Origin of the sequence: Halomonas sp. GXIMD04776 (genome assembly GCF_049808615.1) — a bacterium.
Taxonomy (GTDB): domain Bacteria; phylum Pseudomonadota; class Gammaproteobacteria; order Pseudomonadales; family Halomonadaceae; genus Modicisalibacter.
In genome coordinates this window covers 1-57671 of record NZ_JBNCAN010000019.1, presented here as the reverse complement: position 1 = coordinate 57671, position 57671 = coordinate 1, and the positions used below count along the sequence as shown (strand labels likewise).

General features: G+C 59.1%; 48 protein-coding genes (1 of these 48 running past the window's edge). 38 read left to right on the top strand and 10 right to left on the bottom strand.

The features are described from left to right. The 6 genes from dnaX to ACPF7Z_RS13530 all read left to right on the top strand — a co-directional run. On the top strand, positions 1–1581 hold the 3' portion of the coding sequence (gene dnaX / locus ACPF7Z_RS13555; protein WP_425193778.1) for a DNA polymerase III subunit gamma/tau. The gene continues 465 nt to the left of window position 1, outside the view; only the last 1581 of its 2046 coding nucleotides appear in the window; its start codon lies beyond the left edge, outside the window; the stop codon is at positions 1579–1581. A gap of 29 nt (positions 1582–1610) precedes the next feature. Next, positions 1611–1937: a YbaB/EbfC family nucleoid-associated protein gene (locus ACPF7Z_RS13550; RefSeq protein ID WP_425193777.1), complete on the top strand. Its 327-nt coding sequence runs from the start codon at positions 1611–1613 to the stop codon at positions 1935–1937. Continuing rightward, complete coding sequence (gene recR, locus ACPF7Z_RS13545; RefSeq protein ID WP_425193776.1) at positions 1937–2542, top strand: recombination mediator RecR; 606 nt, start codon at positions 1937–1939, stop codon at positions 2540–2542. Before ACPF7Z_RS13550 ends, recR begins: the two co-directional genes overlap by 1 nt. A gap of 103 nt (positions 2543–2645) precedes the next feature. After that, positions 2646–3788 (top strand): ribonuclease D, encoded by a 1143-nt coding sequence (gene rnd, locus ACPF7Z_RS13540; protein WP_425193775.1) that lies wholly within the window; start codon positions 2646–2648, stop codon positions 3786–3788. Further along, the gene (locus ACPF7Z_RS13535; protein WP_425193774.1) at positions 3788–4078 is read left to right on the top strand and encodes a YcgL domain-containing protein; all 291 of its coding nucleotides are present in this window, start codon (positions 3788–3790) and stop codon (positions 4076–4078) included. Before rnd ends, ACPF7Z_RS13535 begins: the two co-directional genes overlap by 1 nt. Before the next feature lie 29 nt (positions 4079–4107). Continuing rightward, on the top strand, positions 4108–4557 hold the full coding sequence (locus tag ACPF7Z_RS13530) for a YcgN family cysteine cluster protein (RefSeq protein ID WP_425193773.1): 450 nt from the start codon (positions 4108–4110) through the stop codon (positions 4555–4557). 18 nt (positions 4558–4575) lie between these two features. Here the strand turns inward: ACPF7Z_RS13530 and ACPF7Z_RS13525 are convergent, their stop codons facing one another. Next, positions 4576–6645, bottom strand: coding sequence for a S9 family peptidase (locus ACPF7Z_RS13525; RefSeq protein WP_425193772.1), 2070 nt, complete (start codon positions 6643–6645; stop codon positions 4576–4578). 49 nt (positions 6646–6694) lie between these two features. Here ACPF7Z_RS13525 and ACPF7Z_RS13520 point away from each other — a divergent pair, with 49 nt between their 5' ends. The 16 genes from ACPF7Z_RS13520 (at position 6695) to ACPF7Z_RS13445 (ending at position 29646) form a co-directional block, all read left to right on the top strand. Further along, positions 6695–7123: a hypothetical protein gene (locus ACPF7Z_RS13520; protein WP_425193771.1), complete on the top strand. Its 429-nt coding sequence runs from the start codon at positions 6695–6697 to the stop codon at positions 7121–7123. An 11-nt stretch (positions 7124–7134) separates the two neighbouring features. Then, positions 7135–8931, top strand: a complete 1797-nt coding sequence (locus ACPF7Z_RS13515) for a VWA domain-containing protein (RefSeq protein ID WP_425193770.1) — start codon at positions 7135–7137, stop codon at positions 8929–8931. Then, complete coding sequence (locus ACPF7Z_RS13510; protein ID WP_425193769.1) at positions 8924–9712, top strand: class II glutamine amidotransferase; 789 nt, start codon at positions 8924–8926, stop codon at positions 9710–9712. The genes ACPF7Z_RS13515 and ACPF7Z_RS13510 overlap by 8 nt, the downstream gene beginning before the upstream one ends. 170 nt (positions 9713–9882) lie before the next feature. Further along, complete coding sequence (locus ACPF7Z_RS13505) at positions 9883–11562, top strand: AMP-binding protein (RefSeq protein ID WP_425193768.1); 1680 nt, start codon at positions 9883–9885, stop codon at positions 11560–11562. Positions 11563–11686: 124 nt separating this feature from the next. Further along, positions 11687–13048, top strand: a complete 1362-nt coding sequence (locus ACPF7Z_RS13500; protein ID WP_425193767.1) for an MBL fold metallo-hydrolase — start codon at positions 11687–11689, stop codon at positions 13046–13048. A gap of 185 nt (positions 13049–13233) precedes the next feature. Further along, positions 13234–17202 carry an ATP-dependent RNA helicase HrpA gene (gene hrpA, locus ACPF7Z_RS13495; protein WP_425193811.1) on the top strand — a complete coding sequence of 1323 codons (3969 nt, stop codon included), beginning with the start codon at positions 13234–13236 and terminating at the stop codon, positions 17200–17202. A 63-nt stretch (positions 17203–17265) separates the two neighbouring features. Beyond that, positions 17266–18393, top strand: a complete 1128-nt coding sequence (locus tag ACPF7Z_RS13490) for a beta-ketoacyl-ACP synthase III (RefSeq protein ID WP_425193766.1) — start codon at positions 17266–17268, stop codon at positions 18391–18393. Beyond that, positions 18390–19130 (top strand): MlaA family lipoprotein, encoded by a 741-nt coding sequence (locus ACPF7Z_RS13485; protein WP_425193765.1) that lies wholly within the window; start codon positions 18390–18392, stop codon positions 19128–19130. Before ACPF7Z_RS13490 ends, ACPF7Z_RS13485 begins: the two co-directional genes overlap by 4 nt. Positions 19131–19143: 13 nt before the next feature. Next, positions 19144–20322, top strand: a complete 1179-nt coding sequence (locus tag ACPF7Z_RS13480) for a PP2C family protein-serine/threonine phosphatase (protein WP_425193764.1) — start codon at positions 19144–19146, stop codon at positions 20320–20322. After that, positions 20309–20815, top strand: coding sequence for an STAS domain-containing protein (locus ACPF7Z_RS13475; RefSeq protein WP_425193763.1), 507 nt, complete (start codon positions 20309–20311; stop codon positions 20813–20815). Before ACPF7Z_RS13480 ends, ACPF7Z_RS13475 begins: the two co-directional genes overlap by 14 nt. 153 nt (positions 20816–20968) lie before the next feature. Beyond that, positions 20969–22156: a Bcr/CflA family multidrug efflux MFS transporter gene (locus tag ACPF7Z_RS13470; RefSeq protein WP_425193762.1), complete on the top strand. Its 1188-nt coding sequence runs from the start codon at positions 20969–20971 to the stop codon at positions 22154–22156. A gap of 115 nt (positions 22157–22271) precedes the next feature. Further along, the gene (locus ACPF7Z_RS13465) at positions 22272–23285 is read left to right on the top strand and encodes a PstS family phosphate ABC transporter substrate-binding protein (protein ID WP_425193761.1); all 1014 of its coding nucleotides are present in this window, start codon (positions 22272–22274) and stop codon (positions 23283–23285) included. A 99-nt stretch (positions 23286–23384) separates the two neighbouring features. Continuing rightward, complete coding sequence (gene pstC, locus ACPF7Z_RS13460; protein WP_425193760.1) at positions 23385–24641, top strand: phosphate ABC transporter permease subunit PstC; 1257 nt, start codon at positions 23385–23387, stop codon at positions 24639–24641. A 19-nt stretch (positions 24642–24660) separates the two neighbouring features. Further along, on the top strand, positions 24661–25827 hold the full coding sequence (pstA, locus tag ACPF7Z_RS13455) for a phosphate ABC transporter permease PstA (protein ID WP_425193759.1): 1167 nt from the start codon (positions 24661–24663) through the stop codon (positions 25825–25827). A 37-nt stretch (positions 25828–25864) separates the two neighbouring features. Next, positions 25865–26746 carry a phosphate ABC transporter ATP-binding protein PstB gene (gene pstB / locus ACPF7Z_RS13450; RefSeq protein ID WP_425193758.1) on the top strand — a complete coding sequence of 294 codons (882 nt, stop codon included), beginning with the start codon at positions 25865–25867 and terminating at the stop codon, positions 26744–26746. Positions 26747–26871: 125 nt separating this feature from the next. Then, positions 26872–29646 (top strand): hypothetical protein, encoded by a 2775-nt coding sequence (locus ACPF7Z_RS13445; protein WP_425193757.1) that lies wholly within the window; start codon positions 26872–26874, stop codon positions 29644–29646. A 4-nt stretch (positions 29647–29650) separates the two neighbouring features. Here the strand turns inward: ACPF7Z_RS13445 and ACPF7Z_RS13440 are convergent, their stop codons facing one another. After that, the gene (locus tag ACPF7Z_RS13440) at positions 29651–30868 is read right to left on the bottom strand and encodes an MFS transporter (RefSeq protein WP_425193756.1); all 1218 of its coding nucleotides are present in this window, start codon (positions 30866–30868) and stop codon (positions 29651–29653) included. Between the two features lie 285 nt (positions 30869–31153). Here ACPF7Z_RS13440 and hppD point away from each other — a divergent pair, with 285 nt between their 5' ends. Next, positions 31154–32278 carry a 4-hydroxyphenylpyruvate dioxygenase gene (gene hppD, locus ACPF7Z_RS13435; RefSeq protein ID WP_425193755.1) on the top strand — a complete coding sequence of 375 codons (1125 nt, stop codon included), beginning with the start codon at positions 31154–31156 and terminating at the stop codon, positions 32276–32278. Between the two features lie 112 nt (positions 32279–32390). After that, positions 32391–32759: a metalloregulator ArsR/SmtB family transcription factor gene (locus tag ACPF7Z_RS13430; RefSeq protein WP_425193754.1), complete on the top strand. Its 369-nt coding sequence runs from the start codon at positions 32391–32393 to the stop codon at positions 32757–32759. A gap of 6 nt (positions 32760–32765) precedes the next feature. Here ACPF7Z_RS13430 and arsB read toward each other — a convergent pair whose 3' ends face one another. Continuing rightward, positions 32766–33839, bottom strand: a complete 1074-nt coding sequence (gene arsB / locus ACPF7Z_RS13425) for an ACR3 family arsenite efflux transporter (RefSeq protein ID WP_425193753.1) — start codon at positions 33837–33839, stop codon at positions 32766–32768. A 132-nt stretch (positions 33840–33971) separates the two neighbouring features. Here arsB and ACPF7Z_RS13420 point away from each other — a divergent pair, with 132 nt between their 5' ends. Next, the gene (locus tag ACPF7Z_RS13420; RefSeq protein WP_425193752.1) at positions 33972–34136 is read left to right on the top strand and encodes a hypothetical protein; all 165 of its coding nucleotides are present in this window, start codon (positions 33972–33974) and stop codon (positions 34134–34136) included. Next, positions 34133–34402, top strand: a complete 270-nt coding sequence (locus tag ACPF7Z_RS13415) for an ABC transporter permease (protein WP_425193751.1) — start codon at positions 34133–34135, stop codon at positions 34400–34402. Before ACPF7Z_RS13420 ends, ACPF7Z_RS13415 begins: the two co-directional genes overlap by 4 nt. A 51-nt stretch (positions 34403–34453) precedes the next feature. On the opposite strand, the gene ACPF7Z_RS13410 is transcribed toward ACPF7Z_RS13415, so the two are convergent. After that, on the bottom strand, positions 34454–35641 hold the full coding sequence (locus ACPF7Z_RS13410; protein WP_425193750.1) for an acetyl-CoA C-acyltransferase: 1188 nt from the start codon (positions 35639–35641) through the stop codon (positions 34454–34456). Positions 35642–35894: 253 nt separating this feature from the next. Here ACPF7Z_RS13410 and ACPF7Z_RS13405 point away from each other — a divergent pair, with 253 nt between their 5' ends. The 3 genes from ACPF7Z_RS13405 to ACPF7Z_RS13395 all read left to right on the top strand — a co-directional run bounded on the left by ACPF7Z_RS13405 (position 35895) and on the right by ACPF7Z_RS13395 (position 39012). Further along, positions 35895–37553, top strand: coding sequence for an AMP-binding protein (locus ACPF7Z_RS13405; RefSeq protein WP_425193749.1), 1659 nt, complete (start codon positions 35895–35897; stop codon positions 37551–37553). Continuing rightward, positions 37553–38314, top strand: coding sequence for an SDR family NAD(P)-dependent oxidoreductase (locus tag ACPF7Z_RS13400; RefSeq protein ID WP_425193748.1), 762 nt, complete (start codon positions 37553–37555; stop codon positions 38312–38314). Before ACPF7Z_RS13405 ends, ACPF7Z_RS13400 begins: the two co-directional genes overlap by 1 nt. Before the next feature lie 101 nt (positions 38315–38415). After that, positions 38416–39012: a LysE family translocator gene (locus ACPF7Z_RS13395; protein ID WP_425193747.1), complete on the top strand. Its 597-nt coding sequence runs from the start codon at positions 38416–38418 to the stop codon at positions 39010–39012. A gap of 13 nt (positions 39013–39025) precedes the next feature. On the opposite strand, the gene ACPF7Z_RS13390 is transcribed toward ACPF7Z_RS13395, so the two are convergent. Further along, positions 39026–39853 carry an AraC family transcriptional regulator gene (locus ACPF7Z_RS13390; protein WP_425193746.1) on the bottom strand — a complete coding sequence of 276 codons (828 nt, stop codon included), beginning with the start codon at positions 39851–39853 and terminating at the stop codon, positions 39026–39028. Between the two features lie 160 nt (positions 39854–40013). On the opposite strand from ACPF7Z_RS13390, the gene ACPF7Z_RS13385 reads away from it, so the two are divergent. After that, entirely contained in the window at positions 40014–41825 is a 1812-nt protein-coding gene (locus tag ACPF7Z_RS13385) for an acyl-CoA dehydrogenase C-terminal domain-containing protein (protein WP_425193745.1), read from the top strand. A gap of 122 nt (positions 41826–41947) precedes the next feature. Beyond that, positions 41948–43030 carry an AI-2E family transporter gene (locus ACPF7Z_RS13380; RefSeq protein WP_425193744.1) on the top strand — a complete coding sequence of 361 codons (1083 nt, stop codon included), beginning with the start codon at positions 41948–41950 and terminating at the stop codon, positions 43028–43030. 89 nt (positions 43031–43119) lie between these two features. Here ACPF7Z_RS13380 and trxA read toward each other — a convergent pair whose 3' ends face one another. Next, positions 43120–43443 (bottom strand): thioredoxin, encoded by a 324-nt coding sequence (trxA, locus tag ACPF7Z_RS13375; protein ID WP_425193743.1) that lies wholly within the window; start codon positions 43441–43443, stop codon positions 43120–43122. A gap of 270 nt (positions 43444–43713) precedes the next feature. On the opposite strand from trxA, the gene cysB reads away from it, so the two are divergent. Further along, on the top strand, positions 43714–44685 hold the full coding sequence (cysB, locus tag ACPF7Z_RS13370) for an HTH-type transcriptional regulator CysB (protein ID WP_425193742.1): 972 nt from the start codon (positions 43714–43716) through the stop codon (positions 44683–44685). 30 nt (positions 44686–44715) lie between these two features. Here the strand turns inward: cysB and ACPF7Z_RS13365 are convergent, their stop codons facing one another. From ACPF7Z_RS13365 to pabB, 4 genes are all read right to left on the bottom strand, one after another. Then, on the bottom strand, positions 44716–45336 hold the full coding sequence (locus ACPF7Z_RS13365; protein WP_425193741.1) for a phosphoadenosine phosphosulfate reductase family protein: 621 nt from the start codon (positions 45334–45336) through the stop codon (positions 44716–44718). 102 nt (positions 45337–45438) lie between these two features. Continuing rightward, a complete protein-coding gene (locus ACPF7Z_RS13360; RefSeq protein ID WP_425193740.1) occupies positions 45439–46227 on the bottom strand; it encodes an ABC transporter ATP-binding protein in 789 nt (262 codons plus the stop codon). Further along, positions 46224–47297, bottom strand: coding sequence for a FecCD family ABC transporter permease (locus tag ACPF7Z_RS13355; protein ID WP_425193739.1), 1074 nt, complete (start codon positions 47295–47297; stop codon positions 46224–46226). The genes ACPF7Z_RS13360 and ACPF7Z_RS13355 overlap by 4 nt, the downstream gene beginning before the upstream one ends. Before the next feature lie 55 nt (positions 47298–47352). Then, a complete protein-coding gene (gene pabB / locus ACPF7Z_RS13350) occupies positions 47353–48702 on the bottom strand; it encodes an aminodeoxychorismate synthase component I (protein WP_425193738.1) in 1350 nt (449 codons plus the stop codon). Between the two features lie 281 nt (positions 48703–48983). Between pabB and ACPF7Z_RS13345 the strand changes: the two genes are divergently transcribed. The 6 genes from ACPF7Z_RS13345 to prpD all read left to right on the top strand — a co-directional run bounded on the left by ACPF7Z_RS13345 (position 48984) and on the right by prpD (position 57349). After that, positions 48984–49715: a GntR family transcriptional regulator gene (locus ACPF7Z_RS13345; protein ID WP_425193737.1), complete on the top strand. Its 732-nt coding sequence runs from the start codon at positions 48984–48986 to the stop codon at positions 49713–49715. Next, on the top strand, positions 49712–50599 hold the full coding sequence (gene prpB / locus ACPF7Z_RS13340; protein WP_425193736.1) for a methylisocitrate lyase: 888 nt from the start codon (positions 49712–49714) through the stop codon (positions 50597–50599). The genes ACPF7Z_RS13345 and prpB overlap by 4 nt, the downstream gene beginning before the upstream one ends. Positions 50600–50646: 47 nt before the next feature. Beyond that, the gene (gene prpC / locus ACPF7Z_RS13335; RefSeq protein WP_425193735.1) at positions 50647–51774 is read left to right on the top strand and encodes a bifunctional 2-methylcitrate synthase/citrate synthase; all 1128 of its coding nucleotides are present in this window, start codon (positions 50647–50649) and stop codon (positions 51772–51774) included. A gap of 72 nt (positions 51775–51846) precedes the next feature. After that, positions 51847–54471 carry a Fe/S-dependent 2-methylisocitrate dehydratase AcnD gene (gene acnD, locus ACPF7Z_RS13330; protein WP_425193734.1) on the top strand — a complete coding sequence of 875 codons (2625 nt, stop codon included), beginning with the start codon at positions 51847–51849 and terminating at the stop codon, positions 54469–54471. A 1-nt stretch (position 54472) separates the two neighbouring features. Beyond that, positions 54473–55663, top strand: coding sequence for a 2-methylaconitate cis-trans isomerase PrpF (prpF, locus tag ACPF7Z_RS13325; RefSeq protein ID WP_425193733.1), 1191 nt, complete (start codon positions 54473–54475; stop codon positions 55661–55663). Positions 55664–55864: 201 nt separating this feature from the next. Beyond that, complete coding sequence (gene prpD, locus ACPF7Z_RS13320; RefSeq protein WP_425193732.1) at positions 55865–57349, top strand: 2-methylcitrate dehydratase; 1485 nt, start codon at positions 55865–55867, stop codon at positions 57347–57349. Positions 57350–57671 lie beyond the last annotated feature (322 nt).

Sequence of the window (57671 nt, the reverse complement as noted above, 5' to 3'; positions counted from 1 at the left end):
GTGAAGTTCCTGCTCGCCACCACCGATCCGCAGAAGTTGCCGGTCACGGTGCTGTCCCGCTGTCTGCAGTTCACTCTCAAGAACATGCCTCCTGAGCGCATCGTCGAGCACCTCGGAAGAGTACTGAGCGCCGAAGACGTTACGTTTGAGGAAGATGCTCTTTGGCTGCTAGGTAAGGCGGCGGATGGCTCGATGCGGGATGCCATGAGTATTACGGATCAGGCTATCGCGTTCGGTCAGGGGGCGATCACCCGCGCCGACGTGGCCGCCATGCTGGGTACCCTGGACCAGCGACTGTTGCTGACGCTTGTCGAAGCCCTGGCCGAGATCGATGCCGCCCGGGTATTGAGGGACATCGCGACATTGGCGGAGCAGGGCCCGGATTTCGCCGGTGTGCTCGACGACCTGAGCGGCGTCTTTCATCGTCTGGCCATTGCCCAGATGGTACCCGACGCCCTGGATAACGGTCATGGCGATCGGGACGCACTGCTGGCCTTGGCGGCGCGCTTCTCCGCTGAAGACGTCCAGTTGTATTACCAGATCGGTTTACAGGGGCGCGCCGATATGGAAAGCGCTCCGGATGCGCGCACCGCGCTGGAAATGACCTTGCTGCGGATGCTGGCCTTTCGTCCCCAGGGGGTGCCCAAGCCAGCTCAGACACCCTTGCCGCTACGCAATGAAACGCAGGCATCTTCACCACAGCCGGCGCCTGCTGCTCAACCGACGGAGAATATGCCGCCTTCTGCGGCGCCTTCCGAACCATCCTCCACGCCATCTTCAGACAGCATCGCGATGGCGAGCGACGTTCCCCCATCGCAGGCCGATGAAACGACGAGCGAGCAGCCTCTGGACACTCCTTCAGTCGATGCCGAAAATGCGTCGTCGATTGCCGCTCACCATGACGAGCCTCAGAGCCCGTATGAATCGGAAATGGACGCTGATTCCCGGATGGACGGCGCACAGGATCTACCGCCCTGGGAGTCGTTACCTGAGCATGCGCCCTCTGCGCCCGCGCCCGACGGCTCACAGTCTGAGAAAACAGTAGACGAGGAAAACAGGGCTCCCAGGGAAGAAAATGGGGTAGAAGAAGTGGGCGCCGCCTTTCCTCAGAACGCCGCGGCCACTGGAGAAGCCTCGTCTATCGAACCCCAGGAAGCGCCGACGCCTGCGGATGCGTCGAGTACATTTGACCATGCCGCCTGGCTGAACCTGTTTCCCGACCTTGCCCTGTCGGGGCTGACTCGGAGCCTGGCGGCGCACTGCATCGTCGATGCCGACGATGGTACGCACTTGCAACTGCGTCTCGATCCGAGTCAGGCAGCGATGAATGCCGATATTCATGTCGAACGAATCAAGCGAGCGCTCTCTGAGGCAGGAATCGAGCGTCACCTGAGTATCGAGCCCGAGGTCATTCCCGAGACGCTTGAAACACCTAAGGCGCGGGGTGATCGTGAGACGGCGGAACGTCATGCGGTGGCGGTTGAAGCCTTGCGCGGCGACCCCCACATTCAGCAGTTGGAGCAGGCGTTTGGGGCTCGTTTGTTGGAGCAGACCGTCGCGCCTTCGACGCAAACCGATTGACTTCACCAATCACATATTGAGGTGGCAACATGTTCAAGGGTGGAATGGGCAACCTGATGAAGCAAGCCCAGGAAATGCAGGAAAAGATGCAGCAGGTGCAAGAAGAGATTGCCCAGGCCGAAGTGCTCGGCGAAGCCGGTGCCGGCATGATCAAGGTCACCATGAACGGTCGCCATGACGTGAGCAAGGTAGAGATCGATCCTTCCATCATGGAAGAAGACAAGGAAATGCTCGAAGACTTGCTCGCTGCCGCGGTCAATGATGCGGTACGCAAGGTCGAAAGCGCCTCTAAGGCCAAGATGGAAGAGGCAACGTCCGGTCTCAACCTGCCGCCCGGCTTCAAGATGCCGTTCTAATGGGGTTTTCACCACTCGTCGATCGGCTGCTTGAAACCCTCCGGGTGCTTCCCGGGGTAGGTCCCAAGACCGCTCAACGCATGGCGCTGCATTTATTGGAGCGTGATCGTGAAGGCGGTCGTCGGCTGACAGAGGTGCTGGGTCGCGCATTGGCAGAGGTAGGCTATTGCCGTCGCTGTCGCACCCTGACCGAAGAAGAGATCTGTGCATTGTGCAGTAGCGCCCGTCGCGACGAGGCGTTGTTGTGTATCGTCGAGTCGCCCGCCGACATGCTGGCCATCGAGGACGCAGGCGGTTACCGCGGCCAGTATTATGTCTTGCATGGGCATCTCTCGCCGCTGGATGGCATCGGCCCCGAGGATATTGGACTCGACCGACTCGACGGACGGCTCGATGAGGGGGCGGTCGAGGAGGTTATTCTCGCGACCAATCCGACCATCGAAGGCGAGGCCACGGCACACTATATCGCCGAACAGTTGCGCGAACGGGGCATTCGGATGTCGCGTCTGGCCTATGGGGTGCCCATGGGTGGCGAGCTCGAGTATGTCGATGGTGGTACCCTGAGTCGTGCGTTCAATGGCCGCCTGCCTTTTGGTGACGAATGACTTGCTGCGCTCGCGAATGAGTGTGTCGGTTCCTCGACCTGAAACGAATCGGCCTCACAAGAAAACGATCTGATAAGAAGTCAAAAGGCAACTGAAGCTCATTATGCCCCTGAACCCCGCATTACACTGGATTGACACTCCGGCTGCTCTCGAATGGATGTGTCATGCGCTCATGGACGCTCAGTATCTGGCAGTGGATACCGAGTTCATTCGTGAATCCAGTTTTCATCCTGTGCCGGCGCTTATTCAGTTGAGCGCTGGCAGTGACGTTTATCTGATCGATCCCCAGGCGCTGATACCGAATGCGACCCTGATCCGGCTGCTGGGCCCTCGAGGGCCACTCAAGCTGCTGCATGCCTGTGGTGAGGATCTTGAAGTATTGTCCAACTGGACCGGTGTTCCGCTGGCGCCGTTGATCGACACCCAGTTGGCCCAGGCGCTACTGGGCGAAGACCCGGCCATGAGTTATCAACGACTGGTCGAACGATGGACCGGCGATGTCGTGGCCAAGGATGAAACCCGCTCCGATTGGCTGGAACGCCCACTCAGCGATGCTCAGCGTCGCTATGCAGCTCTCGATGTCGCTTATTTGCCGATCATCTGGCCACAGCAGCGCAAAGCATTGATCGAATTGGGTCGCCTGGAGTGGCTCGAGGCCGATTGTGCGGCGCTGGTGGTCCAGGCGGGGCGCAATCCCGCAGGAGACAACGAGTGGTATCGTCGCAATCGTCAACTGTGGCGACTCAATCCGCGTGCCGTGGCAACCTACCAGTGCTTGACCGCCTGGCGGGAAGCGGAGGTGCGTGAGCGTAACATGCCGCGCAACTGGTTGGTCAGCGATAAGGTGCTGTTCGCCATTGCCGATGCTCAGCCGCGCAACCGTTACGAATTGGCCGCCGTCGAAGGCGTCAAACCGACCATGGTCAAGCGTGAAGGCGATGCGCTGCTGTCGATGGTTCGCAAGGCGGCGGAACTGTCGCCGGAACAGCTTCCCGAGATCCTACCTTCGCCACTCACCGGGCCGTTCAAGCGACGCCTCAAGGGGCTCAAACAGGTGGTGAGCGATGAAGCTCAGCGCTTGGGCGTGGCGCCGGAGATGCTGGCACGGAGGCGCCAGCTCGAGGAGCTGGTGATTGCCGACATGAAACAGCTGCCGTTACCGTTGCCCTCTGGGTGGCGCGGTAATTTGCTTAATGAAGGCTTCCAGCAGGCACTGCACGATAGCGAAGCCTTGAGGAGCGAGTGATGCGAAGACTGCTGTGTGAGGTTTTCAAGAGTTCGCGCAAGGACGACATGTACTTGTATGTCGATAAGGCCAAGGGCCTTGCACAGGTGCCGGAGGCGTTACTCGAACGCTTCGGCAAGCCCGTCTCGGCAATGACGCTATTGCTCACGCAGGATAAAAAGCTGGCCCGCGCCGATGCGAGCCGGGTCATGGAGGCCATCGACGAGCAGGGTTTCTATCTGCAGCTCCCTCCGGCCAAGGAAGCGTATCTGCTGGATCTGCATCGCACACCTACCGAGGCGCGTTATTGAGCGCTCTGGTGGCGTGATCGGGAGGCGATATGCGGGAACGATTCTGGGAGCGTTTTTCCCTCGATGAATTGAGCACCGAGGAGTGGGAAGCCTTGTGTGACGGTTGCGGACGGTGCTGTCTGACGAAGCTCGAGGATGAGGAGAGCGGCGATATCGTCACTCTGGATGTGGCCTGCAAGCTGCTCGATACGAAGAACTGTCACTGCCAGGATTACACACATCGCTTCGAGCGCGTACCCGGCTGTACACAAATGAGCCTGACGACGCTACGGGATTTCCATTGGCTGCCTGCTTCCTGCGCCTATCGCCGCCTCTACGAAGGGCGTGGACTCGCCAAGTGGCATCCGCTGATCTCCGGTGACCCTCGCAGCGTTCATCGCGCCGGGATCAGCGTTGCCCATTTCGCTGTTTCCGAGCGTGATGTGTCAGAGGATGAGTGGGAGGATCACATCATCGCCATTCTGCCGGTCGAGGATTGATCGCCGTCTCTCCCTGCGTCATGCCTGTTCTTCCTCTTGTCTAACGTTCAGACCCAGCGCCCAGAGAATGAACGCGTCCTGACGGGCGTTGTCACGCCATGCCTTGAAACGACCGGAAGCGCCGCCGTGACCGGACTCCATATCCGTATGCAGAAGCACCGGTCCCCGCGCGGTGCCAAGCTCGGTCAGTCGCGCATAGAGCTTGGCCGGTTCCCAGTATGGCACTCGTGAGTCATGCCAGCTGCCTTGCAGGAAAACCGCCGGATAGGGCTGGGCGGTGAGATTGTCCAGCGGTGAATAGGCACGAATGCGCCGCCTCGCATCAGGCTCGTTCGGGTTTCCCCATTCGCTGTATTCGGCGGTAGTCAGAGGCAGATCGGGGTTTTCCATGGTGCGCAGCACATCGACGAAGGGCACATCGAGCACTGCAGCGCAGAATGCCAGGGGATCGAGATTGAGGCTGGCCCCTACCAAAAGACCGCCGGCACTGGCGCCATAGGCGGCAATGCGCTCGCCATCGGCCAGTTCAGCATCGACCAGCGCGTTTCGCGCGGCCAGAAAATCACGGAAGCTGTTTTCCTTGTGCTCGAGTTTGCCGGCCAGATACCAGGGTTCGCCACGGTCACCGCCACCGCGTACATGGGCCACCGCAAATGCCATGCCTCGGGAGAGCAATTCCAGGCGCGATACCGAAAACCAGGGATCGAGCACTTCGCCATAGGCACCATAGCCGTAGAGCAGCGTAGGTAGTGGTTTCTTGCCGAGCAATTCCTTGCGGGCCACCACGGAAACCGGAATGCGTTCGCCATCCGGCGCGGTAGCCCATAGCCGCTGGCAAATCAGTTGCTCCGGTAGCAGATCGCCGTGAATGGGCATGGTCTTGAGCACTCGGCGCTTGCCACCGTTCAGTTCGTGCTCGATCCAACGGGGCGGCAGCGTGAAGGACTCTTCGCGTAATCGCAGTTTACGGGCGTCGAAATCGGGTGTGTCACCGAGCATCAGGCTGCAGGGCGCCTGGGGAAGGGGCAGGCGATAATCTTCATGAGCCCCATGCGAGCTATCGAATTCGATGACGCGTAGATGCACCTGCGCGTGTTCATGATCGCGTTCGGCGATCACCAAGCCCCATTCGAAGGCATCGACGTCTTCCAGGGTATGCGTCTGCCGGTGAGGCAGTAAGGATTGCCATTGATCGGGATGATCCTCGTGCGCCATATCGAGCCGAAAGTGGGGCGCTTCGCGATTATGCAGAATATAAAAATACCCTGGTCGATGATCGAGACCATACTCCACACCGCTTTCACGGGGCCTGACACAGCGTGGCAATGCATCCGGGGACTGGGCCGGGATCAGGTGACACTCCGAGGTGTCCTTGGAGGCGGTTTCCAGTATCAACCAGCGGCGCGAGCGGGTCTTGCCCATTCCGACCCAGAACTCGGGGTCGTCCTCTTCGAAGACGAGCTGTGACTCCTCCGTGTCCAGCCTCAAACACCAGATGCTGGCAGGGCGTTGTGTTGCATCGTAATGCGTGTACAGGAGCGTGCGGTCGTCCTCGGCCCAGGTCAGTTCGGGACCGATAGCGCTCAAGAGCTTGCGTGGCTCCCCGGTGGGCAACCGGCGCAAGTAGAGGTCGAAGTACTCATCGCCCTGACTATCCTCGGTCCAGGCAAGCCACTGCTCATCCGGAGAAATGGCCATATCGCCGAGTTCGAAATAGGGCTGTTGCGTGGCCCGGGAGTTGAGATCGAGGACCGACTGTCGGTGGTTATCGTCGCCATTGGGATGACGCCACCAATGCGGGTAATCGGCCTCCGCGGCGGTTTCGCTCCAATAGGTGTAATGTTCGAGCGGCGTCTTCAAGCCGGAGACCGCAAGCTCCCGGCGCGCCAGATGTCCCTGGTAGAGACGTTCGATCAGAGGATAGAGAGGGGCCAACCAACGCTCGCATTGGGCTGTAGCGGCTTCGAGAAACTCGACGACCTCTTGTTCGTCGCGATTCTCGAGCCAGTGCCAAGAAGGATCGTCGGTGCGTTTGAAGTGCGTTACCGGCAAGCGGTGTGCGGAACTAATCGGCGGCTGTGCTTTCATTGGACGCGGTGTACCATGATCAGCGAGTTCAGGACAAGGAAATAGAGTGATGTTGATATCCGACTCCATGCCATTGCTATGGCTGAGTTATCTGGCATTGTCGCTGGTTGTACTGGTGACTGGCTACCTATCGATTCGCTGGCTGCCACGCTTGCCTCGCTTCATGATCACCGGGCTGGTGGCCGGCGTGTTATGGATGCCCGCAGAGTTTACATTGTCCCGGCTCGAGGGACAGGCGCCCTATGAAGGCTTGGCGCCTGCCGTGGTAGTGAGTGGTATCGCCTTCTTGCAGCATGCCTCTGGGGCATTCGGCACTGCGCTGGTGCTGTTATTGCTGGGTGCAGGGTTGGGTGTCGCGCTGGGGGCCTTGCTATGGGGATGGTTGCGCCAGCGTCATCCCAAGGCAGAACGGGAAGTCGAGACGAATGAACGCTCTCGGAGCGCTCCTGGGCAGCGGCGAGAACCGATGGTCGGTTGAGGGCATAGCTCATGCGCGTACTGGTTGTCGGAGTATTGACGCTACTGCTGCTCCTGGCCTCTGGCAGCTGGGCTCAGGAAGGCGTCGACGAAGGTGTTGAAAAAGACTCTGACGTGCGTCTGCTGGTCGATGTGTCGGGCAGCATGAAGCAAAACGATCCCAATCGCCTGAGCAGTAGCGCATTGGAATTGCTGGTCTCGCTGTTGCCTTCCGGAGTGACGGGAGGGTTATGGACCTTTGGCAGTGAGGTTGCCAATCCTCTGCCTGCCGCCAAGGTTGACCAGGCATGGCGTGAACAGGCGCTAGAGCTCAAACCGGCGCTGGCGAACTACCAGCAGTTCACCGACATCGAGCGGGCCGTGCGCGAGGTGGCTCAGGCGGAGCCGAATGGTACAAAGCGGCATCTGATCCTGTTGACCGATGGTGTCGTCGATATACCTGCGGCAAGAGACGACAAGCGTCGACAGGACGCGGATTCGCGCAAGCGATTGCTGCAAGAACTCGTACCCAGGCTCGCCGAGGAGGGCGTGGTCATTCATACGATCGCGTTCTCGCCGGATGTGGATCAGTCCTTGGCTCAGCAGATGGCCGGGGTCACCGGGGGGTTGGCAGTGGTGGCCGAAACCCCCGAGGCGTTGCTGCGTGCCTTTCTTGATGTGATCGACCGTATTTTTCCGGTGGATCAGGTGCCCTTGGATAAGGGCAGTTTTGCCATTGACCGAAAGGTCGAGGCGTTTTCCGCGCTCTTGTTCCATGGCCAGGATGCGCCGCCGCTGACGTTGATAAGTCCCGATGGCAAGCGCTACACCGCTGAAGATCATCCCGACGAGATCCAGTGGCAGGCGCAAGGGCGCTTCGATGTCATCACTGTTCCGGATCCGGTGAGGGGGGAATGGCGCATCGAGGGTCGTATAGGACAGGACAGTCGTATCAATGTCGATTCGTCCCTGGTGCTGCGTGCTTCCGAATTGCCGACGGTGCTCTACATGGATTTTGCCACCCGACTCGAGGCCTGGGTGGAAGATCAAGAATCGACGATCAGCAAGGATGCCGGCTCCGCTGATCTGTCTCTTCGCGCCGAGTTGGAGAATGCCCAGGGTCAGCATGTGCTCTCGGTACAACTGAGGTCCGACAACGGGCATTTCGTGGGTCTTTTGCCAGCGCCGGACTTCGTTGGTAACGCACGCCTGTCATTGACGGCAACCGGCGATGATTTCATACGCTTGCGTCAGCAAGCGGTCAATGTACTACCGGCGGTCAGTGCCAGAGTCGATCAGCCGGCCACCCGAGTCGTGTTGCAGGCCGAATATCCGCTTCTTAGCGATGACAACACGCGTATAAAAGCGCGGTTGCAGGATAAAGAGCTATCCGTCACCACCGTCGATTCCAGAGAGTGGCGTATCAAGCTGCCGGAGCTTGATCCGGATATTTCACTACCACTTCGACTAACGGCCTTTGCAACCCTAGGCAGCGAGACACGCGTTCTCGAATTACCGACGCTGCAACTCAACGATGATGCGCGTAGAGGCCTGGGCAGTGCCCGCCTGGATCGGCAGGGACTCAGCGGCGAAAAGCTGCCTCAGGAGTCGACCGCGGCTGAACCGGAATCCTCGCTGGCGGACACGCTCAGCAACAAGCTGAGTCGTATTGCCAATACGTTGCCGCGCCTGGTGCGAGATCACCGCGATGATCCTGCCGGCTGGTTAGCGATTGCCACGGGTGTGATTTTACTGATGATTATCGTGCTGTGGCGGCGGCGACGTGCCGATCGTCGACGCCGGTCGCGTAGAGAGAGCCCGCATGTGTGAACTGCTAGGTATGAGCGCCAATGTACCCACGGATATCTGCTTCAGTTTCAGCGGTTTCCTGCGTCGTGGCGGTGACACTGGACCCCACGGGGATGGTTGGGGAATTGCCTTCTACGAGCAGGGCGGCTATCGCGAATTCAGGGATCCTCATCCTTCTGCGGCCTCACCCATCGCCAGGCTGATCTGCGACTACCCGATCAAGTCGAATATCGTGATCAGCCACATTCGTCAGGCCAACGTGGGGCATGTCGGCTTGGCCAATACACACCCTTATACCCGGGAGATGTGGGGGCGGCAGTGGTGCTATGCGCACAATGGACAGCTCGAGGGATGGCAGGCGCTTGAGCTATCGTTCTATCGTCCCGTAGGCAGCACCGACAGTGAACATGCGTTCTGTTGGCTGCTGGGAGAGCTGCGCAAACGTTTTCCTGACCCGCCGAGTAACCCCGAAGCACTTTGGGGTGTGCTGCAGGAGCTATGCGCACGTCTGCGGACGCTGGGGGTATTCAACTTGCTTCTTTCCGATGGCCACTATCTCTACTGCTTTTGTTCCACAAAGCTCGTTCATATCACGCGGCGCGCGCCCTTTGGCAAGGCTCAATTGCGCGACGCGGATCTAGTCGTCGATTTCGTCGAGCATACGACCTGCCATGACATCGTATCCGTGATTGCCACTGAGGCGTTGACTGACAACGAACGCTGGGAACGGATGCGTCCCGGTGAGTTGCTGGTGTGGCGCCACGGAGAAATTCTCGCGCGCTATGCTGCCGATACCATGTGAGATGCTTATCAGGCATTTTGCACATAAACTATAGTTTCAAGCAGGTGTTTTAAAGTGGTCGACGCTGTTATAAAGAATAATGCTCTTGCCAACACTTCCTGTGAGCAACGGCGAGTTGGAGCGATAACAAGAAATCGTCGTCACATGACGGCCACTGTGGAGAACCGCCCATGAGTCAGCACGACACTGCCTCTATTCTCTCTGGTCCAGCTCTCAAGGGGATGGACGCGTACGCATCGGTGATGGATATCTTCCACGCCTCGGTCAAGCGCTTTTCGGACAAACCCGCTTTCAGTTGCATGGGCAAGGTATTGACCTATCGGGAATTGGATCTGCTATCAGCAGACTTTGCCGCCTGGCTACAGCATGAAACCGAGCTCGAACCCGGCGATCGCATTGCCATCCAGTTGCCCAATGTTCTGCAGTTTCCGGTAGCGGTGTTCGGTGCGCTACGAGCCGGTCTGGTCGTGGTCAATACCAATCCGCTGTATACCGAGCGCGAGATGCAGCATCAGTTCAGCGACTCCGGGGCGAAGGCGATCGTCATTCTGGCCAACGTGGCGGATAAGCTAGAGCGCATCATCGGGCGTACCGAGATCAAGCACGTATTGGTGACCGAGCTGGGCGATCTTCATGGATTTCCCAAACGCCAGCTGATCAATGCGGTGGTCAAGTACGTCAAGAAGATGGTGCCGCGCTATTCATTGCCTGGGCAACTGGGTTTTCGGCAGGCTCTGGAGAAAGGGCGTGGGCTCGAGCATGGCGAGGTCGCCCGTGATCTCGACGATATGGCGGCGTTGCAATACACCGGGGGCACGACAGGCTTGGCCAAGGGGGCGATGCTTACCCACGCCAATCTGGTTGCCAATATGCTGCAGGCACGGGTATTGATGTCGGGTATATTCGACGAGGGCTGCGAAACCATTGTGGCGCCACTGCCGGTCTATCATATCTATACCTTTACCGTTAATTGCCTGCTGATGATGGACACCGGTAATCACACCGTGTTGATCACCAACCCACGGGATATCGATGGCTTCATCAAGACCTTGAAGTCGACCAGGTACACCGGTTTCGTGGGGCTCAACACGCTGTTCAATGCCTTGTGCAACCGTGAGGACTTTCGCGCGCTGGACTTCTCCCCCTTGAAGCTGACCATCTCCGGCGGCATGGCGCTGACCAAGGCGGTGGCCAAGCGCTGGGAGGAGGTGACCGGCTGCCCTGTGACCGAAGGCTACGGGCTGACCGAGACGTCGCCGATCGTCTCCTTCAACCCGCCAAAGGCGATTCAACTGGGCACCATCGGTAAGCCGGTATCGGGCACCTCGGTCAAGACCATCGATGGTGATGGACAGTCCACGCCTCTCGGCGAGCCGGGGGAGCTATGCGTGAAAGGCCCGCAGGTGATGAAAGGCTATTGGCAACGCCCGGAGGACACCGCCAAGACCATCGACGAGGAAGGCTGGTTGCGCACCGGCGATGTCGCGGTGCTGCAGGAAGACGGCTACATCCGTATCGTCGATCGCAAGAAGGACATGATCATCGTCTCCGGCTTCAACGTCTATCCCAATGAGATCGAGGACGTGGTCGTGACCCATCCCGAGGTGGTCGAGGCAGCGGCTGTCGGCGTGCCGGACGAAACCAACGGTGAAACCATCAAGCTGTTCGTGGTTGCGCGCACCCCGAATCTGGATGCCGAGACGCTGCGTGCCTGGTGCCGAAAGGAGCTGGCGGCCTACAAGGTGCCCAAGCTGATCGAGTTTCGGGATGAGCTGCCCAAGACCAATGTGGGCAAGGTGTTGCGCCGGGAGCTGCGTGAAGACACGAAGGAGAGTGAAGGGGGAGGGTAGACGCTCTCGCCTGGGTCGACAGGGTTGAAGGAATCCAATTTCGATCTCATATTGATCGGTGATAACGATAGAATGAAAAGCACTACGGGTGCTTGTCATGTTCTCACCGACGGAGGAGACCGGAATGATCCTCGAGAAAATCAAGTCAGAAGGAGTTGCTCATCTCTCCTACATGATGGTCGACGGCAACGAAGCCGTCGTCATCGACCCTCGCCGCGATATTGAAGCCTACCTCGATATCGCCCGGCGCGAGGGGGCCAATATCACTCATGTTTTCGAAACGCATCGCAACGAAGATTACGTGGTGGGCTCGAAAGCCCTGGCCCAGGCTACCGGCGCACGCATATTCCATGGCCAAGGCGGTAAAGTCTCGCACGCCGAACCGGTCAAGGAAGGCCAGACCTTCGAGGTTGGTAGCGCCCGGCTGAGTATATTGGAAACCCCAGGCCATACCTTCGACAGCATCAGTATCGTGCTGGCGGATACCGCCTTCAGTGAGGAGCCGGTAGCGGTGTTCACCGGTGATGCACTGTTCATTGGCGATGTGGGCCGCACGGATTTCTATCCTGATCAGCGCGAAGAGATGGCCGCCAAGCTCTACGACAGCATTTTCGACAAGCTGTTGCCATTGGGCGATGGTGTTCAGCTTTATCCCGCCCATGGCGCAGGTTCTGTCTGTGGAAGCGGCATGGCCGACCGGGAGTTTTCCACCCTGGGGTATGAGCGCCATCACAACCCCATGCTGCAACATTCGCGGGATGAGTTCATCAAGCTCAAGAGCGAGGAACACCATTATCAGCCGCCCTATTTCCGCAAGATGGAAGAGCTCAACAACGCCGCCCCGGAACGGGCCTCCTTGCCTCATCCCAAGGCGCTGGCGCCAGGCCAGTTCAAGGCGCATTGCGAAAATGGCGTGAAAGTGCTTGACCTGCGCACGCCGGAAGCCTTCTGCGGTGCCCATATCCCGGGAAGCCTGTCGATGCCTGCGGATGTGGCGCCGGCCTATATCGGCTGGATGGTGTCCTATGAAGACGAACTCGGGTTGGTGATCGACGAGCCCGGCGACATCGACGAGTCACTGCGTGCGTTATACCGGCTCGGTTACGACAATGTTGCGGCCTATCTCACGCCGGGCATGACCGGCTGGGAAGCCAGCGGCGCGGACTACGAGGTGATTCCTACCATTTCCGCCGCGACGCTGCTGCAACGCTACGAGCATGGGGATGATTTCGTGCTGCTGGACGTGCGCGCCATAGACGAGTACGAAGCGGGGCATCTGGAACATGCCACGCATCTCTACCTTGGGCATTTACCCGAACGCCTCGATGAACTACCCAAGGACAAGACCATCGTGACCTTCTGCGGCAGCGGCAAGCGTGCTGCGGTGGCGGCGTCACTACTGCGTCAACATGGTTTCGAGAAGGTGGAGAATTGCCTGGGTTCCATGTCTGCCTGCAAGAATTTGGGTTGCAAGATTCATAAGTAACACTATCGACGCAATCGACAGGCTTCATTAGGCAACCCTGTGCAGTGACGATACAATGAATGACCCGTCTCCAGCGCTGTTGGCTGGAGCGGGCATTTTTTATGCCATCTCCAACGAGGTTGTCCTTGAGCAGTACGCTCTCATCTTCTTCCGCCGACCTTAACGCCGAACTGGCCGCCCTCAAGATGCGTCTCGATGATTGCCTGTTGCAGGATGCCTTCACCTTGAAGACGCGCCTCGACGGGCTCGAACGCCGCGCGCGTCAGGGCAAGCCCGTTGACCGAGGGATCGGAGAGATCGCCAAACGTCTGCAAGCTTCCCAGGAAAAACTGGCAAAGCGGCGCAGCCAGACCGTCAGCCTGAACTATCCGCCGGCGCTTCCTGTCGTAGAGCATCGGGAGGACTTGCTCGGGGCCCTCACGTCTCATCAGGTCGTCGTCGTGGCGGGGGAGACCGGCTCCGGCAAGACCACCCAACTGCCCAAGATGTGTCTGGAGCTTGGCCTGGGCCGGCGTGGACTGATCGGTCATACCCAGCCACGACGTCTGGCGGCACGCTCCGTTGCCACCCGGTTGGCGGAAGAACTCGAAGTACCCCTTGGAGAACAGGTCGGCTATCAGATCCGCTTCACCGATCAGACCAACGAACGCACCCTGGTCAAGTTGATGACCGATGGCATCCTGCTCGCCGAGACCCAGCACGACCCGGATCTCAGTCGCTACGAAGCGATCATCATCGACGAAGCGCATGAGCGCAGCCTCAATATCGACTTTCTGCTCGGCTATCTCAAGCGCTTGATGGCGCGGCGTCCTGATCTGAAGATCATCATCACCTCGGCCACCATCGACGTGGAACGCTTCGCTGCGCATTTCGCCACGCAGATCTCCCAGAAAGAATCGAAGCCGGCGCCGGTGGTGCAGGTCTCCGGCCGCACCTATCCGGTAGAGGTTCATTACCGACCTCTGGTACGCGAGGCCGATGATGAAGAAGATCGCACCCTGCAGGAAGGCATTCTGCATGCCATGGAGGAGATTGAGTCCGTCGAGCGGGAAAAGCGCTGGTTCAATGGCCCCCGAGACGTGCTGGTCTTTCTGCCCGGAGAGCGGGAAATTCGGGAGACTGCGGACACTCTACGCCGCGCGGATCTCAGGCATACGGAAGTGCTGCCGCTCTATGCGCGGCTGTCGAACGCGGAGCAGAACCGGGTGTTTCAGTCTCACACCGGGCGGCGCATCGTGCTGTCGACCAACGTGGCGGAAACCTCGCTCACGGTGCCGGGGATCCGCTATGTGATCGATCCCGGGCTGGTGCGCATTAGTCGCTACAGCTATCGGGCCAAGGTGCAACGTCTGCCCATCGAGCCGGTGAGTCAGGCCAGTGCGGACCAGCGCAAGGGCCGCTGCGGCCGTATTGCCGAAGGAATGTGCATTCGCCTTTACAGCGAAGAGGATTTCCTCGCCCGGCCCGAATTCACCGAGCCGGAGATACAGCGTACCAACCTGGCCTCGGTCATCCTGTCGATGCTTTCCTTGAAGCTGGGGGATATCGCGGCATTCCCCTTCGTTGATGCCCCGGATTCACGCTTCATCAAGGATGGCTTTCGTCTGCTGTTCGAGCTGGGTGCCGTGGATGAGGGCAACCGGCTGACGAAAACCGGTCGGCGATTGGCACGACTGCCCATCGACCCGCGACTGGCGCGGATGGTGCTGGCCGGCGCCGAGGGTGAGTGCCTGCGGGAGGTGCTCATCGTGGTCAGTGCGCTATCGGTACAGGACCCGCGGGAGCGTCCGGCGGAGAAGCGTCAGGCCGCGGATCAGGCCCACAAACACTGGGACGATCCGGAATCGGACTTCGTTGCCTGGCTCAATCTATGGGCAGGGTTCGAAAGCGCTCGAGAGGATCTCTCCGGCAATCAACTGCGGCGCTGGTGCCGTGAGCACTACATCAACTATATGCGGATGCGGGAATGGCACGATACCTATCGTCAGTTGCGTCTACTGCTGCGGGATATGGAGATTCATCTGCCGGCGGCACCCCAACCGGTGGCAGCCGATGCAGAAAAGGCGGATGAAGCGGACTATACCGCGCTCAAGCAGCAGCATGTCCGGTTGCATCAGGCGCTGTTGACCGGACTATTGTCGAATATCGGTCAGTTCATCGAAAATCGGGAGTATCTGGGGGCGCGCAATCGCCGCTTCATGATTCATCCGGGGTCGGGACTGGCTAAGAAGACGCCGAAGTGGATCATGGCCGGGGAACTGGTGGAAACCTCGCGTCTCTTTGCGCGGCAGGCGGCTCGTATCCAGCCCGAGTGGATCGAGCCCCTGGCGGGGCAACTGACCAAGCGCAGCTACAGCGAGCCTCATTGGGAAATGAAGCGCGCCCAGGTGGTGGCCTTCGAGCAGGTGACCCTGTTCGGGCTGCCGATCGTTTCCCGGCGCAAGGTGCACTATGGGCCGATTGCGCCGCAAGAGGCGCGGGAAATATTCATTCGTCGCGCGCTGGTCGAGGGCGAGTATCGGACCAAGGCCGAGTTCTTTACCCATAACCGAGCGTTGATCGACGAGGTGGAAAACCTTGAAGATCGAGCGCGAAAGCGCGATATTCTAGTTGATGAAGAAACACTGTTCGATTTCTACGATCAACTGCTGCCCGAAGGTATCGTCAATGGTAAAGGGTTCGAGCATTGGCGCCGCCGGGCGGAGGCCGACGACCCGAACATACTGAAGCTCGACAAGGCGACGTTGATAGCGCGCAATGTCGATGACATCAGCGCCACGCAGTACCCGGACGAACTGGTGTTGAACGGTGTGAGCTACCCGTTGAGCTACCATTTCGCCCCAGGCGCCGAGGATGATGGGGTAACCATGACCGTACCGGCTGCCATGCTGTCGCAACTACCGCGCCATCGTCTCGATTGGCTGGTACCGGGCCTGTTGCGCGAAAAGTGTATCGCTCTGCTCAAATCACTACCCAAGACGGTGCGTCGCCAGGTCGTGCCGATTCCCGATTGGGTCGATGCGGCGCTGGCGACGCTTGCGCCGGACAACGTGCCGATGGCCGAGGCGTTGGGTGAGTTCCTGCGAATCAAGACCGGTCTTCGGATTGCGCCGGAGGATTGGCGCGCGGAGCAGTTGGCGCCGCATCTGACCATGAATCTCAAGGTGGTGGATCACGAGGGGCACTTTCTTGGACAAGGGCGCGATCTATCGGCGCTCGAACGTCGTTTTTCCGCGGCAGCCAGGGCCGGCGCTCAAGCGTTAGGTGAATCCGCCGATGCCACGGAAGAAGTCGAGGAGTTGCCCGGTGCGCCGTTGCCAGAATCCTATTCCACCGTGCAGGCGGGTATTCGAGTGGCGGCCTATCCCGCTTTGATCGAAGGCAAGCCTCGGGACAACGGTGCTAAGACATTGGCGCTTACGTTGTTCGATCATCCGGATCGAGCCCGGGAGGCGCATAGACAGGGCATCAAGCGTCTGGCCATGCAGCGCCTGCCGGATCAGGTGAAGGCGATCAAACGGCTCAAGGGAATGGATCGCTGCGCGTTATTGTTCGCCAAGGTGGGCAGTAAAGCGCAACTGCTGGAGGATCTGGCAGAGGCGGTTTTCCTGCAGGAGATCGCCTTCGATCCGTTGCCACGTTCCCGGGAGGCGTTCGACGCGCGACTCGGTGAGTATCGTGACCAGCTGGTGCCCTGTGGCGAATCGCTGATCGGTACGTTGCACAAGGCCCTGGAAGGGCATTTGGCGGTGACCCAGGCGTTGAAGGGCAATCTCAGTATGGCCCTGGCGCTGGTATACAGCGATCTCAAGGCCCAGATGCAGCGGTTGATCCATCCTGGTTTCATCAGTGAAGCCGGCGATTGGCTCAAGGAATATCCGCGCTACATGCAGGCGGCCCAGATTCGTCTCGAGAAGGCGCCGCGGGAGCGAATGCGCGACCAGATGCTGATGCAGCAGGTGCAGGATTTCGAGACACGCCTGTTCAACCGGCGTCGGGCTGAGCGGCAAGATGGCGAAGAGGCCGCGGCGCTCGATGAGTTTGGCTGGTGGCTCGAAGAGTTTCGAGTCTCGTTGTTCGCGCAGCAACTGGGTACGCGCATACCTGTCTCCGCCAAGCGTCTCGAGCGGCGTTGGGCGGAGATTACCGGCTAGGTTGATGTTGATAACGAGAATAATCGCGACGGCGTTTGCCATGTCGTCGCCAGGAGAAAATTGATGACTCATGCGGTGATTACCGGCACGGGCTTGTATACCCCGGAGCATGCGATCGATAACGATGCTCTGGTAGCGTCCTTCAATGCCTGGGTCGATAAAGAGAATGCACGCCATGCCGAGGCCATCCGTCGCGGCGAACGGGAGCCGTTGGCTCATTCCAGCACGGAGTTCATCCTCAAGGCGTCGGGTATCCATAGCCGCTATGTATTGGATGCCGAGGGCATTCTCGATCCCGAGCGCATGCGCCCGCGCCTGCCGCAGCGCCGTGACGATGAGCATTCGATACAGTGCGAGATGGGGATGCTGGCGGCTCGAGAGGCGCTTGATCGGGCCCGGATAGAGGCCAGCGATATCGATCTGCTGATCGTTGCTTGTTCCAATCTCGAGCGCTCCTATCCGGCGGTTGCGGTGGAGCTGCAGGCGGCTTTGGGCACCCGGGGTTATGCCTTCGACATGAACGTTGCCTGCAGCTCCGCCACCTTCGCCATCGAAACCGCCGCCAACGCCATTGGCAATGCCAGCGTGTGCCGGGCACTGGTGATCAACCCGGAAATCTGCTCCGCGCATTTGAATTTTCGCGATCGGGACAGCCATTTCATCTTCGGCGATGCCTGCACCGCCATCGTTCTCGAAGCCGATGATGTCGCAACCGCCGAATCGCGTTTCGAGATCCTCGGAACACGCTTGATTACGCGCTACTCGAATGCCATTCGCAACAATGCCGGTTTCCTCAATCGGGTGACCGACAGCGATCCCCTGGCCGAGGACAAACTGTTCGTGCAGGAAGGACGCCGGGTGTTCAAGGAAGTGTGCCCGATGGTGGCGCAACTGATCACCGAGCACCTGGCGTCTCTGCAGGTGACCGGCGATCAATTGACGCGACTGTGGTTGCATCAGGCCAATCGTCACATGAACGATCTGATTGCACGGCGGGTGCTGGGTGCCGAGCCAGCCCCGGATCAAGCGCCCATCATTCTCGACCGCTACGCCAATACCAGCTCGGCGGGGTCGATCATAGCGTTCCATCTGCATCGCGATGATCTGAAGGAGGGCGACCTCGGTGTCGTGTGCTCCTTCGGCGCTGGTTACAGTGCCGGCACTGTTCTCTTACGTAAGGTGAGTGTATGAAAAGAATCAGCAAGTTAATGACGGTCCTTCTGGCGGGAGCTCTGCTCGCGGGCTGTGCCAGTCAAGGAGCGCGTCCGGTGGAACCGGTCGATCCCTGGGAAGGGTTCAATCGGCGTGTATTTGCCTTCAATGAGGTCATCGATCGCTACGCCCTCAAGCCCGTCGCACAAGGCTACGACACCATCACACCGCAGCCCATTCAGAATGGAGTAGGCAACTTCTTCTCCAATCTGGGAGAGCTTCGCACCGTTCTCAACAGTGTGCTGCAGTGGAAATGGGGGAACGCCGGAGTCGCCTCGGGGCGCTTTCTGGTCAACACCACCCTGGGGTTAGGCGGGGTGCTGGACCCGGCGAGTCGTATGGAGTGGATGGCCCGAGAGGAAGACTTTGGTCAAACTCTGGCGGTGTGGGGCGTTGCTGAAGGTCCTTATGTAGTACTGCCGCTACTCGGACCAAGCACCGTGCGTGATACTTCAGCGCTACCGGCAGATATCTACAGCTATCCGCTGACCTATGTCGAGGATGACAAAGTGCGCTATGCGATACGGGCGCTGCAGCTGGTCAATTTCCGCGCCAGCCTGCTCGAGCAGGAGAAGCTGGTTCGCGGCGATCGCTATGTCTTCCTGCGAGACACCTATCTGCAGCGGCGTCGTTTCGAGATCAACGATGGTCAGGCGGGGGATGATCCGTTCGCCAGCGACGACTTCGACTTCGATGATAGCGACTTCGCCGATTAGGATGCGCCTTGCCATGGCTAGCCCAAAAAATCTTCTTGCGATCATCGATTTGCCCGGCGCCGAGCGTGATGCTCTGGCTCGCTTGATCGATGCGCAAGGATTCGAGGTCGTCATGCTTGACGATATTCGGGGATTGCCTGCCAAGACGGCTCTGGCCGTTGCCCATGTTCGCGCGGTGGATGGCGGTCAGTGGTCGTTGCTGGTCGAGCGGCTGCCGGTCGTGGCGGTCGCCGGGGGACAGGCCGAGGGCGCACTTGTCGAGGCGATCGACGCCGGCGTGTCGGAGTATCTGTTCGAGCCGCTACAGCATGACGACTTGTTGGCGTCCTTGATCGCCAGGGCGTTGACGCGTCAGGCGGCGGTGACAAGGCAGGTGCAGGAACGTACCGATCTGGTCGAGCATAATGAGACTCTCGAAACGCATCTGGCCATGTTGCGGCTCGATCAGCAGGCCGGGGGACATATACAGCGCAAGTTGCTGCCGGCAACGACGCAAACGATCAACGGCGTGCAATGTGCGTATTCTTTGACGCCATCGCTTTATCTTTCCGGCGATTTTCTGGATTTTCAGCGCATCGATGAGCGCTACAGTGTTTTCTATTTTGCTGATGTCTCCGGGCACGGAGCCTCGTCGGCTTTCGTGACGGTATTGCTCAAATACCTTTGCAATCGTTGGCTGCAGGAGCGGGGGGATGCGGCACCGTCGGCCTTGCCATCGATATGGCTCAAGCAACTCAACAATGAATTGCTGGATACCGGTATCGGTAAACATGCCACCGTGTTTGTCGGTGTTATTGATCGCGAACTGCGCTATCTTCACTACTCTTTGGGTGCGCAATTGCCCATGCCCATGTTGATAAGCTCGGGAGACCTCGTGACACTCGAGGGCGAAGGTATGCCGGTTGGCTTGTTTCCGCACACCGTTTATCCCTCCTATGGTTGCGAGCTGACGGATGATTTTCGCATGTGGCTATGCTCCGATGGCGTACTGGAATGTTTACCCGGAAGCAGCCTCGAACAGCGCCTGGGTGAGCTACGTTCCCGCATCGCAACCTGTTCTGATGTGGCGGCATTGCAGACAAGACTAGGGATGAATGCCACCGAGGCTGATGACATTGCCACAGAACGCCAAGCGCTTCCCGATGATCTAACCATCATGATGTTAAGCGGATTCGACCATGATAATGCATGAAGGGTGGCTCAAGGCGGCCTTCGAGGATGGTGTGTTCGTTCTCAAATTGTGTGGCGATGTTCGTTTGACGCTGTGCGCCACTCTGGACAACGAGGCTCAACGTCTGGCGGCCATGCCGGGGCTCAGGAGTGTCATCATCGACCTGCGGGACACGACCAATGTCGATTCAACGGCGTTGGGCTTTCTCGCCAAGGTGGCCATCGCGGTTCAAGGGCGTATCGAGCATCCACCGACGATCGTCGCCGATCATCCTGACATACAGCGTATGCTCGATATCATGGGCTTCTCACGCTATTTCTTTTTGACCACATCGCCCGCCAGCGAGCCCGATACGCTTGCAGATCTGCCTCAAGTCGACTCCGACAAGGAGGAGCTGCAGCAGCGTATCCTCGAGTCGCATCGCATCCTGATGCGCATGAGCGAGCATAATCGCCAGGAGTTTCAGCCACTGGTGGAACTCCTCGAGGCCGAGGAAGCCAAGTCCTCCCAGTAGCCCCCTTCTGATCTTTCCTGGTCCAGTCGCTCTGTTTAATGCAACGATCCGCCAGCTGCTGCCGTAATACTGTTACCATTAGCCTCCTTATTGACGGCTGCTCGATCTTGCTGTCGCTCTTGATCTTGTTGTCGCTCTAGCGCAAGGAGGCCCATGCAGAAGGTGGATTCCCGACGTATCGCGCTGCTGGTGGCGGCCAATACCGCTCTGGCGCCGTTCGCCATCGATGCCTATCTTCCGGCGATTCCGGCCTTGGCCGATGCGGTAAATGCAAGCGTGCATCACACTCAATTGTCGGTCAGTCTTTTCCTGGTCGGGTTTGCCCTGGGGCAGTTGGTGTTTGGTCCGCTCTCCGATCGCCTGGGGCGGCGGCCGATACTGTTCGCGGGCATCAGTGTCTTCCTGCTTGCCAGTCTGGCCCTTACCCAAGTCGAGACGCTTGAAATGTTGTGGCTGCTGCGTTTCGTGCAGGCTCTCGGCGGTGGGGCGTCAGTGGTCAACTCGGCGGCAATCGTGCGGGATTGTTTCAGTGGGCGCGAGGCGGCGAAGGTGCTGTCGACCATGGTCATGATCATGCTGTTGGCGCCTTTGATCGCACCGGCACTGGGTAGTTTGCTGCTCTATCTGGCGGACTGGTGGTTGATCTTCGTCTTCCTTGCCGTGTATGCGGCCTTCGTGCTGTGGCTGTTGGGTCGTTATCTGCCGGAAACCCGGGGGCGCGATCCTGATGCGCCAGGATTCAGCCAGGTACTGAGCAACTATCTGGCCGTTCTGCGCCATCGTGAGGCGATGGGCTACATCAGTGCGGTGGCCATGTCCTTCGCGGGGATGTTCGCCTTCATCACCGGGTCGCCTTTCCTGTACATGGAGTACTTTGGGCTTTCGCCGGCCATTTATCCGTTCGTCTTCGGCGCCAATGTCATCGTCATGGCGGGCTCGAATCGACTCAACATTCGCCTGCTCAGATACCGTAGCCCTCAGCGTAATCTCTTGCTGGGGCTGGGGGTGCAGCTGACGAGTGGGTTGCTGCTGGCGGCGGTTTTGCTGCTCGGGCTGGGATCGCTCTACGTGGTGGCGCCGTTGATGATCATCTTTGTTGGCATGCAGGGGTTGATCAGCCCCAACGCCATGTCGTCGATGCTCGATCATTTTCCCAACATGAGCGCCACCGCCACGGCGCTACTCGGCAGCATTCAATTTTCCTGCGGCGCGTTGGCAGGTGTTCTGGTAGGAATCTTCGAGGTCTACAGCGCCTGGCCGGTGGTGCTGACGATGCTGGGGGCGACGATGCTGGGCAATCTGGGCGTGAGGATGCTCTGTGGTAGAGCTCTGCATGCTTAAGTCGTCTTTCAAGCGAGACGTATAGCGTTCTCTGCCCCTGTCATGAGTCTGTCATTTTTCCTTGGCATCCTGTGTCTCGCCAAGGTTGATCACGCTCATCGACAGGAGTTAGCGCATGAATCGCATCCTCAGAACAGCCGCTATCGCCGCCGCCGTATTCAGCGTCGCCGGTATCGCTCAAGCACGGGATCAGGTGCGTATCGTCGGGTCCAGCACCGTCTATCCGTTTGCCAGCTACGTTGCCGAGGAGTTTGGCGCCACGACCGATTACCCGACCCCGGTGATCGAGTCCACCGGCTCCGGTGGGGGCCTGCGGCTGTTCTGCAACGGCATCGGAGAGGGGGCACCGGACATCACCAACGCCTCGCGGCGCATGAAAATCTCGGAATTCGAGCGTTGCCAGGAGAACGGCGTTAGCGACATTACCGAGGCCAAGATCGGTTACGACGGCATCGCCTTCGCCCAATCAAACAGCAACGACCCCATCGGCGTCACCCGGGAACAGCTCTTCATGGCCCTGGCCGCCAAGGTGCCCCAGGACGAAGAACTGGTCGACAATCCTTACAAGAAGTGGAGCGATATCGACGCCTCCTTGCCGGATCGTGAGATCGCCGTCTACGGTCCGCCCACCACCTCCGGTACCCGGGACGCCTTCGAGGAGCTGGTCATGGAAGCCGCCTCGAAAGACATGGCAGCCTATGGCGGCGAAGCCTATACCGACATCCGATCCGACGGCGCCTATATCGACGCCGGTGAAAACGACAATCTGATCGTGCAGCGTCTTTCAGAGAATACCGATGCCTTCGGTATCTTTGGATACTCCTTCCTGGAAGAAAATGCCGACAGCCTGAACGGAGCCTCCATTGATGGCGTAGCTCCCGAGCCCGAGGCGATCAGCTCCGGTGAATATCCGGTATCCCGCTCCATGTTCTTCTACGTGAAGAATCAGCACGCGGATTCGGTGCCGGCGATGTATGAATTCGCCAATCTATTCATGAGCGAGCAGATGATCGCCCCTATGGGGTACCTGCAGGTGCTTGGATTGATCCCTCTACCGGACGAGGAGCGCAAGGCACAGCGCGATGCGGTGAAGGATAAGGAAAAGCTCGAGCTTTCAGCGCTGAAGTAAGCGCTTCTGGACGTCAGAGGATGGGCCGATGCGTTTGCTATCGGCCCATGCTGGCGATAAGGCCCTGTTGATTTTTGGGTTCATCATACGAGAGCTCCGATGCCGATCAATCAAATCTATCTGCTGTTCTCCGCCGTGCTCCTTGCCTTGGGATTGGCCGCCTTTTTCCTGGCCCGCGCCCGGGCGTCGCAGCTGCGTACGAATGGCACCGCGATGGTCGCACAACCGGATCAGTATGCCTGGTTTTCGGTATTGACTACCGCCGGCCCCGCGCTATTGGTGGCCGCCTTGGGCGCCTTTGTCCTGCTGCTGCTCGGGGCGGACATTCCCACGCTCTATCTGCTGGGGGCCAGTCTGGCAGTAGCCGTTATCGGCCTGCTGGTCGGCCTTTCCCAGGTGCGTCCGGGGTTTCATGCCCGCCAGGCCATCGAGAGGGTGATCCGCGGGGTTCTGGCGGTGGCGGCGATGGTTTCCATCGTGACGACCCTGGGCATTCTGATCTCGATCGTGTTCGAGGCGGTTCGCTTCTTTCAGATGCAAAGCTTCTGGGAGTTCATCACCGGCACCACCTGGGCGCCGGGCAATAGCTTCCTGGCTGCTGCCGGACGCGCCGACGAAGGCGCCAGCGCGGCTCGGTTCGGGTCGGTGCCGCTGTTTGCCGGTACTTTTCTCATCACATTGATTGCCATGCTGGTGGCGATCCCCATCGGCCTCATGGCCGCCATCTACATGGCGGAATTCGCACCGGCCCGGGTGCGTACCCTGGCCAAGCCGATACTGGAAGTGCTCGCCGGTATCCCCACGGTGGTCTACGGCTTTTTTGCCGCCATCACCGTGGCGCCGGTCATCGTCGATGTCGCGGGCTTCTTCGGGCTGGATGCCTCCTTCAACAATGCCCTGGCCCCGGGCATCGTCATGGGCATCATGATCATTCCGTTCATCTCGTCCCTGTCCGACGATGTCATCAACTCGGTGCCGGACAGCATGCGCGAAGGCTCCCTGGCGCTGGGCATGACCAAGGCGGAGACCATCACCAGCGTGGTATTGCCCACGGCCATCCCCGGCATCATCTCCGCATCGCTGCTGGCGGTTTCCCGGGCCCTGGGGGAGACCATGATCGTGGTCATGGCCGCCGGCATGCGGCCCAATCTGACCGCCAATCCGCTCGAGGACATGACCACGGTGACGGTGCGCATCGTCGCCGCCCTGACCGGGGATCAGGAGTTCGAGAGTGCCGAAACGCTTTCCGCATTTGCCCTGGGATTGGTGCTGTTCGCGGTGACCCTGATGCTGAACATGGTCTCGGTGATCATGATTCGTCGCTTCCGCGAAAAATATCGCTCCAACGACCTATGATGATGACGAGGATCACCCCATGAGCCAATCCTTCGATGAGATCACCGCCCAGCTCAAGCATCGCCACCGCAGGACGGCCCGACTGAAATGGCTCTCCATGGGGGCGCTTGCGCTGGCGGCGACCTTTCTGGTGGTGTTCATCAGTGACATGCTGGTGAAAGGCTTGCCGGCCTTTCAACAGGCGCAGATCCAGGTCGAGGTCACCTACAGCGAGCAGAGCCAGCAGATGCCGCCGGCGGCGGTGAATGAAGATGTGCGGCGTCTGGTCAGCCGCGGTTTCCTGCGCACCTTGCCCATGAGGATGCGTGACAACCCCGACCTGGTGGGCACCACCCGCATGGAGTGGGTGCTGGCGGATAGCGCGGTGGATCAGTATCTCAAGGGCCACCACACGCGACTCAAGGACGATCAAATGGTCGTCGTCGACGATCTCCTGGCGAAAGGGCAGGTGGCACTCAAGTTCAATACCCGCTTTTTCACCGCCGGCGATTCCAAGATGCCGGAGCTTGCCGGCATTGCCTCCGCGGCAGTAGGCACGGTGATGACGCTGATCGTGACCATGCTGGTCTGTTTTCCCATCGGCGTGATGACGGCGGTGTATCTCGAGGAGTTTGCCACGGACAACTGGCTGACCCAGATCATCGAGATCAACATCAATAACCTGGCAGCGGTGCCTTCGATCCTGTTTGGCCTGCTGGGCCTGGCCATCTACATCAACTTCTTCGGCGTACCGCGCTCGACCCCGCTGGTGGGTGGGCTGACCCTGGCCTTGATGACGCTACCGGTGATCATCATCGCCACCCGGACTGCCTTGCGCAGCGTGCCGGACACCATTCGTCAGGCGGCCTTCGGCGTTGGCTGCTCCCGTTGGCAGGTGGTGCGCGATCACGTCCTGCCGCTGTCCTTTCCGGGCATTCTCACCGGCTCGATCATCGGCCTGGCCCAGGCCATGGGCGAAACCGCACCGCTGATCATCATCGGCATGGTGGCCTTTATTCCCGACGTTTCGGCCTCCTTTGGCGACGCCGCCACGGTGATGCCGGCGCAGATATTTACCTGGGCCGGCGAGCCGGATCGCGCCTTCACCGAGAAGACCGCCGGCGGCATTCTGGTGCTGCTGGCCGTGCTCATCTCGCTCAATGCCACCGCGGTGTGGATGCGCAAGAAATTCGAGCGCCGTTGGTAAGCACCCTCCATATTCATGACTTGAACAGGAAGCTCTCATGCTCAACGAACAGCTTGCCAATCGCGAAACCGAACCTGGGCAGCCCTCCAAGGAGCCCCCGTCAGAACAGGCACGGCCGTCGACCCAGGGAAGACCCGTCAATACCAACGAAGATGCGCGTCACGAATTGAGCATCCGCGTACGCGATCTCAATCTCTGGTATGGCACCAATCAGGCGCTGAAGAACGTCAATATCGACGTCTATCAGCACAACGTTACCGCGCTGATCGGCCCCTCGGGCTGCGGCAAGTCGACCTTCCTGCGCTGTCTCAATCGCATGAACGATCTGATTCGCAGCGTCAGGATCGAAGGGCTGGTGGAGATGGACGGGCGGGATGTGAATGATTCCAGGATGGACGAGATCGCCCTGCGTCGGCGAGTGGGCATGGTGTTCCAGAAGCCCAATCCGTTCCCCAAGTCGATCTATGAAAACATCGCCTATGCGCCGCGCATGCACGACCTGGTGAGCCGCAAGGCGGAACAGGACGAGTTGGTGGAGCAGGCGCTGCGGGATGCCGGACTGTGGAACGAGGTCAAGGACAAGCTGGCCGAACCCGGCACCTCCCTCTCCGGGGGGCAGCAGCAGCGCCTGTGTATCGCCCGGGCGATTGCGGTGAAACCGGACGTGATCCTGATGGACGAGCCGACCTCGGCCCTGGACCCGATCTCGACGGCCACTATCGAAGATCTGATGGACAAGCTCAAGCAGCAGTTCACCATCGTCACGGTGACTCATAACATGCAGCAGGCGGCTCGGGTCGCGGACTACACGGCCTTTTTCCATCTCGGTGAGCTGATCGAATACAATGATACCCGCATGATGTTCTCCAACCCGCATACCAAGAAGGCAGAAGACTACATCACCGGGCGCTATGGTTGAGGCATCGATACGGTTAGCGCCCCGACGCGACAAGGAGAGCCTGAAAATCGATTTGCGGGAAGGTAGGGAGGAAATGAACAGGGCTTCCGCGCTACATTAGCGAAGACGTAGACCTGGAAGCGCTCATGCAAAAAGGCATCATCCCACCGATCTCTTTCAAGCGCCGCTGGCTGCGCTGGCTGATCGTTGGGATTGGCGTGATATCGCTTCTGATCATCGGTTATCTGGCCGGCGTGCAGTGGCTGTTCAACAGCGGTTGGCTGCAACAGCGCCTATCCCAGCTGCCGGGCGTAACGGTCACCTGGAGCAGTGCGAACGCGCCCTCCTTCGATCGTCTCGACGTGCGGGATCTGATAATTCAGCGTGCCGATGAGAACGTGAGTTTTTTCCTCGAAGTGGATCAAGCGCGGCTGCATATTTCCTGGTGGTCACTGCTTTTCCGCCGTCTGGATATTCACTCCCTCGAAGCCGAGGGGCTGCGCGCGTTGAAGGTGAATGAGTATCGCCTGGCAGCAAGCGCGGCTAGCCGGGTACGTCTTGATGAGCTGGTCGTGAACGACGAATCCCTGGGCGTCGATTCCCTGACGCTGGCGTTGGAAGAAGCGATCGTTCAGCGTCAGGGCATCCATGGTGCGTATCAGACCTTGGCCCGGAATATTCGGCTGCAGGGCGAGTTTGTTCTGGAAACATTTCATTCCGCTCAAACGCCTGGATTGGAGGCTCTCGCATTTCTCTCCGGCGATGTGGCTCTGGCTGCCCAGGCGGATGCCTGGGATGTGTTCAATCCCTATCTGGGCGGACTTGATGGGGTGCGGCTATCTGGCAGAGGCGGCTTGCAAGGGCAGATTGGTATCGACAAGGGCGTATTGCAGCCGGGCAGCGAACTGACTCTGGCATCGCCGCAGCTGGCGGTCGTTCTTGATGAGGCGACTCTGTTGGCGGCGAGGGATAGTCGCGAAAGCGCTAGGAGTCGGCATTACCGATTGGAAGGTAAGGGCCAGGTAAGCGCTCGCGTCGACTTTCAGGACGAGGCGCGAGAAGGCATCGCCGCTACCAGAATGGCGCTTGTTCTAGAAGACATGCAGATGCGGGAACCTTTGGACGAACCTGCCGGGAATGAACCGCCTTTCTTGAACAGTGAACGGTTTCGTTTGAACGTCGATCTGCCCCAGCTCAACCTGACGACACCGCCTCGGAAGCCGACTACCGCAGCACTGATCTGGCAGGGAGCGCGACTGCCGGACGTCGCGGTACTGGCACGTTTTCTACCGCAAACTATTCCCTTTGATCTGCATACCGGCAAGGCCGGCCTCGACGGACGACTCGACTACGAGGAGGGCTTGTTCCGTGGCAGTTTCGATCTGCGCGGCGATAGCGTGGACCTGACCCTGCTGGATCGCCGCGTTACCAGCGAGCTTGGGCTTGACCTGAAACTGAAGGAATTTGAACCGGATCGGCGCCGGCTGGATCTTTCCGGCACGCGGTTGCGCGTGAGTGCGCGAAATCCGGGGGATAGTACGCCGCTTGAAACCGAGCTGCTGCTGCGGGATGCACGCTTGTCTTTTACCCAGCCTTCGAGGGCTAAACCCTCGATCACTACATCGTCGTTACTTTCCGGCAAGGTGCTCGTCCAGGGACGAGCGGCGGAACTGAGCTTTCTCAACCGGTTCCTGCCGGAGACCCATGGCCTGGCGATGCACGGAAACGGCCTGATGGAAGCGGAGCTGATCTGGCAAGGAGAGACGTTGCTACCGGGCAGCCGTCTTTGGATAAGCGCCGACCCGCTGGAGTTGCGCTTTCTGGATTACGTAGCCTCCGGCAATGGACGTCTGGACGCCAAGATCGAGAAGGCGTCTCGGAACATCGATGTGCGCGTTTCTCTTCCCTCGTTCGCACTGAGGCGCCAGCAAGAAGTCGGCAACCATGTGAGCGGTCGCTATCTGCTGGTCGAAGCGACCTTGCCAGCGACAGTACTGAACGGCACACCACCGGCATTAGCGGATCAGGTGACGCGGATCAGCCTGCCGCAAATTGATATTCCGGCGCTGAGTCTCTACAACGCTTACCTGCCGAAGGATGCTGGGATCGAGCTGTTGTCGGGCCGGGCTACTCTGGCGGCCTACTTGAACCTTCAAGGGTATCAGTCTCAGGGGAATCTGGACCTCAAGGCACGAGAGGCGACGCTGCGCATCGGTGATCAGCACCTGCAGGGAAATCTATCCCTCGATGCCCAGCTGGGGGACGGGGATCTAGAGCGCAGGCAATTCGATGTTTCCGGCTCAACGCTCAGGCTCGATAATCTGTCGCGACAGGGAGAGGGGCTTGCCTCTGATCATGATGAAAGCGGCTGGTGGATGGAGCTGGGAATCGAGGAAGGGCAGCTTGTCTGGGCGCAACCCTTGAATCTGGATGCCCAGCTGACGTTGCGCATGCGCGATAGCGGTTTTCCGCTACGCACATTGTTGAAAGAAGTGCGCCAGCGTCAGTGGTTGAGCCGGCTATTGAACGTTCAGGACATTCGCGGTCGCGCCCGGCTGCAATTGGTCGATCAGGGGCTGGCGCTGCGGGATGCACGTCTCACCGGTCAGGAACTGGAGATACTCGCGGAGTTGGTACGCCGGGACGCAACCCTCGACGGTGCCCTTTACGCCCGTTATGCGGCACTGGGTCTGGGCATCGAAATAGACGATGGCCAGTCCCGTTTGCATCTGCTCAGACCGCGACGCTGGTATGAACAGGCGCGCCATCTGCCGGCGATAGAAGAATGGGCGCTGCAAGAATCAATGCAGGGAGAGCCACTGCAAGAGGCACCCGCGCTAGACGGGCAGGCACAAGAGAAACCGAAAAAAGGCGAGTGGTATCGAGCGCTTCCCCTTTCGCCAGCAGTGTCCAGCCCGTAAATGATTATTTGGCCGTTTGTATCGGCCCGAAACTCTCATCCTTCAACGCGCTCAAGGCCCAGAGTCCTAGTGTCGGTCCGGGTAGAAGCCACCATAGTACCCAGAGCCCTTGAGTCGACCAGAGCCAGGTCGTCAGGGCAATGGCAGGAATAGTCAAGGCAAAACCCAAGGCATTCATGATGGCAAGTGTCGAGCCGACCTGTTCCTTGGGGGCTGTGGCCGCCGCCAAGGCAGAGAACTGCGGCGAATCGGCGATCACGCTGAACCCCCACAAACACAAGAGTGCAAGCAATATTAGCGGCGAGGCCGAGCCGAGCATCGGATGACCCAATAGGGGATAGATCAGCCCGATCAGCCCTGAACAGGCGAGCGCCCAGCGTGCCACTCGAAGGCTGCCCAGGCATTTGCTCAGAAAACCGCCACACAGACAGCCGGTCGTTCCCAAGGCAATAATGTTGAAGGAGAGCCATGCTGCGCTTTGATCCGACATCTGTAGACGCTGTATTTCCCGGGCGACGAGGAAGGGTACCAGCATCCAGAAGGCGTAAAGCTCCCAAGCATGTCCGAAGTAGCCGCTGGCGATTGCGCGGAAATTGCGTTTTCTAAAGGCGCTCAGGCCTTCGCTCAAGCGCACAGGACCGCTCGATGCGGGTAGATGCGGCCCGTCTCCCAGAATAAAGATCATTGCGCCGCCTAGCAGAGCAAGACTGGAAGCCAGTAACAACGGTATTTGCCAGTCGAGAGTAAAGGTGGCGCCGCGGAGCAGATGGGGCAAGGCAGTGCCTAATGTCAGCATGCCTACCAGCCAAGCGAGCGCCAGACCGGTGTGTCGAGGTGTCCAACCAATTATTAGTTTCATGCCTAACGGATAGATGCCGGCCAGGCATAGGCCGGTCATGAAGCGTAATGACATGGCGAATGGCTGATAATCAACCGTGAGCGTGAAACCGGCGTTGATAACCCCCCCGAGCAGGCAGGAGGCAGCGAATATACGGCTGGCGCGAAAACGATCGGCAAGGCCAGTCATGGCAATCGTCAAGGTACCCACGATAAAGCCGGCCTGGACCATCAAGGTCAGTCGACCCAGATCAACTTCCGAGATACCTAGATCCCGTTGCAGTGCAAGCCCGACCCCATTGACGCTGAACCACAGGGATGTGCCAAAGAGCTGGGCGATAACGATCACCGCCAGAGGGAAGCGACGTAACCATTCATTTTGCATCGCCTAATCATGGTTGAGTGTGGCTGATTGTCCAAGTATCAAGTAGTCGTAAACTTATCTTTACGGCGTGTCACTTTTTTATGCCACTTCGACGTTGCCCTGTGGGCAAACAGCAGGCGTGGACAGGGATGTCAGTGTTTCTTTACACGCGGGCGGTCGATAGCGTTGTTTGATTGGCCAAAAGGCACGCCTGGTGGATATCCGCAGGTTTGGAAGCGCTCTAGGCTTGTAGGAATCTATCGCCCAGACGGCGGTTCATCCAATAACATACTTGGGAGACACGCCATGAACGCCCCCGCGACCAGGGCATCGTCCGCTACCCACGACAGTGCTCAGCACAATCCTATCGGCACCAATGGCTTCGAGTTCGTCGAGTACACCGCGCCGACTGTGGAAGGACTGGAGGCGTTACGTTGCCTATTCCTGCAGATGGGCTTTGTCGAGACCCGTCAGCATCGTTCCAAGAACGTCCGCCTGTTCCAGCAGGAGAACGTCAATTTCGTGCTCAACGCCGAGCCGGGTAGCCATGCCGCGGCGTTTGCCAAAGTGCATGGCCCCAGCGCCTGCGCCATGGCCTGGAAGGTGTCTGATGCCCAGCAGGCCTTCGAGTATGTGGTCGCCCAAGGCGCTGAGCCGGTGGAAAACCCTGTAGGGCCCGGTGAAGTCGGCATCCCGGCGGTCAAAGGTATTGGTGGCTCGTTGCTTTACTTCGTCGACGAGAAGGTCGATGACCAGGATCGCACCATCTACGACATCGATTTCGAGCCGATCACGGATAATGGCCAGAGCATCGATAAGAACGCCAACAGCGTCGGCCTGAAAGTGCTCGATCACCTGACCCACAACGTCGATCGGGGCCAGATGAATGTCTGGGCGGATTTCTATACCCGCATCGCCAATTTCCGCGAGATTCGCTACTTCGATATCGAAGGCAAGATGACCGCGCTGCACTCTCGGGCGATGACCGCGCCCTGCGGCAAGATGCATATTCCAATCAACGAATCCGCCGACGATACTTCGCAGATCGCCGAATTCCTGCGGGAGTACAACGGTGAAGGGATTCAGCATCTGGCGCTGGCCACCGACGATATCTATGCCACCGTGCGCGCACTACGAGCCAACGGCATCACTTTCCTTTCCACCCCGGATACTTATTACGAGAAGATCGACGAGCGTGTGCCCAATCACGAGGAGAAGGTGGAAGACCTGCGGGCATTGAGTTTGTTGATCGATGGCGCTCCTCAGGAAGGGGTGTTGCTGCAGATATTCACTGAGACAGTCATCGGGCCGATCTTCTTCGAGATCATCCAGCGCAAGGGTAACGATGGCTTCGGCGAGGGCAACTTCAAGGCCCTGTTCGAGTCGATCGAAGAAGATCAGATCCGACGGGGCGTGCTCAAGGCAGAATGACTCTTTTCGCTCGTGGTCCGGCGGGTTTCGATGGAGTGGTAGTCAGACATGCACTAAAGTAGCGTTGGCTACAGGCCATTATCAGCCCGTCGGCGGAGGAGAGTTGAGTACCTTGAGTCCATTGCAGCTGTTCAAGTGCCTGGCAGATGATACGCGCCTGATGCTGATGTTGCTCATCGCCCGGGAGGGAGAGTTGTGCGTATGCGAAATGACCCATGCGCTGGATGAGGCTCAACCCAAGATATCGCGTCATCTTGCACAATTGCGTGGCTGTGGGCTACTCAGTGATCGACGCGAAGGGCAGTGGGTATTCTACGCGCTGGCCGACGGGCTTCCATCCTGGGCGTCGGCCACGCTGGCATCGGCCAGCCAGGGAGAAGGGCTCAGGTTGGCGGCCCTTCAGGCGCGACTGGCCGCCATGGGCAATCGCCCGCCGCGCCGTGTCGCCCCCCACTACGACAGCCAATGCACTCCCGAGTGATGCTGATCAATCCTCGCTCGGGAACTGCCCCCGAGTGGCATTGGCAATGCGTACCAAGGCAAGCATCACCGGCACCTCGACCAGGACGCCCACTACCGTAGCCAGCGCTGCACCGGACTGCAGACCGAACAGTGCGATGGCGGCAGCCACGGCCAGTTCGAAGAAGTTGCTGGCGCCGATCATCGCTCCAGGTGCTGCAACGCAGTGCGGTACTCGCCATGCCTTGGCCCAGCCGTAGGCAAGGAAGAAGATCAGGAAGGTCTGGATGACCAGGGGGACGGCGATCAGCACGATATGCAGTGGATGAGTGAGGATCGTGTCGCCCTGGAAGGCGAAGAGCAGTACCAGGGTCAGAATCAGGCCGATGGGAGTGATCGGGGCCAGTCGCGCCAGAAACACGTTCTCGAACCAGCCGTGGCCACGACGTGCGATCAGGGCGCGTCGTGTCAGGTAGGCGGCTGTCAGTGGAATGACGATATAGAGGACTACCGATAGAGCGATGGTATTCCAGGGCACCTCGATGCTCGATATGCCGAGCAGGAAGACGACGATGGGTGCAAAGGCGACCAGCATGATCAGATCATTCAGCGAGACCTGGACCAGCGTGTAGGCGGCATCGCCTCGGGTAAGCGTGCTCCACACGAACACCATCGCCGTGCAGGGCGCTGCACCCAGCAGAATAGCACCGGCCAGATACTGACTGGCCAGCGTTTCAGGAATCCAAGGGCGAAACACCACCATCAGGAAGAACCAGGCAATGGCGAACATGGTGAAAGGCTTGATCAGCCAGTTGGTCGCAGTGGTGATGACGAGCCCCTTGGGCTGGCGTCGCACGTCGAGTATCGAGGCGAAGTCGATCTTGGCCATCATCGGGAAGATCATCGCCCAGATCAGTATCGCTACCGGAATCGAGACCTGGGCGACTTCGAATCTCGACAGCCTCTCAGGAATGACCGGCGCGAATTGGCCGAGCAGAATCCCAGCGAGTATGGCCAGGGCAACCCATAACGACAGGTAGCGTTCGAAGACACCCATTCCTTCGCTGGTGGAGGGGGCATCAGAATAGGTATGGCTGTCCATGGAAAGCGCCTTTGAAAATGCCGTGTACGCCTTCAATAAAATATATGGAATTCCATATATGTGCAATCGTAGGACTCCTGGCGTCGGCTTGCTATGCTCATGACCAGCGACTGATCCACCATGGAGCAAGCCATGCCCCCAGGCCTCCCCCTGATACTCGAACAGCTGAGTATCGGGGAACTCCTGATGCTCGATCTGGCCATGGAACCGGGCCAGATCGTGAGGGTCGCTAACCGCCACTTGCGCATCGAGGCGGGAGGACTGGTGAACCGCACGACGAGCGAAGCAAGCCCATGAGCGTGATCATCGGCCCCGAACCCTGGTATCAGCCGCAGTATGCCATCCCGCTGCCGGGCATGATGACAGGGCAGATACTCGCCGGTAGCCCGCCGGCCTTAGCGGTCAAGTACCAGATGCTCATCATGTTCACCATCACCATCACCATCACCCTCGGCACCGGCTTCGGCACCCTGGTGGCGGTGGCGGTGGCGGCAGGGAGTCGACGCCTGTTCGACGGCCGCGAGCGGCTGAGGCTGGATCGTCTGGCGGTTCTCCGGCAATAAAAACGCCCGCTCTTCGGTGAAGAAGGCGGGCATTCGTCGAAGTAGCGACGCTCAGTCGAGCAGTTCCACTGCCACCGCTGTCGCTTCGCCGCCGCCAATACACAGGCTGGCGATGCCGCGCTTGCCGCCACGCTGGCGCAGGGCGTTGAGCAGGGTGACGATGATCCGCGAACCGGTGGAGCCGATCGGATGACCCTGGGCACAGGCGCCGCCGAACACGTTGACCTTGTCGTGAGGGATGTTGTGATCGTCCATGGCCATCAGGGTGACCACGGCGAAGGCTTCGTTGATCTCGAACAGATCGACGTCGTCCACTCTCCAGCCGAGTTTCTTGAGCAGCTTGTCGATGGCCCCTACCGGGGCGATAGTGAACTCGCTCGGGTGCTGGGAGTGGGTGCTATGGCCAAGGATGCGGGCGAGGGGCTTGGCGCCTTGGCGCTCGGCGGACTCAGAGCTTGCCAGGATCAGGGCCGAGGCGCCATCGGAGATGGAGCTGGCATTGGCGGCGGTGATGGTGCCGTCCTTGGCGAAGGCCGGACGCAGACCGCGTATCTTGTCGAGCTTGGCCTGAAAGGGCTGCTCATCGTGCTCGACGATGCTCTCGCCGGCACGGCTGGTGACCGTTACCGGTACCATTTCTCCGGCCAGTTCGCCTTTTTCGTGAGACGCCATGGCACGTTCCAGGGAGGCGATGGCGAAATCGTCCATACGCTCCCGGGAATAGCCGCGCTCGTCCGCCACCTGCTGAGCGAAGGCGCCCATCAGCTTGCCGGTTTCCGCATCCTCCAGGCCGTCAAGGAACATGTGATCCTTGAGTTCGCCGTGACCGAGACGATAGCCGCTGCGGGCCTTCGTCAGCACATGGGGCGCGTTGGACATCGACTCCATCCCGCCGGCCAGCAGGATGCTGCCGCTGCCGGCACGAATCAGATCGTGAGCCATCATGGCCGCCTTCATGCCGGAACCGCATAGCTTGTTGATGGTGGTGGCGCCGATTCCATCGGGAATGCCGGCCTTGCGCATGGCCTGGCGTCCAGGCCCTTGCTTGACCCCGCCGGGCAGCACGCAGCCGATGATACCCTCGTCGATGCTGCCGGCTTCGATGCCGGCACGCTCGATGGCAGCGCGAATCGCGGCTGCCCCGAGTTCTGGCGCGGTAAGACTGGACAGGCTGCCGAGCATGCCCCCCATGGGCGTACGGGCGCCGGAAAGAATCACGACATTGGATGAGGCGGTCATGGTGTTCTCCTGAGAAAGATGAGCGGTGGAGTAATCCTGCGTTGAGAGACAAGCACTGCCTTTAGTGAAACCTTCCTGACCGTCTTGCGCAATGGGCGGCAGCACTGTTTATCCGTTGGTCTAAAGGCACGGCGGCCGTGTTTGCTTGTGCCTTTGCAACACTCTGGCTAGGGTTTACCGAGGCACCCGGTACGGGCAAGCTACAGTGAATATTGGTTGACGTTTACGTTAACGAAAAATAGGGAGTTGAACAATGACAACAGTACCCAAGGACTATGCATCCTATATCGATCATTTTTCGATCGATGAAGTGGTGGCCCGGCTGGATGACCATCAGGATGGACGATTGAATGCCTTCGATGCTTGCTGCGCCCGTCATTTGCGCGAAGGCAATGGCGAGCGCATCGCCCTGGTGCACGAAGACACCCAGGGTAAGATAACTCGCTGGAGCTATGCGGCCCTGGAGGAGGCCAGCGCGCGCCTGGCAGGGTGGCTGCAGTCGGCAGGGCTAGGTGCAGGAGATCGTATCGCCTGCATGTTGCCGCGCACTCCCGAGCTGATGATCGCGGTACTGGCGACCTGGCGTATCGGTGCCGTCTATCAGCCATTATTCACCGCCTTCGGGCCTGACGCCGTGGACTTTCGCCTGGCCCGCGCCGATGCTCGGCTGGTGATCACCGATCAGGCCAATCGACACAAATTCGATGATCTCAGTCAATGCCCACCAGTATTGTGCATCGGCGGTGCCGACAAAGAGCATGGCGAGGATCTCGATTGGAAGGCCGCCATCGCGCATCCGACGATAGAAACAGAGCCGCCACGTCTCGATCCCACTGCGCCGTTTCTACAGATGTTCACCTCCGGCACCGTGGGCAAACCCAAGGGGGTGGCGGTGCCTTTGTCGGCGCTATCCGCCTTTGCTCTCTACATGGAATTGGCCATCGACCTGCGGGTGGAGGATCGCTTCTGGAACATGGCCGATCCGGGATGGGCCTACGGGCTCTACTACGCTATCACCGGCCCGCTATTACTGGGTGCCACTACGCATTTCTGCGAGGCGGCCTTCGATGCCCAAGGGGCACTTGATTTCATGATCAAGCATGAGATCACCAACTTCGCCGCGGCACCGACCGCCTACCGGTTGATGAAGGCCTCGGGTTTGTTCGACGAGGCATCGGAAAAACTCTCGCTGCGGGTCGCGAGTTCCGCCGGCGAACCCTTGAATACCGAGGTGGTGGGCTGGGTCGAGCGCGCGCTGGGCTGTCCGGTGATGGACCACTACGGTCAGACCGAAACCGGCATGACCTGCTGCAATCATCATGTCCTCGAGCATCCCAAGCCGGTCGGGGGCATGGGTATGCCGCTACCCGGCTACCGCTTGGCGGTACTGGATGCGGAATACAACGAGCTTCCGGTGGGCGAGCCCGGTGTGCTGGGGGTGGATATCGCCGCCTCGCCGGCGCACTTCTTTCCCGGCTATACCTGGCAGGAGAAGGACCCTTTCGCGAAAGGCTATTATCTAACCGGTGACGTAGTGGTCCGTGAGGCTGACGGCACCTTCTGCTTTGCCGGCCGTAACGACGATATCATCACCACCTCTGGCTATCGGGTCGGACCTACCGATGTGGAGAATACTGTGATGACTCATCCCGCCGTGGCGGAATCCGCGGCGGTGGGCAAGCCGGATTCGATTCGCGGTGAGGTGATCAAGTCCTATGTGGTGCTCGGCGATGGTTTCGAGCCGAGTGACGCCCTGGCGGACGAGATTCGCCAACGGGTGCGTGAACGTCTGTCGTCCCATGCCTACCCACGGGAAATCGAGTTCGTCGAGACCCTGCCTAAAACCCCCAGCGGCAAGATCCAGCGCTTCAAGCTGCGCGCCGAGGCCGCCGACAACCAGGAGACATCTTAATGCAATTGCAAGATCGCAATTTTCTGATCACAGGGGCCGCTTCCGGCCTAGGTGCGGCCACCGCGGAACGACTGGTGGCCGGTGGTGCCAAGGTGGTGCTGTGTGACTTGAGCGACACCGTCGAGGCGATTGCCTCCCGCCTGGGAGACTCAGCGATTGCCTGTCAGGGTGATATCACCAGCCCCGAGGATATGCAGACCGCCGTGGATCATGCCTTGAACCTGGGCGGACTGCACGGCGTGGTGCATTGTGCCGGCGTGGTCAGCGTGGCCAAGTTACTCGATCGTGAGGGCAACCCTGCCGATCTCGACGCCTTTGCGAAAACGATTCATATCAATTTGGTTGGCACCTTCAATGTGTTGCGCCTGGCCGCCGCCGCCATGGCCAGGAATTCCCCGGAAGGCGACGACGGGGAGCGCGGTGTCATCATCGATACCGCCTCGATTGCCGCCTTCGACGGTCAGGTAGGGCAAGCGGCCTACAGCGCCTCCAAGGCCGGCGTTGCCGGCATGACCCTGCCGCTGGCGCGAGAGCTTTCGCGCCAGGGTATCCGGGTGATGACCATCGCCCCCGGGGTATTCGAGACGCCGATGATGAGTGGTATCCCCGAAGATGCGGTGGCGGCGCTCTCCGCGGCGGTACCGTTTCCCAAGCGGCTGGGCAAGGCGGCAGAATACGCCGCGCTGGCGGAGCAGATCGTGACCAACACCATGCTCAACGGCGAGGTGATTCGTCTGGATGGCGGTATTCGGATGCAGTGACACCCGCTTTTTCGCAGGTGCGCATTTTGTTCAATACGGCCTCGGGTAGATCGCGCTATTGATCTTGTTTATCTAGCGTTCGATCCATCCGAGGTGCCTTTATGACAGCGAGTCTTTTCCTTTCCATGACCGCCTTTGCCCTGGCGGCCTCGATTTCTCCCGGCCCGGTGAACATCGTCGCCTTGAGTGCCGGCGCGCAGTATGGTTTTCGCCCCAGCATGCGGCACGTCACCGGAGCGACCCTGGGGTTTACCTTGCTGCTCTTGTTGATCGGGCTGGGGCTGCATGAACTGCTTTATCGATGGCCCTATTTCACGGCCCTCATTCAAGGGGCTGGGGTGGCGTTTTTACTCTACACGGCCTTCAGGCTCGCCACGGACGATGGGCGGCTCGGCGCTGATCAACGCAAGGCGGCCGGGCCCTCGATGGTCAAGGGTGCAATAATGCAGTGGTTGAACCCAAAGGCCTGGCTGGCGTCGCTCGCGGGGATGGGAGCCTACACCGCAGATGGTGCTGCCAGTCTGCTATGGCAATTCACCGCTCTCTATTTTGTGATCTGCTATCTTTCGATCGGCTGCTGGGCTTTCACCGGAACCTTCCTGGGACGCTTTCTGCAGGATTCTCGCCAGATGCGGCGTTTCAATCGTCTGATGGCGGTCTTGCTGGCTTTCAGTGCGCTCTATCTTCTTTGGCTATAAGCCGAGCCAGTCATCAGAAGGCTGCCATGTATTGTCGAGGGGTTGCCGCGACAAGACGCTTGAAGGTGCGCTGGAAATGCGCCTGATCGGCAAAACCGGCCTCCAGCGCCACTTCTGCAATGGCGTGCCCGCGCCGGAGTCGTGCCAGACCGTACTGCACGCGACGGTTGATCAGATAGGCGTGGGGCGTCATGCCGTAGCGGCGTTTGAACGCGCGGATCAGATGTGACGGAGACATCTCCGAGGCGCTGGCAATCATTTCGAGGGTCAAGGCCTCGACGCAGTGCTCGGAAATGAATTCCGCGGCGCGTCTGATTTTGTGGTTCTCAGGCCAGCAGATGACCGAAGCGGGGTGTGAACGCTGCTGAAGAGTCGAGAAAAACTCGATGGCGCTGCTATGTTTGTGCAAGACATCGCTGTCTGGATCGATAAGCGTTGCATAAAGATCATTCAAGCTGCGATAGAGCAGCGGATTCCGAGTGGCTACTGTCGAGAAAGGCTGAAAATCCCCGCTGGGGCTGAAACCCAAGGTGCGCTGTAGATCGCCAAGCCAGGAGGCGTTCACATAGAACATGCGATATGACCAGGGTTGGTCTTCGATGGGATTGCAGGCATGAACCTCTTCAGGGTTCATCAGCACCACCGAGCCTTTGGCAACCGTTTGGCGTGTGTTTCCATTCAGGTAAGTGCTGTGTCCCGCAGTGATGACACCGATGGAGAAGGTCGTATGGGTGTGTTTGTCATAGCACACCCGTCGACCGTCCTCGACGCCACGGGCCTCCAGGAAAGGTAGCCGGTCATCGCGCCAAAAGCGAATGCCTGTAGCGTTTGCGTTCTTCACTCTACTTTTCCTTTTTGGGCCAGTGGTAGCCAGCATAGCGTTGGCGCAGGAGGCTGGCCAATTCAAACGAGCGCTTGACTTGAATACTGTGCTGGCATAATTTCAAACGATCGTTTGATAATGCTGCAATCACTACGCCGATCATCGAGGAGTATTCACAATGCCTACTTACCAGGCCCCGCTGCGCGACATGCGTTTCGTCATGGATGAGATGCTGGATTATTCAGATCACTACGCCCGTATAGGCAAAGGTGACGATGCCTCTCCGGATCTTGTTACCGCCATCCTCGAAGAGGGTGGTCGTTTCGCACGCGAAGTGCTGCTGCCGCTCAATCGCAGCGGCGATCGTGAAGGCTGTCATCTGGAAGAGGGTGAGGTCAGAACACCTGAGGGATTCAAGCAGGCCTATGCCCAATACGTCGAAGGCGGCTGGCCGGGGCTGGCATCCGATCCCGAGCATGGCGGGCAGGGCCTGCCGGCTTCATTGGGTATGGCGCTCTCCGAAATGATCTGTGCCAGCAATCTGGCTTGGGGTATGTATCCGGGGCTCTCCCATGGGGCGGCGGATGCGTTACGCCATCATGGCACCGATGAGCAAAAGAGTACCTACCTGACCAAACTGGTCGAGGGCGTCTGGACTGGAACCATGTGCCTTACCGAACCCCATTGCGGTACCGACCTGGGGTTGATCAAGACCCGAGCGACGCCAACCGACGAGGGCGTTTATCGAGTCAGCGGTACCAAGATATTCATCTCTGCTGGAGAGCACGATCTGGCGGAGAATATTGTGCACTTGGTGCTGGCCAAGCTTCCGGACGCGCCGGAAGGTTCCAAAGGCATCTCGCTGTTCGTCGTTCCCAAGTTCCTGCCGGACGACGATGGAAATACCGGTGAGCGCAATGGCGTCACCTGTGGCTCGCTGGAACACAAGATGGGCATTCACGCCAACGCCACCTGCGTGATGAACTTCGATGAGGCCAAGGGCTTTTTGGTCGGGCAGCCCCACAAGGGGTTGGCCTGCATGTTCACCATGATGAATGTGGCCCGTATCGGCGTCGGCGTTCAAGGGCTCGGGTTGATGGAGGCGAGTTTCCAGAACTCGCTGGCCTATGCGCGGGATCGCCTGCAGATGCGTGCCTTGTCCGGTCCCAAGGCGCCGGATAAACCCGCTGATCCGATCATCGTGCATCCGGATGTTCGACGCATGCTGCTGACTCAGAAGGCGTTGGCCGAAGGGGGGCGCATGCTGGTGATGTATACCGCTCAACTGGTGGATATCACCGAGCATGGCGACGATGCCTCGGAGCGTGAGCGCGCCGAAGCCTTGTTGGGTTTGCTGACCCCTATCGTGAAGGCTTTTCTGACCGAGCTGGGCTTCGAGGCGACCAACGAAGGGATGCAGGTATTCGGTGGGCACGGCTTCGTTGAAGAGTGGGGAATGGAGCAGTTCGTTCGCGACGCCCGTATCACCCGGCTCTATGAGGGCACGACCGGTATTCAGGCCCTGGATCTCCTCGGTCGCAAGGTGTTGATGAACCAAGGTGAGATGTTGAAGGTATTCACCAAGGAAATTCACAGGTTCTGTCAGGCCGAGATCGATAACGCCGAGCTCAAGGAGTTCATCGAGCCACTTTCCAAACTCAATGCCGAGTGGGGCGAACTGACCATGACCATAGGCATGAAGGCCATGCAGGATCGTGAAGAGGTGGGGGCGGCCAGCGTCGATTACTTGCTCTATTCCGGCTATGTCACCTTGGCTTACCTGTGGGCACGTGCGGCCCGTACCGCTAGGCAAGCGCTGGCGACCGACAGCGACGAGCCCGCTTTTTATCGGGCCAAGCTGGACACGGCACGCTTTTACTTTCAACGCCTGTTACCGCGCACTCGCGGCCATGTCGACATGATTCGTGCCGGGGGAGGTTCACTGATGGCCTTGTCCGCTGAGGATTTCGGTCTGGGTTTCGAGATATAGTGCTGTTATAAAGATGTTTGTGAGGTGGGCTTTGCCCGCCTTTTTTGTTTATGGAACTGATGGATTGTCGCCACATCGGCTTGCCGTCATGATAGCGAAAACATAGCACCAGGAAGGTCTTCATGGAAAATGACGAGGACAAAGGTATCAAGCATGAGATTCCGCTCAACCTTCTGGTGGGGTTGGCGTCCTTGGTGGTGATCATTGCCGGTATAAGGTTGGGTGCCAATATACTGGTGCCACTGATTCTTTCTCTCTTTATCGCGGTAATCTGCAATGCGCCGGTTCAGTGGTTGCATCACAAGGGGGTGGGCAAGCGCACGGCAGTATTGGTCACTCTGGTGGTTTTTGGTTTGTTCGTGATTCTGTTGAGTGTGCTGCTTGCGGGAAGCATCGCCGCCTTCATGCAAGCAATCCCCGAGCTCAAGAAGGAGCTGGTAGCGCAATACTATCTGTTCATTGGTTGGGCTCCGGGCCTGAGCGGATATCTTCAGCCGGAAAGCATTTCCCGATGGCTCGATTTTTCAACGCTTGCCCAGTTCATGCCGGCCCTGCTCGAAAGTATCGGCACGCTGTTGTCTCAGAGTCTGCTGATCGTTCTGTTGGTAGGGTTCATGCTCTTTGAGACATTGAATTTTCGTGCCAAGATTGCCGTGGCCTTGGATAACCCAGCCCCCAGTCTGCGGCGTTTCAATGAATTCAGTTACAACCTGAGGCATTATCTGGCGATCAAGACACTCATCAGCTTGGCTACCGGTGTTCTGGTTTTCATGGCCTGTTGGGCGACCGGGTCCAGTTTTCCCTTGTTGTTTGCTGCCTTGGCATTTCTACTAAACTACATTCCCAACATCGGCTCGGCACTAGCGGCAATACCCGCGGTACTGCTTATGCTGGTGACCCCCGAAGGAGGGGCTGTGCAGGCGGGTCTATTGGCGCTGTGTTATTTGCTCATCAATTTTGTCATGGGGAATCTGATAGAGCCGCGTGTCATGGGACAGACGCTAGGGCTGTCGACGTTGGCAGCGTTCATGTCATTAGTGGTGTGGGGGTGGATCTTGGGGCCGATTGGGATGCTGTTGGCGGTGCCCTTGACCATGACGCTCAAGATCGCGCTCAACAGCCATCCGGATACCATCTGGCTGGCCAAGGTGATGAGCGGCAAGATAAGCCGTAGCCGAGAACGCGAGGAAGTATTCGAGGAGTAAGCGAAAGATAATCTCTTCGCGATAAAGAATCGCCCTGCCAAGGCAGGGCGATGAGATCGAGTCAGAAGTGATGGGTGACACTGGTCAGCTCAAGCGTTCTGATCGATGAATTGTGACAACTGGGACTTGGACTGAGCACCTACCAGCGAGGCAACCTTGGCGCCGGATTTGAACAACATAACCGTAGGTACACCGCGCACACCGTGCTCTGCGGCAATTTCGGGGGCATCGTCCACATTGACACTCACGACCTTGAGATTACTGGCTTTCTCTTCGGCGACTTCGTCGACCACCGGCGCCATCATCTTGCAGGGCCCACACCAGGGCGCCCAGAACTTCAATAGAACCGGAGTATCGGCATTAAGTACTTCCTGATCGAAGTTGGTGGCGGTAACGTCGATGTTATTAGCCATTTAACTCTCCAGATTGCTTGCGCCGTCATTAGCGTAATAACCAGATGGTAGCGCTCGTCCGGTCGACTGGCAAATGAGCTTGGCAATGGTAAACGATAGGTAGCAACTATGAGAAATGCCTGTTCAGGTAGGTGCTTGCTCATGCCGCTCTAGCCGTCTACTATGCATCTTATACTATATAGTGCTTAAAGATATGTATCTTTATTTCTTTATAGTATCGATTGAAGCATAAAGCATCCGCCACGCCTTTGAGTTGGAGTCTCGTCCGGTATGAAGCTGCAACAGCTACGCTATATCTGGGAAGTTAGCCGACATAACTTGAATGTATCAGCCACGGCACAAAGCTTGTTCACTTCCCAGCCAGGGATTTCCAAGCAGATCCGCCTTCTCGAGGATGAGCTGGGTCTGGAAATCTTCGCTCGTAGCGGTAAGCATCTCACCCGTGTTACCCCCGCAGGGCAATCGATCGTCGATCTGGCCGGTGAAGTGTTGCGAACCGTTGACATCATCAAGCAGGTCGCCCAGGAGCACAGTAACGAGCGTTGCGGCAACCTCTCCATATCGACTACGCATACCCAGGCGCGCTATGCGCTGCCCCCTTTGATCAGCGAATTCACGCGCAAATATCCGGATGTGGCGTTGCACATGCAACAGGGGACGCCTAAACAGATTGCCCAGATGGTCAGTGAGGGCCTGGCGGATTTTGCCATCTGCACCGAGGCGCTGGAACTTTTCAACGACCTCATTTTATTGCCTTGTTATCGCTGGAATCGCTGCGTGCTGGTGCCCAAGGGCCACCCCCTGACCCAGGTCGAGGAACTCACCCTCGATGGATTGGCGGAGTATCCCCTGGTGACCTACGTATTTGGTTTTACCGGTCGCTCCCAGCTAGACGACGCATTTCGCAACAAGGGGTTGAAACCCAATGTGGTGTTGACGGCGGCAGACGCCGACGTGATCAAGACCTATGTGCGTCTCGGCCTGGGGGTCGGTATCGTTGCCCACATGGCGGTGGATGCCGAGGCCGACAGCGACCTGGTGCCCTTGGATGCCAGTCATCTTTTTGAGAGTTCGACGACCAAGATCGGTATCCGGCGAGGCACCTTCATGCGTGGCTACATGTACGATTTCGTTCAGCGATTCGCGCCGCATCTCGATCGCGATACCGTCGATGCCGCCTTATCGGCAGGGCCGCGCAGCGAAGATTCCTTGTTCGAAGACGTCGAATTGCCGGTCCGCTGATCCGCTGCCTAGGCACTGACTGAAAGCTGTCTAGTGCTGTAGATGCAAGCCGCACTCCCGCTTCTCTTCCACCTTGGTGGGGTCGAAGTAATCGAAGTTGTTGGGCAAGTTCCATTCCTGCAAGTATCGATACATATCCCGCGCATTCCAGCGCAGTAGCGGGGCGATCTTGAGCAGCCCATCGCTATTGATGGATACCGGTTGCATTTGTGCCCGCTGTGGCGAGTCCTCGGCGCGCAAGGCGGTAAACCATACCTTAGGAGCCATTTCGCTCAACGCTCGCTGAAAGGGCTCCAGCTTCACCTCGTGGGTAAAGGCCGCATGGCGGGGATCCTCGATCGATGGCGTGGCGCCCTCGAGTGCTTCGCGGTGAGCGCGAGAGCGGCGCGGATGATAGGTAGTGAGATTCAGCGCGAGGCGTCGGGTGAGGTCATCGGCGAAACGGTAAGTTGCCTCGGTGTTATAACCAGAGTCCATCCACAGGATGGGGATATCCGGTCGTTCCCGGGTGACCATATGCAAGATCACGGCCTCGAAGGGGCGGAAGTTGGTCGTGCAGATCGCGGATCTATCGAGGCTCAATGCCCAGCGGACAAGTCCTTGAGGATCCTTGTCGAATTGCCGGTTGATGGCCTCTATATCCTGCTCCATATATTGCTCCTGAAACCTGTGGCACGCATTGCCGCGATGAGAAGATAGCCGATACCCTAGCAAAGCGTTGTGCCGGCCCCCCAATATCGTTTGGTTTGGTGCTTATATACCCAATCGACGTGTGGCTGAAAGAGGGGTAACTCTTGGGGGTTCGTCCGCAGGCCATTCGACATGCGCTTCTATGGCGTAGACATCCCGCAAGTGTGCTGGGGTGAGAACGTTGCCCGGTAAACCGCAAGCCACCTGGCAACCTTCCTTGAGCATCCACACATGGGCGGCGAAGCGCGCCGCGAGGGAAAGGTCGTGAATGGCCATGACCACGATGGTCGAAGTCTCTTCGGCGCGGCGAGTCAGCCAATCCAGCACCTGCAGTTGATGATGCAAATCGAGTGCGCTGGTGGGTTCATCGAGCAATAACAGCCGAGGCTCGCGCACCATGGCCTGGGCAAGCGCCACTCGCTGGCGCTCCCCGCCGGACAAGGTAGCCAAAGGCCGCTCGGCCATTTCCTCCAGCTCCAGGGCGCGCAGCATGTCGCGTACCCGATAGAGTCCCTTCCGCCCGTTTTCCTTTATTCGAGTCCGTCGGGCCAGCAGAATCGCCTCGAATACGTTGAGGGCGGAACTCGAGCCCAACTGCTGGGGCAGGTAGTAGAGCCGCTCGGCTCGAGTGGCGAGTGAGGAATTGCTCTGCGCTATGCCGTCCAGGAACATTTCGCTGTCAGAGGTGACTCGTTCAAGGCCTGCAACTCCCTTGAGCAGCGTCGATTTGCCGGCCCCATTGGGCCCGATCAGCGCAGTGATTTCACCAGGTCTTGCCACCAGGCCACCGATGTGCCCGAGAATTTTTCTGCCGTTCAGGTGACAGCTCAAATGGTCGATGCGTAGGCTCATTCCCATAGCTCCCTGCGACTCCTGAGGATCAACGAGACGAAAAACGGCAAGCCGATCAGGGCGGTAATGATGCCTACAGGTAAGAGAATGCCGGGCATCAGCGTCTTGGAGAGGATCGAGGCCAGAGACATGATCAGGCCGCCACAGAGCGCGGCCATGGGCAGGAAGATACGCTGATCCTCTCCTACCAGCAGCCGAGCGATATGCGGTCCGACCAGGCCGACGAAACCGATGGTGCCGACAAAAGCGACGGCCGTGGCGGCCAGTAGCGAGCTACACAGCAATATGGTCAAGCGCAGGCGAGCGACATTGATCCCCATGGTGCTGGCGGATAGGTCGCCAAGACGCAGCGCGGTCAGTCGCCAGCGTGCCTGCACGAACACGGGGATGCAGATCATCAGACTCAGCAGGATCAGGCCAACCTTGCCCCAACTGGCCTTGGCCAGGCTGCCCAGGGACCAGAAGACCAGTTGCTGCAGGGCTTCCGCTGAGGCCAGGTATTGGAGCATGCCGAGCAGTGCATTGAAGAAAAACATGATGGCAATGCCCATCAATACCATGGTCTGCACGCTCACACCGCGTAAACGGCTGACACCCCAGATGCTCATTGTGGCGAACATGGCGAATATGAAGGCATTGCCGGTGACCAGGAGCGAGCCGGCCACGGGGGCTACGCCCAAACCGAGGATGATCGCCAGGGCGGCGCCGAAGCTCGCGGCAGACGAGATGCCCAAGGTGAAAGGGTCGGCCAACGGATTGTTGAGGATGGTCTGCATCTCGGCACCGGCCAGGGCGAGAGCGATACCGACCAGTACTGCCATCAACGCCACTGGCAGACGTATCTCCCATACCACGACAGCGAGTACGTCGGATGTCTGGTCGGGGGTCAGCAACGCTGCGAAAACAGCCGTAAGCGGGTAATGGCCAGGTCCGATGGCCACATCGGCAATGAAAGAGCCCAGGGTCAGCGCTGCCATACCGCCGAGAAGAAACAGGTGTTTCCGTCGCCGTGCCAAGTAGCGCTCGACGCTGTCGGAGGAACGAATCGTACCAGGTGTTACTGAAGTCACTTACTGTTCCGCGATGATCATGAGGATATCGAGTCTCGCTAGCGATGAGGTTGATTCAGCCTTGGGTCAGGGCGTCCATCAATCGGCTGATCTTGTCCAGGGTTTCGCGATATTCCGCCTCTTCCTGAGAGTCGGCGACCAGCCCACCTCCACCCCACAGATGAAGGCGACCTTCGTCTGCCAGTACTGTACGGATGGCGATCGAGGTGTCCATGTTGCCACGAATATCGACATAGCCCAGGCTGCCGCAATATACGCTGCGCTGGCTGGGCTCCAGTTCGTCGATGATCTGCATGGCACGGACCTTGGGGGCACCGGTAATCGAGCCCCCAGGGAAGGCGGCGGCGAGCAGATTCAGCGGTGTCTGCCCGCGGTCCAACTCGCCTGTGACCACGCTGACCAGATGATGGACATTGGCGTAGCTTTCCAATTGGCACAGTTGTGGCACCTGCACGCTACCGGGCCGGCATACGCGGCCTAGGTCGTTGCGCAGGAGATCGACGATCATCACGTTCTCGGCGCGATCCTTGGCGCTTTGGACAAGCTCATCAGCCAGAGCCTTGTCTGCTGCGGCTGTGTCGCCGCGAGGTCGGGTGCCCTTAATGGGGCGCGTTTCCACCTGCCTGTCTTGTACCCGCAGGAAGCGCTCCGGGGAAAGCGACATGACCGCCTTGTCCTGCCAGGCCATGTAGCCAGCGAACGGCGTCGGGGTCGCCTGACGTAACAATCGATAAGCCTGCCAGGGATCTCCCTGGTAGCCAGCGCTGAAGCGCTGAGTCAGGTTGATCTGATAGCAGTCCCCAGCCTGAAGATATCCCTGAACATCGCGAAAACGCTGGCCGTAGCCGACACGATCGATCTCGCCGGAAAACGGACTCGACAGGACGAATGGCGTCGTTGCAATGGGATCACTGGCCAGCCATTCCTGAACCTGCTCGCGACGCTCGGCGGTGGCTACCAGCCAGGCCTCTTGGTGCCGATGATCATGAATCAGCGCCCAATCGTAGAGCCCCAGTCGGCTTCGTGGCAGGGCAGTGGCCTCGTTGGAGCGTCTCTGCAAACCTTCCATCTGATGGCCAAGATCATAGCCCCAGTAGCCGATCAATCCACCGAGGAAGGGTAGCTTGCTGTCCGGCGTTTCGAGATCGAGGCAGTCAAGCAGGGCTTGCTGAGCGGCAAAAGGCGATAAGGGTAGCGTCAAGTCGCCATCACAGTTGATGTTTCCGTTCTGGTCGATTTCGAGAATGGCGCGTGGGTCACTGGAAAGGATGTCGTAACGCCCGCCTGGCGCCTCAGGGCTGCCGCTGTCGAGCAATACGGCGCCGGGGCGTTGGCGTAAACGTGTGAAGCGAAACAGTGGGTCGCGATGATAGGGCAGCGCCATGATATCGAGCCGTGATCTCATACAGCTGGGTCTCCTGAGCGAGCGAACCATTCTAGGCACCCACGTGGCTTTTGTCCGCATTGCTCTTGTTCGAAGGGGAGATTGGCTGTCCTCGATAGCGTTCAGGTGCCGAGATTTTTCATCAAGACAGAACAGGCTAGGGTGTCGCATTGTCGACAATGAAGGAGCATGGGTGAAGCCAGATTACGTCTAAGGATGTAGAAAAACTTGTATGGCGGCCTATTGACCGATGCGCAGAGGCTGGCTAGAGTTCATTGACCCTTTGATTGTCGACAATCGTCATGAATCAGATCATTCAGGATAACACCGTGCCAGAAGCCCGTACCCTCGCTGAACGGGTCTTCAACCAGCTTCAGGATGCCATTGTGCGGGGGGAGCTGGCACCAGGTACCAAGATCACCGAACCCGGGTTGTCGAAAACCTATGGCATCTCGCGTGGTCCGCTGCGTGAGGCCATGCGGCGTCTCGAGACGCATCGTCTCATAGAACGCATACCGCACGTCGGAGCGAGAGTGGTCAAGCTATCGATGCAGGAACTGCTCGAACTATTCGATGTGCGTGAGGCGCTCGAAAGTATGGCGGCTAGATTGGCGGCACGTCACATGAATGCCGATGAGATTGTCGGACTCCGCAGGGTGTTGACAATACATGAGCACCAGGCCGATCTCAAGAGTGGTGAGGCATATTACCAGCGTGAGGGCGATCTCGATTTTCACTACCGTATCGTGCTGGGTAGCCACAACCGAATGTTGACGACACTTCTGTGTGATGATCTTTACTATCTGGTAAGACTCTATCGCACACAGTTCAGTGCCAGCGGCACGCGACCGCAAAAGGCCTTTGTCGAGCATCACCGTATCGTCGATGCCATCGAGGCCGGTGACGAGGAGCTGGCGGAGTTGCTCATGCGTCGCCATGTTAGTGCCTCTCGCGAGAACGTCGCCAATCGCTATGCCGCCGTGCTGCAGCAGGAAAAGAGTTCCCCGCTTCCCACCCAGAGGATTCCATCATGAGTCATTCGTCCCCAGGCACCCGCTTTCGTAGCGCCCTCGAGGCCAATCGCCCGCTACCCATCGTCGGCACCATCAACGCCTACACCGCCCTCATGGCGGAGAAGGTCGGCCATCAGGCGATCTATCTCTCCGGTGGCGGGGTGGCCAACGCCTCCTTCGGACTGCCGGATCTCGGGATGACCACCATGAACGATGTGGCGGAGGATGCTCGACGCATCACCGCCGCCAGCGATCTGCCGTTGCTGGTGGATATCGATACCGGCTGGGGTGGGGCCTTCAATATCGCCCGTACCATCAAGGAGATGGAGCGGGCGGGAGTGGCGGCCGTGCATCTAGAGGATCAGGTCGCCCAGAAGCGTTGTGGCCATCGCCCCAACAAGGCGATCGTTTCCAAGCAGGAGATGGTCGATCGCATCAAGGCGGCCTCGGATGCCAAGAGCGATCCCGCCTTCTACCTCATTGCTCGCACCGACGCCTTCCAGATGGAAGGGCTCGAAGCAGCCGTCGATAGAGCCAACGCCTGCATCGAAGCGGGTGCCGATGCCATCTTTGCAGAGGCGGTACATACACTGGAGGACTATCGCGCCTTCTGCGAAGGTGTGGATGCTCCTATCCTGGCCAATATCACCGAGTTTGGTGCCACGCCGCTGTTCACCCAGCAGGAGTTGGATGAGGTCGGCTGTCGCATGGTGCTCTATCCCCTGTCGGCTTTCCGGGCCATGAACGCGGCGGCGCTGAAGGTCTATCGCAATATTCTCGACAAGGGCGATCAGAAGGATGTTGTCGAGCTCATGCAGACTCGGGACGAACTCTATGATTTCCTCGACTATCACGCCTTCGAGCGCAAGCTGGATGAACTGTTCGCCGGCAAGGGCGATGACTAAAAGCAGTGATCCGGTATTAATTCATCAGGGACCATTGGAGATTCATCATGGCAGAGAAAGCGACCAACAGCGCCGGTCTGCGCGGCCAAAGCGCCGGTAGTACAGCACTATGCACCGTGGGCAAGGAAGGTTCCGGCCTGACCTATCGCGGCTACGACATTCATGACCTGGCGGATCACGCTCGCTTCGAGGAAGTGGCCTATCTGCTGCTCAAGGGCAAGCTGCCCAATCAGCAGGAATTGAATGACTACGTGGCCAAGCTCAAGGGCTTGCGGGATTTGCCGGAGGCGCTCAAGCGAGTGCTCGAGGAGATTCCGGCGGATGCCCATCCAATGGACGTCATGCGCACCGGTGCCTCGATGCTGGGTAATCTCGAGACCGAGCAAAGCTTCGACGAGCAGCAGGACCAGAGCGATCGCATGCTGGCGGCGTTTCCGGGCATCATCAACTACTGGTATCGCTATTCCCACGACGGCGTGCGCATCGACACCGATACCGATGACGAATCCATCGGCGGCCATTTCCTGCACCTGCTGCATGGCAAACCGGCATCCGAGCTTCACGCCCGGGTGATGAACGTCTCGCTGATCCTTTACGCCGAGCACGAGTTCAATGCCTCGACGTTTACTGCCCGCGTGTGCGCTTCGACACTGTCCGACATTCACAGTTGCGTGACCGGCGCCATCGGCTCGCTGCGTGGGCCGCTACATGGCGGTGCCAATGAAGCGGCCATGGATATGATCGAGGGTTGGCAGTCACCGGACGAGGCCGAGCGCGAAATCCTGGGCAAGCTCGAGCGCAAGGAGAAGATCATGGGCTTCGGTCACGCGGTCTACAAGGATTCCGACCCGCGCAATGCCATGATTAAGAAATGGTCGAAAGAGCTCGCCAAGGAAGCCGGCGACGATCGGCTCTATCAGGTCTCCGAGCGGGTCGAGGAGGTCATGTGGCGGGAGAAGAAGCTTTTCTGCAACGCCGATTTCTTCCATGCCAGCGCCTACCACTTCATGGGGATACCCACCAAGCTGTTCACGCCGATCTTTGTCTGCTCGCGGCTGACCGGCTGGTGCGCCCACGTCTTCGAACAGCGGGAAAACAACCGCATCATTCGCCCCAACGCGGACTACACCGGACCCGAGAAGCAGGAATGGTTGCCGATTGAGCAGCGTGACTGAGTTCGGATCAGAATAAATCCAAGGCCGTGGCGCAACGCCGCGGTCGTTTCCATCCAATGGATGCCCGTCTTGATGAATACCGACTATCGCAAACGCCTGCCCGGCACCGATCTTGACTACTTCGATACCCGCGCGGCGGTCGAGGCGATAACGCCCGGCGCCTACGCCAAACTACCTTATACCTCCCGAGTACTCGCGGAGCAGCTGGTGCGTCGCTGCGATCCGGCGATGCTCACCGACTCCCTCAAGCAACTGATCGAGCGCAAGCGCGATCTGGATTTTCCCTGGTACCCGGCCCGGGTCGTGTGTCACGACATCCTGGGTCAGACCGCCCTGGTTGATCTGGCCGGCCTGCGCGACGCCATCGCCGAAAAAGGCGGCGATCCGGCCAAGGTCAATCCGGTGGTGCCGACTCAGCTGATCGTCGATCATTCCCTGGCCGTCGAGCACGCCGGTTTCGAACCGGATGCATTCGATGCCAACCGTGCCATCGAGGATCGCCGCAACGAGGATCGTTTCCACTTCATCGACTGGACCAAGACCGCCTTCAAGAACGTCGACGTGATTCCGGCGGGCAACGGCATCATGCACCAGATCAACCTGGAAAAGATGTCGCCGGTGATCCAGGTGCAGCCAGATGAGCAGGGGCAGCGCGTGGCCTTTCCCGATACCTGTGTGGGCACCGACAGCCATACGCCCCACATCGATTGCCTGGGCGTGATTGCCATCGGCGTCGGTGGGCTGGAGGCGGAAACGGTGATGTTGGGCCGTCCGTCCATGATGCGCCTGCCGGATATCATCGGCGTCAAGCTGACCGGCAAGCGGCCGCCGGGCATTACCGCCACCGATATCGTTCTGGCGATCACCGAATTCCTGCGCCATCAGAAGGTGGTTTCCGCTTATCTGGAGTTCTTCGGCGAAGGGGCTGCAGATCTCACCATCGGCGACCGGGCCACCATTTCCAACATGACCCCGGAGTTCGGTGCTTCCGCCGGCATGTTCTATATCGATGAGCAGACCATCGACTATCTGAAGCTGACTGGCCGCGAGCCGGAGCAGGTCGCCCTGGTCGAGAAATATGCCAAGGAAACCGGTCTATGGGCGGATAGCCTGGTGAATGCCGAGTACGAGCGGGTGCTGGAGTTCGATCTGTCCAGCGTGGTGCGCAACCTGGCCGGGCCGTCGAACCCGCATCGCCGGGTGGCGACCGCGGATCTGCAGGAGCGTGGCATCGCGATGGATCTGGACAAGGCACTGGCGGAAGAGAAGGAGGGCAGGATGCCGGATGGCGCGGTGATCATCGCCGCCATCACCTCCTGCACCAATACCTCGAATCCGCGCAACGTGGTGGCTGCCGGCCTGCTGGCGAAGAAGGCCAACGAGCTGGGCCTGATACGCAAGCCCTGGGTCAAATCCTCCTTTGCGCCCGGGTCCAAGGTGGCGCGTCTGTATCTGGAAGACGCCGGTCTGCTGCCGGAACTCGAGAAGCTCGGCTTCGGTATCGTCGCCTACGCCTGCACCACCTGTAACGGCATGAGCGGCGCGCTGGATCCGAAGATTCAGCAGGAGATCATCGATCGCGATCTGTATGCCACGGCAGTGCTCTCGGGTAATCGCAACTTCGATGGCCGCATCCACCCCTACGCCAAGCAGGCCTTCCTGGCCTCACCCCCGCTGGTGGTCGCCTACGCCATCGCGGGCACCGTGCGCTTCGACATCGAGCAGGATGTGCTCGGCACGGATCACAACGGCAACCCGGTGATCCTGAAGGATATCTGGCCCTCGGATGAGGAGATCGACGCCATCGTCAAGGAAAGCGTCAAGCCGGAGCAGTTCCAGCAGGTCTACATTCCCATGTTCGATCTGGGCAAGGTGGAAGAGGCGGAAAGCTCGCTGTACGACTGGCGCGAGATGAGCACCTATATTCGTCGTCCGCCGTATTGGGAAGGCGCCTTGGCGGCGGAGCGCACCATGAAGGGCATGCGTCCCCTGGCGATACTGCCGGACAACATCACCACGGATCACTTGTCGCCGTCGAATGCCATCATGAGGGACAGCGCCGCCGGCGAATATCTGCACAAGATGGGCTTGCCGGAAGAGGACTTCAATTCCTACGCCACCCACCGCGGCGATCATCTGACCGCCCAGCGAGCCACCTTTGCCAATCCGAAGCTGCTCAACGAGATGGTGCGGGACGAGAACGGCGAGGTGATACAGGGCTCCCTGGCTCGCATCGAGCCGGAAGGCAAGACGACCCGCATGTGGGAAGCGATCGAGACCTACATGGAGCGCAAGCAGCCGCTCATTATTGTAGCCGGCGCCGACTACGGCCAGGGTTCTTCTCGCGACTGGGCGGCCAAGGGCGTGCGTCTGGCCGGGGTGGAGGCCATCGTCGCCGAGGGCTTCGAGCGCATTCATCGCACCAATCTGGTGGGTATGGGTGTGCTGCCCCTGGAGTTTCAGCCGGGCACTACCCGGAAGACGCTCAAACTGGACGGTACTGAAACCTATGATGTGATCGGTGATTTCACCCCCCGCGCTACTCTGACCCTGGTAATTCACCGCCGCAACGGCGAGACCCTCGAGGTGCCGGTGATCTGCCGTCTCGATACCCAGGAAGAAGTCTCGATCTACTCGGCGGGGGGCGTGCTGCAGCGCTTCGCTCAAGACTTCCTCGAAGCCGAGGAGGTGGCCTGACATGAGCCGGACTCCCCAAATCCGAATTCCCGCCACCTACCTGCGTGGCGGGACCAGCAAGGGCGTGTTCTTTCGCCTCGATGACTTGCCCGAGGCCGCCCAGAGCCCCGGCCCGATTCGGGATGCGCTGCTGCTGAGAGTGATCGGCAGTCCCGACCCCTACCAGAAGCAGATCGACGGTATGGGCGGGGCGACGTCGAGCACCAGCAAGACGGTGATCCTGTCGAAAAGCGATTCGCCGGATCACGATGTGGACTATCTGTTCGGTCAGGTCTCCATCGACAAGCCCTTCGTCGACTGGAGCGGCAACTGCGGCAATCTTTCCGCGGCGGTCGGTCCCTTCGCCATCGAAAGCGGTCTGATCGATGCGGAGCGCATTCCCGACAACGGCATCGCCACGGTGCGTATCTGGCAGGCCAATATCGGCAAGACCATCGTCTCCCGGGTGCCGATCACCGATGGCAAGGTCCAGGAAACCGGTGACTTCGAACTCGACGGCGTGACGTTTCCTGCCGCCGAGGTGGCAGTGGAATTTACCGATCCGGCGGATGGCGACGGGGCCATGTTCCCCACCGGCAACGTAATCGACGAACTCGAGGTCCCGGAAGAGGTGGTGACTGGCGGCGTGCTCAAGGCGACCTTGATCAATGCCGGTATTCCGACCATCTTCATCAACGCCGCCGATATCGGTTATACCGGCACCGAGTTGCAGGAAGCGATCAACAGCGACACTCGGGCCCTGGCGCGCTTCGAAGCCATTCGCGCTCGGGGTGCAGTGCGCATGGGCTTGATCGAGCATGTCGATCAGGCCGCCAATCGCCAGCACACCCCCAAGGTCGCCTTCGTGGCGCCGCCGGCGGACTATCTCTCGTCCAGCGGCAAGCAGGTGGCGGCTAGCGATATCGATCTGCTGGTGCGAGCGCTGTCCATGGGCAAGCTGCACCACGCCATGATGGGCACCGCGGCGGTGGCGATCAGCGTGGCGGCGGCGGTGCCGGGTACCCTGGTCAATCTCGCCGCCGGTGGGGGGGAGCGTACGTCCGTGAGCTTTGGTCATCCTTCCGGCACCCTGCAGGTCGGTGCTGAAGTCAGTCAGATAAATGGCCAGTGGACGGCGACCAAGGCCATCATGAGCCGAAGTGCCCGGGTATTGATGGAGGGGTGGGTGCGTGTGCCCGGCGATAGCTTTTAAGAAACCACTGTATAAATGCCTGCTCGGACGAATCGCTGCGTTGCTCGGTACTCAAAAACTCGCCTAACACCCAGTTATGTCTCGTTTTTTGTGTTCCGTGCGCCTTGCGCTTCATTCCGCTCGGCAATTTATCCAGCGTTTCTCTAGATGAGCTAGGCTTTGGGAAGCAGGCGTTTTGTTTTATCGCAAGGAGAAAGCGCGATGAGTGCCAACGTGGAAGCCAATGTTCGTCCGGATTACGACGAAGAGCTGCAGAAGATTGCCGACTATGTGCTCGATTACAAGATCAAGAGCTCGGAGGCGCTGAATACCGCCCGCAACTGCCTGATGGATACCCTGGGCTGTGGTTTGCTGGCGTTACGCTTCCCTGAATGTACCAAGCATCTGGGGCCGCTGGTCGAGGGGACCATTGTCCCGCATGGTGCTCGCGTACCGGGCACCTCGTTTCGTCTCGATCCGGTCAAGGCGGCCTGGGATATCGGCTGCATCATTCGCTGGCTGGATTACAACGATACCTGGCTGGCCGCCGAATGGGGGCATCCCTCCGACAATCTGGGTGGCATCCTGGCCGTCGCCGATCACCTGTCGCAGAAGCGCCTGGCCGTGGGTAAGTCTCCACTGACCATGCGCGACGTGCTCGAAGCCATGATCATGGCTCATGAGATTCAGGGCATCATTGCGCTTGAAAACTCCTTCAACCGCGTGGGGCTTGATCATGTGGTGCTGGTCAAGGTGGCCACCACCGCCGTGGTCGCCAAGCTGATGGGTGCCGATCGAGAACAAGTGTTGGCAGCGCTCTCCCATGCCTGGGTCGACGGCCAGAGTCTACGTACCTATCGTCACGCCCCCAACGCCGGGTCGCGCAAGTCCTGGGCCGCGGGTGACGCCACATCCCGTGGTGTGCGGCTTGCAGATATCGCGCTCAAGGGCGAGATGGGCATTCCTGGCGCCCTGACTGCCCCCCAGTGGGGGTTTTACGATGTGCTGTTTACCAAGTCCAACAAGGATCAGCAGATCAAGCCCGAAGACAAGCGTCGGTTCAGCTTCTCGCAGGACTACGGCACCTATGTGATGGAAAACATTCTGTTCAAGATCTCTTTCCCCGCCGAATTCCATTCCCAGACCGCCTGTGAAGCAGCGGTAAAGCTGCACCCTCAGGTCAAGGACCGTCTCGGCGAGATCGACAAGATCGTCATTACCACTCATGAATCGGCGATTCGCATCATTTCCAAGGTCGGCGAGCTGGCCAACCCGGCGGATCGGGATCACTGCCTGCAGTACATGACCGCCGTCCCCTTGATTTTCGGTAATCTCGTTGCCGAGCACTATGAAGACAGCTTCCATGAGGCCAATCCGATCATTGATGAGCTCCGCGAGAAAATGGAAGTGGTCGAGGACGAACGCTATACCCGGGAGTATCTGGAGGACGATAAGCGTTCCATCGCCAATGCGCTACAGGTGTTCTTCAAGGACGGCAGCAAGACCGAGCAGGTCGCCGTCGAATATCCGGTTGGGCACCGGCGCCGTCGAAAAGAAGGTATTCCTCTGCTTGAAGAGAAGTTCAAGGCCAATCTGGTGACGCGCTTCCCGACAGGTCGTAGCCAAATGATCTTCGATCTGTGCAAACAACAGAAGGAACTCGAAGGCACACCGGTCAATGAGTTCATGGACCTCTTTGTCATCTGATCGTCCTATGAGACGAGCGTTTCGCGGCGTTTCCTGTGGGCGGTCTATTGAGCCGCTCGGTTCGTTCTAGTCTGGGTTTTTGGGGCTTGAAAATAATCTTGGCGCCATTCGGTTTTATGAACTAAAATTTTTTTCTCAGCGAGGGCTTGTCAGTCCTGGCTGAGATGCGTAAAGTACGCATCCGCTGCTGCCGACGAGGGGTCACCCGAGAGGCATCGGCCGGCTCTTTAACAATTGATCAGGTAATTCATGTGGGCGCTTGTGAGCGATGCGGTGAGCAGTCACCGAAATCGAGGCAAGCGACTCGTCGAGACGTTTGACC

What these genes read in the sequence shown, in the direction of transcription:
- ACPF7Z_RS13550 (WP_425193777.1), top strand. Translation starts at nt 1,611, where the DNA reads ATGTTCAAGGGTGGAATGGGCAACCTGATGAAGCAAGCCCAGGAAATG.
- recR (WP_425193776.1), top strand. Translation starts at nt 1,937, where the DNA reads ATGGGGTTTTCACCACTCGTCGATCGGCTGCTTGAAACCCTCCGGGTG.
- rnd (WP_425193775.1), top strand. Translation starts at nt 2,646, where the DNA reads ATGCCCCTGAACCCCGCATTACACTGGATTGACACTCCGGCTGCTCTC.
- ACPF7Z_RS13535 (WP_425193774.1), top strand. Translation starts at nt 3,788, where the DNA reads ATGCGAAGACTGCTGTGTGAGGTTTTCAAGAGTTCGCGCAAGGACGAC.
- ACPF7Z_RS13530 (WP_425193773.1), top strand. Translation starts at nt 4,108, where the DNA reads ATGCGGGAACGATTCTGGGAGCGTTTTTCCCTCGATGAATTGAGCACC.
- ACPF7Z_RS13525 (WP_425193772.1), bottom strand. Translation starts at nt 6,645, where the DNA reads ATGAAAGCACAGCCGCCGATTAGTTCCGCACACCGCTTGCCGGTAACG.
- ACPF7Z_RS13520 (WP_425193771.1), top strand. Translation starts at nt 6,695, where the DNA reads ATGTTGATATCCGACTCCATGCCATTGCTATGGCTGAGTTATCTGGCA.
- ACPF7Z_RS13515 (WP_425193770.1), top strand. Translation starts at nt 7,135, where the DNA reads ATGCGCGTACTGGTTGTCGGAGTATTGACGCTACTGCTGCTCCTGGCC.
- ACPF7Z_RS13510 (WP_425193769.1), top strand. Translation starts at nt 8,924, where the DNA reads ATGTGTGAACTGCTAGGTATGAGCGCCAATGTACCCACGGATATCTGC.
- ACPF7Z_RS13505 (WP_425193768.1), top strand. Translation starts at nt 9,883, where the DNA reads ATGAGTCAGCACGACACTGCCTCTATTCTCTCTGGTCCAGCTCTCAAG.
- ACPF7Z_RS13500 (WP_425193767.1), top strand. Translation starts at nt 11,687, where the DNA reads ATGATCCTCGAGAAAATCAAGTCAGAAGGAGTTGCTCATCTCTCCTAC.
- hrpA (WP_425193811.1), top strand. Translation starts at nt 13,234, where the DNA reads ATGCGTCTCGATGATTGCCTGTTGCAGGATGCCTTCACCTTGAAGACG.
- ACPF7Z_RS13490 (WP_425193766.1), top strand. Translation starts at nt 17,266, where the DNA reads ATGACTCATGCGGTGATTACCGGCACGGGCTTGTATACCCCGGAGCAT.
- ACPF7Z_RS13485 (WP_425193765.1), top strand. Translation starts at nt 18,390, where the DNA reads ATGAAAAGAATCAGCAAGTTAATGACGGTCCTTCTGGCGGGAGCTCTG.
- ACPF7Z_RS13480 (WP_425193764.1), top strand. Translation starts at nt 19,144, where the DNA reads ATGGCTAGCCCAAAAAATCTTCTTGCGATCATCGATTTGCCCGGCGCC.
- ACPF7Z_RS13475 (WP_425193763.1), top strand. Translation starts at nt 20,309, where the DNA reads ATGATAATGCATGAAGGGTGGCTCAAGGCGGCCTTCGAGGATGGTGTG.
- ACPF7Z_RS13470 (WP_425193762.1), top strand. Translation starts at nt 20,969, where the DNA reads ATGCAGAAGGTGGATTCCCGACGTATCGCGCTGCTGGTGGCGGCCAAT.
- ACPF7Z_RS13465 (WP_425193761.1), top strand. Translation starts at nt 22,272, where the DNA reads ATGAATCGCATCCTCAGAACAGCCGCTATCGCCGCCGCCGTATTCAGC.
- pstC (WP_425193760.1), top strand. Translation starts at nt 23,385, where the DNA reads ATGCCGATCAATCAAATCTATCTGCTGTTCTCCGCCGTGCTCCTTGCC.
- pstA (WP_425193759.1), top strand. Translation starts at nt 24,661, where the DNA reads ATGAGCCAATCCTTCGATGAGATCACCGCCCAGCTCAAGCATCGCCAC.
- pstB (WP_425193758.1), top strand. Translation starts at nt 25,865, where the DNA reads ATGCTCAACGAACAGCTTGCCAATCGCGAAACCGAACCTGGGCAGCCC.
- ACPF7Z_RS13445 (WP_425193757.1), top strand. Translation starts at nt 26,872, where the DNA reads ATGCAAAAAGGCATCATCCCACCGATCTCTTTCAAGCGCCGCTGGCTG.
- ACPF7Z_RS13440 (WP_425193756.1), bottom strand. Translation starts at nt 30,868, where the DNA reads ATGCAAAATGAATGGTTACGTCGCTTCCCTCTGGCGGTGATCGTTATC.
- hppD (WP_425193755.1), top strand. Translation starts at nt 31,154, where the DNA reads ATGAACGCCCCCGCGACCAGGGCATCGTCCGCTACCCACGACAGTGCT.
- arsB (WP_425193753.1), bottom strand. Translation starts at nt 33,839, where the DNA reads ATGGACAGCCATACCTATTCTGATGCCCCCTCCACCAGCGAAGGAATG.
- ACPF7Z_RS13420 (WP_425193752.1), top strand. Translation starts at nt 33,972, where the DNA reads ATGCCCCCAGGCCTCCCCCTGATACTCGAACAGCTGAGTATCGGGGAA.
- ACPF7Z_RS13415 (WP_425193751.1), top strand. Translation starts at nt 34,133, where the DNA reads ATGAGCGTGATCATCGGCCCCGAACCCTGGTATCAGCCGCAGTATGCC.
- ACPF7Z_RS13410 (WP_425193750.1), bottom strand. Translation starts at nt 35,641, where the DNA reads ATGACCGCCTCATCCAATGTCGTGATTCTTTCCGGCGCCCGTACGCCC.
- ACPF7Z_RS13405 (WP_425193749.1), top strand. Translation starts at nt 35,895, where the DNA reads ATGACAACAGTACCCAAGGACTATGCATCCTATATCGATCATTTTTCG.
- ACPF7Z_RS13400 (WP_425193748.1), top strand. Translation starts at nt 37,553, where the DNA reads ATGCAATTGCAAGATCGCAATTTTCTGATCACAGGGGCCGCTTCCGGC.
- ACPF7Z_RS13395 (WP_425193747.1), top strand. Translation starts at nt 38,416, where the DNA reads ATGACAGCGAGTCTTTTCCTTTCCATGACCGCCTTTGCCCTGGCGGCC.
- ACPF7Z_RS13385 (WP_425193745.1), top strand. Translation starts at nt 40,014, where the DNA reads ATGCCTACTTACCAGGCCCCGCTGCGCGACATGCGTTTCGTCATGGAT.
- ACPF7Z_RS13380 (WP_425193744.1), top strand. Translation starts at nt 41,948, where the DNA reads ATGGAAAATGACGAGGACAAAGGTATCAAGCATGAGATTCCGCTCAAC.
- trxA (WP_425193743.1), bottom strand. Translation starts at nt 43,443, where the DNA reads ATGGCTAATAACATCGACGTTACCGCCACCAACTTCGATCAGGAAGTA.
- cysB (WP_425193742.1), top strand. Translation starts at nt 43,714, where the DNA reads ATGAAGCTGCAACAGCTACGCTATATCTGGGAAGTTAGCCGACATAAC.
- ACPF7Z_RS13365 (WP_425193741.1), bottom strand. Translation starts at nt 45,336, where the DNA reads ATGGAGCAGGATATAGAGGCCATCAACCGGCAATTCGACAAGGATCCT.
- ACPF7Z_RS13360 (WP_425193740.1), bottom strand. Translation starts at nt 46,227, where the DNA reads ATGAGCCTACGCATCGACCATTTGAGCTGTCACCTGAACGGCAGAAAA.
- pabB (WP_425193738.1), bottom strand. Translation starts at nt 48,702, where the DNA reads ATGAGATCACGGCTCGATATCATGGCGCTGCCCTATCATCGCGACCCA.
- ACPF7Z_RS13345 (WP_425193737.1), top strand. Translation starts at nt 48,984, where the DNA reads ATGAATCAGATCATTCAGGATAACACCGTGCCAGAAGCCCGTACCCTC.
- prpB (WP_425193736.1), top strand. Translation starts at nt 49,712, where the DNA reads ATGAGTCATTCGTCCCCAGGCACCCGCTTTCGTAGCGCCCTCGAGGCC.
- prpC (WP_425193735.1), top strand. Translation starts at nt 50,647, where the DNA reads ATGGCAGAGAAAGCGACCAACAGCGCCGGTCTGCGCGGCCAAAGCGCC.
- acnD (WP_425193734.1), top strand. Translation starts at nt 51,847, where the DNA reads ATGAATACCGACTATCGCAAACGCCTGCCCGGCACCGATCTTGACTAC.
- prpF (WP_425193733.1), top strand. Translation starts at nt 54,473, where the DNA reads ATGAGCCGGACTCCCCAAATCCGAATTCCCGCCACCTACCTGCGTGGC.
- prpD (WP_425193732.1), top strand. Translation starts at nt 55,865, where the DNA reads ATGAGTGCCAACGTGGAAGCCAATGTTCGTCCGGATTACGACGAAGAG.